This is a genomic window from Bacillus sp. CECT 9360 (assembly GCF_918741275.1).
In the GTDB taxonomy this organism is placed as follows: Bacteria; Bacillota; Bacilli; order Bacillales; family DSM-1321; genus Peribacillus.
In genome coordinates, this window is record NZ_CAKKNA010000009.1 from 1 (window position 1) to 57671 (window position 57671).

General features: G+C 42.8%; 54 protein-coding genes (1 of these 54 running past the window's edge). 46 read left to right on the forward strand and 8 right to left on the reverse strand.

All coding sequences use genetic code 11. The features are described from left to right. Positions 1 to 673: 673 nt before the first annotated feature. Positions 674 to 2200 (reverse strand): alpha/beta hydrolase, encoded by a 1527-nt coding sequence (locus LQ216_RS12130; protein WP_230129606.1) that lies wholly within the window; start codon positions 2198 to 2200, stop codon positions 674 to 676. 494 nt (positions 2201 to 2694) lie between these two features. On the opposite strand from LQ216_RS12130, the gene LQ216_RS12135 reads away from it, so the two are divergent. From LQ216_RS12135 to LQ216_RS12165, 7 genes are all read left to right on the forward strand, one after another. Next, entirely contained in the window at positions 2695 to 4134 is a 1440-nt protein-coding gene (locus LQ216_RS12135; RefSeq protein WP_230129607.1) for a GntP family permease, read from the forward strand. 30 nt (positions 4135 to 4164) lie between these two features. After that, positions 4165 to 4866 (forward strand): CoA transferase subunit A, encoded by a 702-nt coding sequence (locus LQ216_RS12140; RefSeq protein ID WP_230129608.1) that lies wholly within the window; start codon positions 4165 to 4167, stop codon positions 4864 to 4866. Between the two features lie 15 nt (positions 4867 to 4881). Next, positions 4882 to 5538, forward strand: coding sequence for a 3-oxoacid CoA-transferase subunit B (locus tag LQ216_RS12145; protein ID WP_230129610.1), 657 nt, complete (start codon positions 4882 to 4884; stop codon positions 5536 to 5538). Between the two features lie 17 nt (positions 5539 to 5555). Further along, positions 5556 to 6347: a 3-hydroxybutyrate dehydrogenase gene (locus tag LQ216_RS12150; protein WP_230129612.1), complete on the forward strand. Its 792-nt coding sequence runs from the start codon at positions 5556 to 5558 to the stop codon at positions 6345 to 6347. Between the two features lie 267 nt (positions 6348 to 6614). Then, positions 6615 to 8030, forward strand: coding sequence for a sigma 54-interacting transcriptional regulator (locus tag LQ216_RS12155; protein WP_230129614.1), 1416 nt, complete (start codon positions 6615 to 6617; stop codon positions 8028 to 8030). A 170-nt stretch (positions 8031 to 8200) separates the two neighbouring features. Next, a complete protein-coding gene (locus LQ216_RS12160; RefSeq protein ID WP_230129616.1) occupies positions 8201 to 9043 on the forward strand; it encodes an EcsC family protein in 843 nt (280 codons plus the stop codon). Continuing rightward, on the forward strand, positions 9040 to 9552 hold the full coding sequence (locus LQ216_RS12165) for a MogA/MoaB family molybdenum cofactor biosynthesis protein (protein WP_230129618.1): 513 nt from the start codon (positions 9040 to 9042) through the stop codon (positions 9550 to 9552). Before LQ216_RS12160 ends, LQ216_RS12165 begins: the two co-directional genes overlap by 4 nt. A gap of 28 nt (positions 9553 to 9580) precedes the next feature. Here the strand turns inward: LQ216_RS12165 and LQ216_RS12170 are convergent, their stop codons facing one another. Further along, positions 9581 to 9895, reverse strand: a complete 315-nt coding sequence (locus LQ216_RS12170) for a hypothetical protein (protein WP_230129620.1) — start codon at positions 9893 to 9895, stop codon at positions 9581 to 9583. A 196-nt stretch (positions 9896 to 10091) separates the two neighbouring features. Between LQ216_RS12170 and LQ216_RS12175 the strand changes: the two genes are divergently transcribed. Together LQ216_RS12175 and argH are read left to right on the forward strand one after the other, a co-directional pair. Beyond that, positions 10092 to 11297: an argininosuccinate synthase gene (locus LQ216_RS12175; protein WP_230129621.1), complete on the forward strand. Its 1206-nt coding sequence runs from the start codon at positions 10092 to 10094 to the stop codon at positions 11295 to 11297. Then, the gene (gene argH, locus LQ216_RS12180; RefSeq protein ID WP_230129623.1) at positions 11294 to 12691 is read left to right on the forward strand and encodes an argininosuccinate lyase; all 1398 of its coding nucleotides are present in this window, start codon (positions 11294 to 11296) and stop codon (positions 12689 to 12691) included. The genes LQ216_RS12175 and argH overlap by 4 nt, the downstream gene beginning before the upstream one ends. Positions 12692 to 12708: 17 nt before the next feature. Here the strand turns inward: argH and LQ216_RS12185 are convergent, their stop codons facing one another. Continuing rightward, entirely contained in the window at positions 12709 to 13161 is a 453-nt protein-coding gene (locus tag LQ216_RS12185; RefSeq protein ID WP_230129624.1) for a universal stress protein, read from the reverse strand. A gap of 175 nt (positions 13162 to 13336) precedes the next feature. On the opposite strand from LQ216_RS12185, the gene ald reads away from it, so the two are divergent. Next, the gene (gene ald / locus LQ216_RS12190; protein WP_230129626.1) at positions 13337 to 14464 is read left to right on the forward strand and encodes an alanine dehydrogenase; all 1128 of its coding nucleotides are present in this window, start codon (positions 13337 to 13339) and stop codon (positions 14462 to 14464) included. 36 nt (positions 14465 to 14500) lie between these two features. Here ald and LQ216_RS12195 read toward each other — a convergent pair whose 3' ends face one another. After that, entirely contained in the window at positions 14501 to 15598 is a 1098-nt protein-coding gene (locus LQ216_RS12195) for a Xaa-Pro peptidase family protein (RefSeq protein ID WP_230129627.1), read from the reverse strand. A gap of 174 nt (positions 15599 to 15772) precedes the next feature. On the opposite strand from LQ216_RS12195, the gene LQ216_RS12200 reads away from it, so the two are divergent. The 3 genes from LQ216_RS12200 (at position 15773) to LQ216_RS12210 (ending at position 18193) form a co-directional block, all read left to right on the forward strand. Next, positions 15773 to 16456, forward strand: a complete 684-nt coding sequence (locus LQ216_RS12200; RefSeq protein ID WP_230129628.1) for a metal-dependent hydrolase — start codon at positions 15773 to 15775, stop codon at positions 16454 to 16456. A gap of 117 nt (positions 16457 to 16573) precedes the next feature. After that, on the forward strand, positions 16574 to 16801 hold the full coding sequence (locus tag LQ216_RS12205) for a hypothetical protein (RefSeq protein WP_230129629.1): 228 nt from the start codon (positions 16574 to 16576) through the stop codon (positions 16799 to 16801). A 72-nt stretch (positions 16802 to 16873) separates the two neighbouring features. Next, a complete protein-coding gene (locus LQ216_RS12210; RefSeq protein WP_230129631.1) occupies positions 16874 to 18193 on the forward strand; it encodes a CBS domain-containing protein in 1320 nt (439 codons plus the stop codon). Between the two features lie 106 nt (positions 18194 to 18299). On the opposite strand, the gene LQ216_RS12215 is transcribed toward LQ216_RS12210, so the two are convergent. After that, positions 18300 to 18608 carry a YtpI family protein gene (locus LQ216_RS12215; protein WP_230129632.1) on the reverse strand — a complete coding sequence of 103 codons (309 nt, stop codon included), beginning with the start codon at positions 18606 to 18608 and terminating at the stop codon, positions 18300 to 18302. A gap of 148 nt (positions 18609 to 18756) precedes the next feature. Here LQ216_RS12215 and LQ216_RS12220 point away from each other — a divergent pair, with 148 nt between their 5' ends. Genes LQ216_RS12220 through LQ216_RS12230 form a run of 3 tightly spaced genes read left to right on the forward strand, consistent with a single transcriptional unit; the run spans position 18757 to position 20401 of the window. Beyond that, positions 18757 to 19689 (forward strand): bifunctional oligoribonuclease/PAP phosphatase NrnA, encoded by a 933-nt coding sequence (locus tag LQ216_RS12220; RefSeq protein ID WP_230129633.1) that lies wholly within the window; start codon positions 18757 to 18759, stop codon positions 19687 to 19689. Between the two features lie 56 nt (positions 19690 to 19745). After that, positions 19746 to 19898, forward strand: coding sequence for a hypothetical protein (locus LQ216_RS12225; protein ID WP_230129634.1), 153 nt, complete (start codon positions 19746 to 19748; stop codon positions 19896 to 19898). A 2-nt stretch (positions 19899 to 19900) separates the two neighbouring features. Next, the gene (locus LQ216_RS12230; protein ID WP_230129635.1) at positions 19901 to 20401 is read left to right on the forward strand and encodes a hypothetical protein; all 501 of its coding nucleotides are present in this window, start codon (positions 19901 to 19903) and stop codon (positions 20399 to 20401) included. On the opposite strand, the gene ytrI is transcribed toward LQ216_RS12230, so the two are convergent. After that, positions 20387 to 20887, reverse strand: coding sequence for a sporulation membrane protein YtrI (ytrI, locus tag LQ216_RS12235; RefSeq protein WP_230129637.1), 501 nt, complete (start codon positions 20885 to 20887; stop codon positions 20387 to 20389). The genes LQ216_RS12230 and ytrI overlap by 15 nt on opposite strands. Further along, positions 20884 to 21219, reverse strand: a complete 336-nt coding sequence (locus tag LQ216_RS12240) for a YtrH family sporulation protein (RefSeq protein ID WP_230129936.1) — start codon at positions 21217 to 21219, stop codon at positions 20884 to 20886. Before LQ216_RS12240 ends, ytrI begins: the two co-directional genes overlap by 4 nt. Positions 21220 to 21389: 170 nt before the next feature. Between LQ216_RS12240 and dnaE the strand changes: the two genes are divergently transcribed. The 9 genes from dnaE to aceA all read left to right on the forward strand — a co-directional run bounded on the left by dnaE (position 21390) and on the right by aceA (position 34201). Then, the gene (gene dnaE, locus LQ216_RS12245; RefSeq protein ID WP_230129639.1) at positions 21390 to 24740 is read left to right on the forward strand and encodes a DNA polymerase III subunit alpha; all 3351 of its coding nucleotides are present in this window, start codon (positions 21390 to 21392) and stop codon (positions 24738 to 24740) included. 110 nt (positions 24741 to 24850) lie between these two features. Beyond that, on the forward strand, positions 24851 to 26089 hold the full coding sequence (locus tag LQ216_RS12250; RefSeq protein ID WP_230129640.1) for a malic enzyme-like NAD(P)-binding protein: 1239 nt from the start codon (positions 24851 to 24853) through the stop codon (positions 26087 to 26089). Between the two features lie 7 nt (positions 26090 to 26096). Next, the gene (locus LQ216_RS12255; RefSeq protein ID WP_230129642.1) at positions 26097 to 26726 is read left to right on the forward strand and encodes a GntR family transcriptional regulator; all 630 of its coding nucleotides are present in this window, start codon (positions 26097 to 26099) and stop codon (positions 26724 to 26726) included. 91 nt (positions 26727 to 26817) lie between these two features. Further along, entirely contained in the window at positions 26818 to 27684 is an 867-nt protein-coding gene (gene accD / locus LQ216_RS12260) for an acetyl-CoA carboxylase, carboxyltransferase subunit beta (RefSeq protein WP_230129645.1), read from the forward strand. Next, positions 27681 to 28658 carry an acetyl-CoA carboxylase carboxyl transferase subunit alpha gene (accA, locus tag LQ216_RS12265; RefSeq protein ID WP_230129648.1) on the forward strand — a complete coding sequence of 326 codons (978 nt, stop codon included), beginning with the start codon at positions 27681 to 27683 and terminating at the stop codon, positions 28656 to 28658. Before accD ends, accA begins: the two co-directional genes overlap by 4 nt. 551 nt (positions 28659 to 29209) lie before the next feature. Then, positions 29210 to 30169 (forward strand): 6-phosphofructokinase, encoded by a 960-nt coding sequence (gene pfkA / locus LQ216_RS12270; RefSeq protein WP_230129649.1) that lies wholly within the window; start codon positions 29210 to 29212, stop codon positions 30167 to 30169. Positions 30170 to 30216: 47 nt separating this feature from the next. After that, the gene (gene pyk / locus LQ216_RS12275; RefSeq protein WP_230129652.1) at positions 30217 to 31977 is read left to right on the forward strand and encodes a pyruvate kinase; all 1761 of its coding nucleotides are present in this window, start codon (positions 30217 to 30219) and stop codon (positions 31975 to 31977) included. 284 nt (positions 31978 to 32261) lie between these two features. Further along, a complete protein-coding gene (locus LQ216_RS12280; RefSeq protein ID WP_230129654.1) occupies positions 32262 to 32648 on the forward strand; it encodes an FxsA family protein in 387 nt (128 codons plus the stop codon). A gap of 266 nt (positions 32649 to 32914) precedes the next feature. After that, positions 32915 to 34201, forward strand: a complete 1287-nt coding sequence (gene aceA / locus LQ216_RS12285; RefSeq protein ID WP_230129937.1) for an isocitrate lyase — start codon at positions 32915 to 32917, stop codon at positions 34199 to 34201. 361 nt (positions 34202 to 34562) lie between these two features. Here aceA and ytvI read toward each other — a convergent pair whose 3' ends face one another. After that, the gene (gene ytvI / locus LQ216_RS12290; protein ID WP_230129658.1) at positions 34563 to 35684 is read right to left on the reverse strand and encodes a sporulation integral membrane protein YtvI; all 1122 of its coding nucleotides are present in this window, start codon (positions 35682 to 35684) and stop codon (positions 34563 to 34565) included. A gap of 163 nt (positions 35685 to 35847) precedes the next feature. Here ytvI and LQ216_RS12295 point away from each other — a divergent pair, with 163 nt between their 5' ends. The 21 genes from LQ216_RS12295 to thrS all read left to right on the forward strand — a co-directional run. Next, positions 35848 to 36306 carry a DUF441 domain-containing protein gene (locus tag LQ216_RS12295; RefSeq protein ID WP_230129659.1) on the forward strand — a complete coding sequence of 153 codons (459 nt, stop codon included), beginning with the start codon at positions 35848 to 35850 and terminating at the stop codon, positions 36304 to 36306. A 435-nt stretch (positions 36307 to 36741) separates the two neighbouring features. Next, on the forward strand, positions 36742 to 37857 hold the full coding sequence (citZ, locus tag LQ216_RS12300; RefSeq protein WP_230129660.1) for a citrate synthase: 1116 nt from the start codon (positions 36742 to 36744) through the stop codon (positions 37855 to 37857). A gap of 114 nt (positions 37858 to 37971) precedes the next feature. Further along, positions 37972 to 39240: an NADP-dependent isocitrate dehydrogenase gene (gene icd, locus LQ216_RS12305; RefSeq protein WP_230129662.1), complete on the forward strand. Its 1269-nt coding sequence runs from the start codon at positions 37972 to 37974 to the stop codon at positions 39238 to 39240. Positions 39241 to 39391: 151 nt separating this feature from the next. Continuing rightward, positions 39392 to 40330, forward strand: coding sequence for a malate dehydrogenase (gene mdh, locus LQ216_RS12310; RefSeq protein WP_230129664.1), 939 nt, complete (start codon positions 39392 to 39394; stop codon positions 40328 to 40330). A 142-nt stretch (positions 40331 to 40472) separates the two neighbouring features. Beyond that, positions 40473 to 40946, forward strand: a complete 474-nt coding sequence (locus LQ216_RS12315; protein WP_230129666.1) for a MaoC/PaaZ C-terminal domain-containing protein — start codon at positions 40473 to 40475, stop codon at positions 40944 to 40946. Positions 40947 to 41104: 158 nt separating this feature from the next. After that, positions 41105 to 41821 (forward strand): response regulator transcription factor, encoded by a 717-nt coding sequence (locus LQ216_RS12320; protein ID WP_230129667.1) that lies wholly within the window; start codon positions 41105 to 41107, stop codon positions 41819 to 41821. Next, positions 41818 to 43593 (forward strand): two-component system histidine kinase PnpS, encoded by a 1776-nt coding sequence (gene pnpS / locus LQ216_RS12325; RefSeq protein ID WP_230129668.1) that lies wholly within the window; start codon positions 41818 to 41820, stop codon positions 43591 to 43593. The genes LQ216_RS12320 and pnpS overlap by 4 nt, the downstream gene beginning before the upstream one ends. Before the next feature lie 311 nt (positions 43594 to 43904). Then, positions 43905 to 46538, forward strand: coding sequence for a DNA polymerase I (gene polA, locus LQ216_RS12330; protein WP_230129670.1), 2634 nt, complete (start codon positions 43905 to 43907; stop codon positions 46536 to 46538). A gap of 276 nt (positions 46539 to 46814) precedes the next feature. Next, positions 46815 to 47645: a DNA-formamidopyrimidine glycosylase gene (mutM, locus tag LQ216_RS12335; protein WP_230129677.1), complete on the forward strand. Its 831-nt coding sequence runs from the start codon at positions 46815 to 46817 to the stop codon at positions 47643 to 47645. Between the two features lie 121 nt (positions 47646 to 47766). After that, positions 47767 to 48396: a sporulation membrane protein YtaF gene (gene ytaF, locus LQ216_RS12340; protein ID WP_230129679.1), complete on the forward strand. Its 630-nt coding sequence runs from the start codon at positions 47767 to 47769 to the stop codon at positions 48394 to 48396. Positions 48397 to 48417: 21 nt separating this feature from the next. Next, positions 48418 to 49032 carry a dephospho-CoA kinase gene (gene coaE / locus LQ216_RS12345; RefSeq protein ID WP_230129681.1) on the forward strand — a complete coding sequence of 205 codons (615 nt, stop codon included), beginning with the start codon at positions 48418 to 48420 and terminating at the stop codon, positions 49030 to 49032. 14 nt (positions 49033 to 49046) lie between these two features. Next, positions 49047 to 49220, forward strand: coding sequence for a hypothetical protein (locus LQ216_RS12350; protein WP_230129682.1), 174 nt, complete (start codon positions 49047 to 49049; stop codon positions 49218 to 49220). 147 nt (positions 49221 to 49367) lie between these two features. After that, positions 49368 to 50399, forward strand: coding sequence for a glyceraldehyde-3-phosphate dehydrogenase (locus LQ216_RS12355; protein ID WP_230129684.1), 1032 nt, complete (start codon positions 49368 to 49370; stop codon positions 50397 to 50399). Between the two features lie 270 nt (positions 50400 to 50669). Beyond that, positions 50670 to 51050, forward strand: coding sequence for an adenosylmethionine decarboxylase (gene speD, locus LQ216_RS12360; protein WP_230129685.1), 381 nt, complete (start codon positions 50670 to 50672; stop codon positions 51048 to 51050). A 123-nt stretch (positions 51051 to 51173) separates the two neighbouring features. Then, positions 51174 to 51635, forward strand: a complete 462-nt coding sequence (gene nrdR / locus LQ216_RS12365; protein ID WP_117307986.1) for a transcriptional regulator NrdR — start codon at positions 51174 to 51176, stop codon at positions 51633 to 51635. 57 nt (positions 51636 to 51692) lie between these two features. Next, positions 51693 to 53087, forward strand: a complete 1395-nt coding sequence (locus tag LQ216_RS12370) for a replication initiation and membrane attachment family protein (RefSeq protein WP_230129687.1) — start codon at positions 51693 to 51695, stop codon at positions 53085 to 53087. 7 nt (positions 53088 to 53094) lie between these two features. Then, positions 53095 to 54033 carry a primosomal protein DnaI gene (dnaI, locus tag LQ216_RS12375; RefSeq protein WP_230129693.1) on the forward strand — a complete coding sequence of 313 codons (939 nt, stop codon included), beginning with the start codon at positions 53095 to 53097 and terminating at the stop codon, positions 54031 to 54033. 240 nt (positions 54034 to 54273) lie between these two features. Further along, entirely contained in the window at positions 54274 to 55284 is a 1011-nt protein-coding gene (locus tag LQ216_RS12380) for a DUF4062 domain-containing protein (protein ID WP_230129938.1), read from the forward strand. Between the two features lie 201 nt (positions 55285 to 55485). After that, positions 55486 to 55716 (forward strand): hypothetical protein, encoded by a 231-nt coding sequence (locus LQ216_RS12385; RefSeq protein WP_230129694.1) that lies wholly within the window; start codon positions 55486 to 55488, stop codon positions 55714 to 55716. 225 nt (positions 55717 to 55941) lie between these two features. Beyond that, the gene (gene ytxC / locus LQ216_RS12390; protein ID WP_230129695.1) at positions 55942 to 56772 is read left to right on the forward strand and encodes a sporulation protein YtxC; all 831 of its coding nucleotides are present in this window, start codon (positions 55942 to 55944) and stop codon (positions 56770 to 56772) included. A gap of 368 nt (positions 56773 to 57140) precedes the next feature. After that, positions 57141 to 57671, forward strand: partial view of a threonine--tRNA ligase gene (thrS, locus tag LQ216_RS12395; protein ID WP_230129697.1) — the beginning only. 1401 nt of this gene lie beyond the right edge of the window; the window shows 531 of its 1932 coding nt (coding positions 1–531); it begins with the start codon at positions 57141 to 57143; the stop codon falls past the right edge of the window.

Sequence of the window (57671 nt, forward strand, 5' to 3'; positions counted from 1 at the left end):
GCCTCACGGAAGTTAAGCTCGAGCGCCGATGGTAGTTGGGGTGAGTCAAGGACCTTCTGCTAAACCCGCCACATCCATGTGGCAACGCAGAAGTCAGCACATCCTGTGCAAGTCCTGTGAGAGTAGGACGTCGCCAAGCGAGCGAAAGATCAGTCGAATAGACTGATCTTTTTTCGTGTTTTCAAACCGAAGGATAGTTAAGAAGTTCAAAGTATGATTGGAGGTAAGTAAAGAAAGTTAAGCCCTGGATGGGGAGGAGCAGGGAGGTCTAGGAAACGAGATTAAGAACGAAGGCTAAGAACGAACGCAACGTCCTGTTGCAACGCCTTCATGACCTATCCTGTAGGCCTCGGAGAAGTCAGCACATCCTCGAAAAGCTATCGCTTTCCTTCGTGCGCTGCATCGCTGCCTCAGCGTTCCTTGTCCTGTGCAAGTCCTGTAAGAGTAGGACGTCGCCAAGCAAGGAGAAGACCAGCCGGCATGACTGGTCTTTTTTCTTTTTGCGCTGCAAAAAAATTAGTTTATGGGCATTTCGTTAAATCATTAAAAATAACATTTAGATTGATGAAGGTTATCATCGGGATTTCTATATAAGAGACAACTCATGAACGCCAACTGTCACCGAGCAAAAGATTGACCAACTAATGAGATTGATTTTTCTTCGACGCTAAACTCAACGGGGATTTCTTTCCTTCCCGGTCTTCAAATCCCTCACCTTTACAGGATCTTCAGGTGCAGGCACCAACTGGCTAGCAGGAGCTTTCTGATTCTTTTCTACCCAATCTACAAGCAAATCAAATGATTGATGTGCATAAGGCAGTAGCGGCTGCAATTGAGCCCTAGGATCCGTTTGTTTATTCCACACTAGGCTATCGACATGATTGCCGTTTTCAATTGTGTATAATCGGTGATATGTTTCCTTTCCTGCTTTCTTCACTAACTTTTCATATCCTTTTGCATGTATGTCCGGAAAGATTAATGAATCCATAGAGCCTGTAAAGCTGATTAGGGGTACATTGATGTCTCCCGTATTAGCTACTTTTTGAATGTTGCGTTTGTAATTTTTCGAACGGGTTTTGTAGTCTTTAAAGATGTAATCGTATGTGCGGTCTCTTTGGCCAGAAGACGTGAAGTTCAGGTAATTTCTCCAGTGTATTCTTCCAGGAGCAGACGGGTCAAAATGATCGCGATATATATTTAATGTCACGAACCAGTATACTTGGTCATGATAAAGCCATAAGTTTTCAGACCCTTCCGGAAGTCCAGCTTTATACATTTGTTTTATCGCATTGTCCCTTTCTTTTCCCTCTCCATAAATCGCTTTTTCCGCATTATTTACAACCGTCGCTAGTGAGCTGATTAAATTGGGGTCTTTTTCTGTCCAAAGCACACCTTCCCAATCGACGCCTCCATCAAAAAGGTGTGGTTCCCCTGTCTTTTTTTGGCCGTCATGCTCGAGGGCATAGCGGACGACATACCCGCCGTTTGATATTCCCATCGCATACGTAGGAACTTTATGGTTTTTCTTTATTAAATGGCTTGCAGGATTAGATTTGTCGGATGAACGGATGAGTTTGTCAGGGTGATGCTTGATTAGATAACTTTGGGCTGCTCTTGTGATTTGGCGGAAGCGGAAATTCCACTCTGGCACACTGTCATCTTCATTAACCAGAGCATTTTTGACCTTGGCCAAAGGGTCATTTAGATCAGATTCTCCTTGTGTGCCTTTGTCGATAGCCGCAAATGCATAGCCTTTTTCTAGGACAAAATCGCTGAATAACAGGTCCGTTGAAGTTTCATTTCTGGTGGCTGGAATTCCTGAGACAACCAGTTTTCCGTTCCAATCCTCGGGTATACGAATTATAAATTGGGCATCCTCGAAGTTTCCATTAATCTGCTTGCCCTTAATTTCCGCCGGCTTATACATCTGGTGCCAGCCGGAAGCATTTGCTGCATTTCCCCAGTTATATGGTGCCAGGCCCAGGTTGCCAAACAGTACAGCTTGTTCATATTGCTTTGGATTTTTAGTAGTCAGCCAGTTGTTATCTTTCCCATCAAAATAGGTGGTGGTGAGATTATGCGCCCCGGGAATATGTTCCTTGACTTCTGAAGCTTGAGTTTCAGATATTCCAGGGGTGAAAGGATTAACAGTGAAGAGAAGAGAAGATGTTAAAGTAAGCGCTATTAATTTTCTTTTCATAATTTTGTCCTCCTTTTTAAAATTCCCCTAACAGGGTTTATCGTTTATACATGCATTTTTTATACCAAATGGGAAGCTGAAAGCGAAAAAAGTCAATTAAATTGAAGCAGGAGGAGCTTTAAGTTGATATCCGCAGTGAGACTTACAATTTTTCCTATCTTAAAAGGAGACGGTTGCGATTAGAAAACTTATTGTTTATTCCGCAAAACCGGAAATTTCCGTTTTTGCGAATTGAAATAGAAGCTTCTACTTTCCGGATTTACGGAAAAGAGTAACTTTCTTTATTAAGCTCCAGTGTTTTTCTCGTTTTCCAGCATTAAAAAAGTTGGCATGCAACTTGCATTGATATATAGTAACCGCTTTTTAATTTTAAAAAAGAGGAAATGAACAGAAAGGATACTATTAAAAAGTTTGGTAAGCAGAGGGATTATGCATGAATTTTTATATTTTTACTTTTGGAAACGCTTACTATAAATGAATTGAGGGGGATTGTTATGGATCTTATTGTTATTCTTTTGTCGCTTGGTTTGCTTATGTTTGTAGCCTACAGAGGCTTTTCGGTCATTTTATTTGCACCGATTTGTGCTTTGTTTGCGGTTTTATTAACGAGTCCGGATTATGTGCTTCCTTTCTTTTCAAATGTGTTCATGGAAAAAATGGTCGGGTTTATCAAGCTTTATTTTCCGGTCTTTTTGCTTGGGGCAATTTTTGGGAAAGTCGTGGAAATGTCAGGAATTGCTGAATCGATTGCGAAAACGATCATCAAGTGGGTCGGCGCAAAAAGAGCGATTTTGGCGATTGTCTTATTAGGCGCTATTCTTACATACAGCGGCGTCAGCTTGTTTGTTGTTGTGTTTGCGATTTATCCGTTCGCGGCTAATTTGTTTAGAGAAGCTAATATCCCGAAGCGCCTGATACCGGGCACGATTGCCTTGGGTGCTTTTACATTTACAATGGACGCTCTGCCTGGTACGCCGCAAATTCAAAATGTCATCCCAACGACATTTTTTAAAACAGACATATACGCGGCACCGATTCTCGGCACAATTGGCGGCATTATCATCCTGGCAGTCGGCCTGCTGTACCTGGAGTCGCGAAAGAAGAAAGCCGAGAGAGAAGGAGAAGGGTATTTTGGATTTGAGAATTCGGCAGCCGCTGCAGAGTTGCAAGCTGAAGTAAGCAATGAGCCGGAACAAGTGATGACCCCCGGTTCTCAAGGTTTAGGCCGCCAAATTCTTGCCTTTATTCCGCTTGTACTAGTAGCCGTTATGAATAAAGTTTTCACTGTATCCATCCCTAGATGGTATCCAGAGGGATTCGACTTCGAAAGCATTGGCTTACCTTTATTCGGAAAGATTGAAACATCAGCAGTCCTGGCGATTTGGTCCGTTGAAATGGCCCTTGCCATTGGTATAATCGCCTCTATCCTTTATGACTGGAATAAAGTGAAGACAAATTTCCAAAACGGACTCAATCTTAGTATTAGCGGCGCGCTGCTTGCGGTAATGAATACTGGGGCGGAATATGGCTTTGGTGGCGTCATTTCTTCATTGCCGGGATTTGCTGTTGTCAGCAAAGGGATTTCGGAAACATTCACCAATCCGCTTGTGAATGGCGCTGTCACTACAACGACACTGGCAGGGATTACAGGTTCAGCATCAGGCGGCATGGGGATTGCTTTAAGCGCGATGGCCGATAAGTACGCCGCGGCTATAACTCAGTATAATATCCCGCCGGAAGTCATGCATCGTGTTATATCGATGGCCTCAGGGGGAATGGACACACTGCCCCATAACGGTGCTGTTATCACACTTCTGGCTGTCACCGGGCTTACGCACCGCCAGTCATATAGGGATATTTTCGCAATCACGATTTTGAAAACGGTAACAGTGTTCGTTATCATTGGTCTATACAGCCTGACAGGACTTGTTTAAAAGACGTATATATGGAAAGGGGGTTCACGTATGACCAGGGGAAAGATTTTTGATTCATTTACATCTGCAATAGAGGATATCCAGGATGGAGCCACACTCATCGTCGGCGGTTTTGGCTTATGCGGAATCCCTGAGAAATCAATCATGGCCCTCCGGGATCGCGGCGTGAAGAATTTGACCGTTGTCAGCAATAACTGCGGTGTTGATGATTGGGGACTGGGGCTTCTGCTTCAATCCCATCAAATTAAGAAAATGATTTCTTCCTATGTCGGTGAAAATAAAAATTTTGAACGTCAGTATTTAAGCGGCGACATTGAAGTGGAACTGACACCCCAAGGAACTCTGGCGGAACGGATTAGGGCAGGAGGAGCAGGCATACCGGGATTTTACACCGCGACAGGCGTCGGCACCCTGGTAGCTGAAAACAAAGAACACAAGGAATTTAATGGGCGCACTTATATTTTGGAAGAAGGAATTACAGGTGACTTTGCACTGGTCAAGGCATGGAAAGCAGATACGCTTGGCAATCTTGTTTTTCGCAAAACCTCGCGTAATTTCAATCCGATCGCAGCCACGGCAGGCAAAATTACCATTGCCGAAGTGGAGGAAATAGTCGAGGCCGGCGAGCTCGATCCGGATGAAATTCATACACCCGGCATTTATGTGCAACGTGTGCTGCAGGGAACGAATTACGAAAAGAGAATCGAGCGCAGAACCGTGTTGCAGGCATGAAGGGGAGGAATTTAAATGACTGATACCAGGAGACTGATCATAAAAAGAGCAGTACAAGAGATTGAAAATGGAATGAATGTAAACCTGGGAATTGGAATGCCGACTTTAATCGCCAATGAAATTCCGTCCGATGTTCGTGTCTTACTGCAATCAGAGAATGGATTGCTTGGCATTGGACCCTATCCGGTCGCAGGAAAAGAAGACCCGGATGAAATCAATGCAGGGAAAGAGACGGTTACTGCGGTTTCTGGAGCTTCTTATTTTGATAGTGCTGAATCGTTCGCGATGATTCGCGGCGGGCATATTGACCTGGCGATTCTAGGAGGCATGGAAGTATCGGAAACCGGTGATTTAGCCAATTGGATGATACCCGGAAAGATGGTGAAAGGCATGGGCGGTGCAATGGATTTAGTAAACGGGGCCAAACGAATTGTTGTCATCATGGAGCATGTAAATAAGCATGGCGAGCCAAAGGTAAAAAAAGAATGTTCGCTTCCGCTTACCGGCAGTCAGGTCGTTCACACGTTAATAACTGATCTAGCAGTCTTTGATTTTACGTCCTCCGGGATGCTTTTAAAGGAAACAGTAAACGGATCGACAATTGAGGAAATTAAAGAAAAGACAGAAGCAGCGTTTACGGTAAGCGAAAGCCTTGCCTATGCCATGAAATAGAACATGATAAGGGAGAAATGAATGTGGGACCATTATTAAAAGAAAAAGTAGCCCTCATTACGGGAGCAGGCAGCGGTATCGGCCTGGAGGTATCAAAAGCATTTGCCATGGAAGGTGCGAAGGTCATCATAACGGACTTAAACGAAGAAGCCGCAAAAATGACAGCGAACAGCCTGGTGGAAGCTGGTTTTGAAGCAATGGGACTTGGTTTTGACGTCACAAACGAGGAACAATTGAAAGCTGCGTTGTGTCACACGGTGCAAGAGTTCGGAAAAATTGATATCTTGGTTAATAACGCAGGTCTGCAATATGTTTCGCCGATCGAGGAATTTCCCACCGATAAATTTGAACTGATGATCAAAATCATGCTGACCGCTCCATTTATGGCTATCAAGCATGTTTTTCCGATCATGAAAAAACAAGGAGCCGGTCGGATTATTAATATGGCTTCCATTAATGGGTTGATTGGGTTTGCCGCCAAGGCTGCTTACAATTCAGCCAAGCACGGCGTAATTGGGTTGACGAAGGTTGCAGCCCTGGAAGGAGCGGCTGATGGCATAACTGTGAATGCCCTTTGCCCAGGTTATGTTGATACCCCGCTTGTACGCAATCAACTGAAGGATTTGGCGGCCACAAGGAAAGTACCGCTTGAAAGTGTCCTGGAAGAAGTGATCTATCCACTGGTGCCGCAAAGAAGGCTGCTGGCAGTTTCTGAAATCGCTGATTATGCAATTTTTCTGGCCAGCGATAAGGCAAAGGGAGTCACCGGCCAGGCAGTTGTTCTCGATGGAGGATACACGGTCCAGTAATAATGGGATGTTCCTTTCTAATTGAATAATAAGTAGCAGATTTTTCTTTATGTAAGCGATTCCTTCTCATAGTTTGATATAATACAATTACTTATTAATATAAGGCTATGTTAATTCATGCTGTTCATAAAACGATTTTGGCTCATTCGTGTAAAGCCATTGCTTCACACGCCTTTCAGCCTTTGCTGTAAGGCAGAGGACTAAAGGAGCCAAAAATCAACAGAGTTATTTAACATTGCCTATTATAAAGAGAAGGATGAAACCAATATGGGGAAAGGAATTGATATTCTCCCAATTGAATGGATCAAAGAGCTTATCCATCTTGTTGCCGAGAGATTGGTAGTCGTTGATCGGGACGGAATTATCAGCTATATGGACAGTGCATACTTGGACTTCTTGGGAATCACGGATGAACAGGCGATTGGAAGACCGGTCCAGGAGGTCATTGAAAACTCGCGGATGCATATTGTTGCAAAGACGGGTATTGCTGAACTATCGGCGGTCCAGCCTATAAAGGGCAGTGAAATGATTGCCAACCGCTATCCGATTTATGTGAAAAATCAGTTAGTCGGAGCTGCGGGCACCGTGATGTTCCGCAACCCCCAGGAATGGATCGAGTATTCCAAACGGATTCAGCCTTTGTTGGAGGAACTGCAATATTATAAGAAGAAGCTTGAAAAAGAACTGCAAAGCAAATACAAATTCACCGATTTGGTAGGAATCAATCCAAAGTTTATCGAGGCCAAGCGACTGGCTGAAAGAGGGTCGCGCAGCCAGTCCTCAATCCTGCTGATTGGGGAATCTGGTACAGGAAAAGAGTTATTTGCTCATTCCATCCATCAAAACAGCGCCCGCTCCATTTTTCCGTTTATCCGTGTGAATTGTGCTTCGATCCCAGAGCACCTGTTGGAATCCGAGTTATTTGGCTATGAAAGCGGAGCATTTACAGGGGCCAAAAAAGGCGGGAAAAAGGGGAAATTTGAGCAGGGTCATATGGGTACGATATTTTTGGATGAAATTGGGGATATGCCTCTCCCTATGCAAAGCAAGCTTTTGCGGGTGCTGCAGGAAAAAGAAATTGAACGGATTGGCGGCAATACCCCCAAAACAGTGGACGTCAGAATTATCGCTGCTACCCATCGAGATCTGGAAATTATGGTGGAAGAAGGGAAATTTCGTAAAGACTTATATTATCGGTTAAATGTATTGAAGGTTGAAATCCCTCCTTTACGTGAACGACCGGAAGATATTTTAGCGGTTTCTAAGATATTATTAAAGAAGCTGGAACGAAAATTTAGTATTCAGGAAATACAGTTGTCTGAAGTGGTTATTGAATGTCTTAAGCATCATTCATGGCCCGGTAATGTGAGGGAATTGGAGAATGTATTGGAAAGGGCACTAAATATTTTAGATGGAGATATAATCCAATTGGAGCACCTGCCGTTATACATGCAGGATCAAGAGATCTATAGAATCCCCGGGCACATGCACTTGATTAAGTGCCCAAATTTATCTCTTAATGAACCGGTTCAGCCGCTTAGGGATATCATAGCTTCTGTTGAAAGAGAAGCAATATTAAAGGCCATTCAACAAGCCGAGGGCAATAAAGTAAAAGCAGCAAGCATATTAGGAATCGGGAAGACAAGCTTTTATGACAAATGCAAGCTTCATGATATTCAATAAAATTTTTATGTTCCAAAAAAAATCAGTCCTTTCTTAGACTGATTTTTTTTGTCAATCACATAAAAAGCGGAACAGTTTTTTTGGCACTCACTAAATTATCCGATAGTTTTTGCCCTATGATATACTACAGGTATAATCAGCCAATTTTGGCTTGCGCGGGAGGATTTTACATGGGATTGACTGATCGTGAAGTACAGGTGTGGAACGAGATTAGCGAGTGGGAACAAAAGCTGTTTGAATATGAACCGACAGATTTTGTTTCGCTTTATGATAAGTGGCTGGAGCAGGGAGTTTCCTTGCTTCCTGAAGAGACACAAAAGGAATTTTTCGAAAAGCTGGATAACTTGTTATTTCATTTGCATGCAATGGTGCAAAGCTCTCAGATACAAATGGATGCTCGCGAGCGGATTTTAGGAACCGCGCGTGTTTTTCATCAGGATATTTCGGCCATTTCCGATTTGAAAGCATTGACGATTGATCAGTTGAATTATATAGCGGAACAGCATATTGCGAGGCACAGGCTATATTCTTTTGCACAAGGTGGCGCGACCGGCTCAGGCGGTTATCTTCTGCTTGGTAGTGACCTGCCGGCAATCGCTGTTATTAATGTTAGAGTGGTACAGCTCATTGCGATGTCTTATGGTTATGAAGTGAATACCCCGTTCGAAATGATGATAGCCCTTAAGGTATTTAATATTGGCATGATGCCGAAGCGACTGCAAGGAGCTGCTTGGGAAGAACTTATTAACGAAACAAAGAATGCAGAGGATGATTATTTTTACGAAGGCAGCGACGAACTAGTGAATATATCTTCGCTCGATCTACCGCTCAAACAACTTTTAAAAGCTATGGCGATTACTGTTTTTCGTGAAAAACGTATTCAAGGTGTCCCGTTGATTTCTATGATCATCGGTGCTGGATCGAATTATCAATTGACCAGAAAAGTGAGCGAGTTTGCCCAAAAATATTATCAGTATCGATATTTGCATGACAAAAGAGAGGGACAGGAATGAGTGTCACCGAGCATAAAAAAGAAGCGCCGAAGCAAATTCGCTGTATGGTTATTACCGTTAGTGATACACGAACAAAGGCTACAGACAAAAGTGGAAAGCAGATGATGGATCTCTTAGGTAGTAACGGACATGAATTGATTGAATATGAGATTGTAAAAGATGAACGTAAAGTAATCGAAGAGGCTATCCTTAAAGGAGCTGGAAATCCTGAGGTTGATGTCATTTTGACCAATGGCGGAACGGGGATTGCCAAGCGGGATGTGACGATTGAAACGGTTAAAGGTCTTCTGGATAAAGAAATTCCTGGCTTCGGTGAGCTATTCCGCATGCTGAGCTATCAGGAGGATATCGGTTCAGCGGCGATTTTATCAAGGGCGATAGCAGGAGTGGTAAATAATAAAGCCATATTCTCCACTCCCGGGTCTACGGGTGCAGTAAGGCTTGCAATGGACAAGCTGATCTTGCCGGAAATAGGACATGTTGTAAGAGAACTGAATAAGGATGCATAATTAAAAGGCTTGGACATTTCCGAGCCTTTTAATTATGCATCTTTTCAGTCATATCCTGATTCACCCGGTACCAGAGCCACAGGTCATTGATTGTGGATGCAAGGTCGGCGATTTCTGAATTGAGCTGGCAGGAAAACGAGAAATCATATTCATCGGAAAGCTGTGCCTGCTTTCTATTTATGAGTTGCTCCAATTCTTTAATCCGGTCCGGGATGCCGCCGCGTATGTTTTCCCATAACAGCAGCACTTCCTGCTGTTCAGCCTCGCTGTATTCCTTCCATCCTTTCGTGAATACTGGAACAGAGATTCCGAGCCGTTTATCGAATGAAAAAATCTTCTTCATAACGTTTCTCCTCACACTTACATAATAATGTTAATGTGCTATATCTTTTTCTAGTTCATTATTCATTATAGCAAACTTAAAAAAACATTAAAAATACCTTGCATTTCCATAGAAAAGCTGATAAGTTTATAAATAATTAATTGAATAAAAATAATATAACATGAATTTTTATTCATGCAGGGGAGGACGAACTAACATGACAAATCAAAAAGTTGTTTTAGCTTATTCTGGGGGGTTAGATACTTCCGTTGCGATAAAGTGGTTGCAGGAAAAAGGGTATGATGTGGTAGCATGCTGCTTAGATGTTGGCGAAGGAAAGGATTTAGATTTTATTAAGGAAAAGGCGTTGAAGGTAGGCGCAATTAAATCCTATGTAATAGATGCAAAAGAAGAGTTCGCCAATGAATTTGCTTTACCGGCTTTGCAGGCTCATGCATTATATGAAGGAAAATATCCGCTTGTCTCGGCGCTATCACGCCCGCTGATCGCTAAAAAGCTGGTCGAAGTAGCTGAGACGGAAAACGCGGTTGCCGTAGCACACGGTTGTACGGGTAAAGGAAATGATCAGGTTCGTTTTGAAGTATCCATTCAGGCTCTAAACCCAAACTTAAAAGTGCTGGCTCCCGTACGCGAATGGAATTGGTCGCGTGAGGATGAAATTCAGTATGCGCTGGATAATGAGATTCCAATTCCTATTAATTTAGACAGCCCATATTCGATTGACCAGAACCTATGGGGGCGTTCCAACGAATGCGGTATTCTTGAAGACCCATGGGCAGCACCACCGGAGGAAGCTTATGAGCTAACTACCAGTCTGGAACAAACGCCGGATACACCGGATATCATTGAAATTGGCTTTGAAAATGGTGTTCCGGTGTCACTGAATAACACTTCTTATACACTGTCTAATTTGATTCTTGAACTAAATTTGCTGGCTGGCAAGCATGGTGTAGGCCGGATCGACCATGTCGAAAACAGATTGGTCGGAATCAAATCCCGTGAGGTGTATGAGTGCCCGGGAGCAATAACGCTAATAAAAGCGCATAAAGAGCTTGAAGATATTACACTTGTAAAAGAAGTTGCCCACTTCAAACCGGTCATTGAAAAGAAATTAACGGAACTCATTTATGAGGGGCTTTGGTTCTCCCCATTAAGGGGTGCATTACTTGCTTTTTTAAAGCAGACACAGCAAACTGTCACCGGGACGGTTCGTGTAAAATTGTTCAAAGGTCACGCAATTGTGGAAGGTAGAAAATCTGAGTATTCCTTATATGATGAAAAGCTAGCGACATATACCGCCAGTGATGAATTTGATCATAGCGCTGCAGTCGGTTTCATTTCCCTTTGGGGCCTTCCGACGAAGGTATCCAGCATCGTAAACCAAAAGAAGGTGACCGTGTGAGCAAACTGTGGGGCGGCAGATTTACAAAGTCTGCCGAAGAGTGGGTAGATGAATTTGGGGCTTCCATATCTTTCGATCAGGAGCTTGTTATGGAGGATATCCAAGGAAGCCTCGCGCATGTAACGATGCTAAAAAAATGTGGGATCCTGCCGGCAAGTGATGCCGAACAAATCATCGAAGGATTGAACGTTTTAAAGGAAAAAGCATTCAATGGCGAGCTGTCTTTTTCGGTTGAGATGGAGGACATCCATCTCAACCTTGAGAGCATGCTGATTGCCGAAATCGGACCGGTGGGCGGAAAGCTTCATACTGGACGGAGCCGGAATGACCAGGTTGCAACTGATATGCATTTATATTTACGCAGCCAAACGGAAGATGTACTCCAACTAATAAATAATCTGCAGGAATCGATCCTGAATCAAGCAGAAAAACATGTGGAAACGCTTATTCCAGGGTATACCCATCTGCAACGGGCCCAGCCTATTTCGTTTGCGCATCATGTGATGGCCTATTTCTGGATGCTTGAGCGGGATAAGGAACGATTTACGGAAGGCCTAAAAAGAATAAATATTTCTCCGCTTGGCGCAGGTGCGCTTGCCGGTACGACATTTCCGATTGACAGGGAGTACACGGCCGGACTGCTGGGCTTTGAAGGGATTTATGAAAATAGCCTTGATGCTGTTAGTGATCGTGATTTTATCCTTGAATTTTTAAGCAACAGCTCCACGCTCATGATGCACCTGTCGCGTTTCAGTGAAGAAATCATTCTTTGGTCAAGCCAGGAATTTCAATTCATCGAACTCGATGATGCATTCTCGACGGGAAGCAGCATTATGCCGCAAAAGAAAAATCCGGATATGGCCGAATTGATCCGCGGGAAAACAGGTCGTGTATATGGAAACCTGACTGGCATGCTAACTGTATTGAAGGGATTGCCGCTCGCCTATAATAAAGACATGCAAGAGGATAAGGAAGGCATGTTCGATACTGTAAAAACGGTGATAGGATCCTTAAAAATATTCGAAGGCATGATTTCGACCATGAAAGTAAGGACTGAAGTGATGGAAAGGGCTACAAAATCCGATTTTTCCAATGCGACAGAGCTTGCGGATTATCTTGCCGGCAAAGGCATGCCATTTAGAGAAGCCCATGAAGTAGTCGGGAAGCTTGTCCTCCATTGTGTACAAAAAAATTGTTATCTGGCTGATTTGCCGATGGAGCATTTTAAAGCCGCTTCGCACTTATTCGAGGATGATATTTATACAGCTTTAGATCCGTATCAGGCAGTGAAGCGGCGCAACAGCGCAGGCGGAACTGGTTTTGAGCAGATTAAGCTGGCGATTTCGAAAGGGAAAAAACTTGTGGCAGAATACAAACAGCCCGCTCACCAATAAGGTGAACGGGCTGTTTTTTATTCCGGTTCTTTTTCTGATCGGATGACCAATACGTCACAGGTTGCGTGCCGGGTGACATAATCAGATACGCTTCCAAGCATAAGGCGTTCAATTGCGTTGAGCCCGGTAGCCCCGCAGATGATTAAGTCTGTTTCGTGTTTTTTGGGCAAGTCTTTTGCAATTTTAATCTTGGGGCTTCCAAGTTCAATCTCTACTTTCAAATCTTTGATCCCGGCTTCTGCTGCTTCCGCTTTATATCTGTCCATTAATTCTCCTGCAAAGCTCTCAGTCCGGTCTCTTATTGTTAAGTCATACGCTTCGATGGTAGGAAAGTTTCGTGTATCAATCACATGTGCTAACACTATCTGCGAATCATTTCTTTTGGAGATTTCAAGAGCTTTTTTAAAAGCCCGATCCGCTTCTTGGGAGCCATCCACAGCTACTAGGATTTTTTTATAGGTTAGTGTCATAATACTTCTCCTCCTTCTACTATAAATATACAATATTTTCTTGCTGAACTTTCAGGATACTTATAACAATTTAGTGAAGTTTAAAATTATATCCCGGTTTATATGCACAAAAGATTGGAGATAGCATAATAGTAGGAGAAGCAAATATTGTGGAGCGGATTCGGAGGTAAAGATAATGAGAATTGGAATTCCGAGGGAAATCAAAAACAATGAGAATCGAGTATCTTTGGCCCCGTCTGGAGTGGTGAACCTTGTTAATTCAGGGCATGAGGTCTTTATTGAAACTGGTGCGGGTTTAGGCTCGGGATTCACGGACCAGGACTATTCGGCAGCAGGGGCGGAAATGGTTGAGTCTGCCAAAGAGGCATGGTCACAGGATATGGTTATGAAGGTGAAGGAACCCATACCAGAGGAATACGGTTATTTTGCGGAAGGACAAATCCTTTTTACTTATCTCCATCTAGCTCCTGAAGAGGCATTGACAAAAGCGCTTATCGAGAATAAAGTGACTGCTATCGCCTATGAAACAGTCCAGCTTCCGAACCGGTCTCTACCACTGTTGACACCAATGAGCGAAGTCGCCGGAAGGATGTCCCCGCAAATCGGCGCCCAGTTTCTTGAAAAGGTTTATGGAGGAAAAGGCATTCTCCTTTCTGGGGTGCCGGGTGTCCGCAGAGGGAAGGTGTCGATAATCGGCGGGGGGATTGCGGGAACGAATGCAGCCAAAATTGCAGTCGGTCTTGGGGCAAATGTGACGATGCTTGACGTCAATCCAGACAGGCTGCGTCAGCTTGATGATATTTTCGGAAATGATCTAACGGTGATGATGTCCAATCCATATAATATTGCTGAATCTGTGAGAAACTCGGATTTGGTGATCGGCGCGGTTCTAATCCCTGGTGCCAAGGCGCCCAAGCTTGTAACTGAACAAATGATCAAGGACATGTCACCGGGATCTGTCGTCGTTGATATTGCGATCGACCAGGGAGGTATTTTCGAAACGACTGATAAAATCACGACACATGATAACCCGACATATGAAAAACACAATGTCATTCATTATGCGGTCGCCAATATGCCAGGAGCTGTACCGAGAACGTCAACCATTGCCTTGACGAATGTTACGGTCCCTTATGCCATTCAGATTGCAAATAAAGGAGTAAAACAGGCATGCCTGGAAAACGAAGCTCTTTTACTGGGCTGCAATACGGCGGCCGGGCATGTCACTTATAAAGCGGTTGCCGAGGCGCATGGCATGGAGTATAAGGACGCGAGGCAAATAATTGAAGAAATGAGTGGATAAAGCTGAAGGCAGTCACTAGGGTAGCTGCCTTTTCATTTAACTTATGATTTGAAGTGTTTTTGGATATTTCGTCAGTACTTCATAACCGTTTTCCGTGATGAATAAATCATCCTCAATCCGAACACCGGCAACATCAGGCACATAGATGCCCGGCTCGATCGTGAAAACCATCCCTGGCTGTAAAAGTAACGGATTTGTTTCCGTCAATGATGGATATTCATGGACACCGATTCCTAGTCCGTGGCCAAGACGGTGAGGGAAATATTGGCCATAGCCTTTATCAGCAATGATTTTTCTCGCAGTTAAATCGATGCTGGAGCAAGCGGTGCCAACAACACTTGCAGAAACTGCGGCTTCCTGTGCTTTTAACACCGTTTCATAGATGTCATGCTGCTTGTCAGTGATATCTCCATAAGCTATCGTTCTTGTAATATCTGAGCAATAGCCTTCATAGACCACTCCAAGGTCAAATAAAACCAAATCTCCGCGCTGTATCTTCGTCATCCCTGGTGTTCCATGGGGAGAAGCGGCGTTCTTCCCTGTCAGAACCATCGTCGAAAAAGACATTTGACTAATACCCGCTTTTTTTAATTCAAATTCAATGGCGGCGAGGATTTCCATTTCTGTTTTTCCTTCGCTGATTTCATTTGCGCCCACTTCGATGGCAAAGTCAGCGAGACGGCAAGCTTCCCGGATCTTCGTCATTTCTTTATCTGTTTTGATCATGCGCAGCTGTCGCAGCTTTTCTTCGGCTGAAACAAATTCTGGGACTGAAAAAGTTTCGTTCACTTTTTCATATCGTTCGACATTCATATGTTCTTTCTCAATAGCGATTCTTTTTATGGAGATGCCCCGGTTTGCAACCGAGCTCTTTATTTGTTCCCATGGGTCTTCGATGTCACTATAGCCTATGATTTCAGGATCCCAACCGGTTTTCTTTGCCTCCTCGACCTCCATTTTCGGGACGACAAGGAATGGCTCGGCATCAGGGAAGACTGCCAATGCAAGCAATCTCTCATGGGGGTCACTTAAAAAACCGCTAAGATAGAACACATTTTCAGGAGCCGTGATCAGTGCGGCGTCAATCGTATTTTGCCTTAACCAATCTTTTACTGATTCGATTCGTTGATTCATATAGATCCCTCCGCTTTTAACTACTAATTTGACGATAACAATAAGAAAATGGATTGTAAACTGTTAGATACTTTTGAAAAAGGGTAAACAAGAAGGTGAATCTATTTTTTCAAAAGGATTACTGGCATTTATCTAGAAAAAGATATATGGATACAAATCGAGAGGAGAATGAATATGAAGGTTTCCTATCATGGACATGCGGTTATCAAGATTGAGACAAATGGCAAAACGATTTTATTTGATCCATTTATTAACGGAAATGAATTAACCGATTTAAAGGTGGAAGATGTGAAGGCGGATGTCATTATTCTGACTCATGGACATGGTGATCATCTTGGGGATACAGTGGAAATTGCAAAAAAGAATAATTCATTGGTAATCGGCACAGCTGAGATGGCAGCATACATAGGCTTTCAAGGTATAGAAAAAACACATGGAATGCATATTGGCGGTTCGTATGAATTTGACTTCGGCAAGGTGAAGCTTACACCCGCCTTCCATGGCAGCGGGTTTATCACGGATGATAAGCAAATCATTTATTTAGGAATGCCTGCAGGTGTCCTTTTCTCGGCAGAAGGAAAGACAGTTTATCACGCAGGTGATACGGCCCTCTATTCCGATATGAAGCTAATCGGGGAAAGGCATCCGATTGATCTTGCCTTTTTGCCAATCGGCGATAATTTTACAATGGGCCCTGAAGATGCGGCGCTCGCGGCAAAATTTTTGAACCCGAAACAGGTCGTCCCGATACACTATAATACATTCCCTCCTATCAAGCAGGATCCTCATAAGTATGTTGAAATGCTTGGTCGCGGCATCGGGAAGGTCTTGCAAGCAGGAGATTACATTGATTTGTAAAAAAAAAAACGGACAGCCAGGTTCACACAACTGGCTGTTTTTTACTGAACGTGTCTTTTTTTTGCCAGACAAGCATAAAATGTACCGCAGGATTATTAGTGATTGGGGGGACGATCATTGAAACAAAGGCTGTTGCTTTGCTTGCTATTAATAGGCGTCATGCTTTATTATGCGGTGCCAAGACTTACGCTAACAGGCTCAGGACTGGAAAGTATTTTTGCTGCAAGCTGGCTGCTTTTTGCCTTGTTTGCGGTTGCAGGGAACCTGACAGGAATGCTTTACGCTCCTAAAAAACGAAAGAGAGCTGAAACTGGGCAAATGCGCCAAAGAATGCGTGCTTATTAATAGTTGATTTGAATAGCATCTTCTTTCACTCTATAATGAAGAAAAAGGTAATCCGTGAAAAGGGTGAAGAGATTGGAAACGAAGCATGAACAAATTTTAAAACATATAGATGGGCTACCGGTTGGCGAAAAAATATCCGTACGCCAGATTGCAAAGGCCTTAACTGTGAGTGAAGGAACCGCATACCGCGCGATTAAGGATGCGGAGAATAAAGGATATGTGTCTACCATTGAAAGGGTAGGAACGATCAGGATCGAACAGAAGAAAAAAGAAAATATCGAAAAGCTCACGTTTGCTGAGGTTGTTAATATAGTGGACGGTCAGGTGTTAGGCGGACGTGCCGGCCTTCATAAAACGTTAAACAAATTTGTCATCGGAGCCATGAAGCTTGAGGCCATGATGAGATACACAGGGCCGGGAAATTTGTTGATAGTCGGGAACCGGACACAAGCCCACGAACAGGCATTAAAGGCCGGAGCCGCTGTTTTAATCACCGGCGGTTTCGATACGGAGGAGCAGGTCAAGAAGCTGGCCGATGAGCTTCAGATGCCGGTCATTACCACCAGCTACGACACGTTTACTGTGGCAACCATGATCAACCGCGCAATTTACGATCAGTTGATCAAAAAAGAAATCTTGCTAGTGGAGGATATCCTGACACCGATACATGAAACGACCTTCCTGAAAACTACTGACCCTATCTCAGTCTATCTTGAATACAATAAGGAAACCAAGCACAGCCGTTTCCCTGTCGTCGATGAAAACATGAAGATACAGGGGATGGTCACCTCCAAGGACATTATGAGCCAGGATGAAAATATTCTCATAGAAAAAGTGATGACAAAAAGCCCGATGACGGTAGGCGCTAAGACGAGTGTGGCATCAAGCGCGCATATGATGGTATGGGAAGGCATTGAGTTGATCCCGGTTGTCAATGACAATCATATGCTGCAAGGCATTATTAGCCGTCAGGATGTCTTAAAGGCGATGCAAATGAGCCAAAGACAGCCCCAGGTTGGGGAAACGATTGATGACATTATTACAGGCCAGCTTTCCAAGAGTGAAGGCAACGCAAAAGGGGAAGAAATATACCGGTACGAAGTGACCCCGCAGATGACTAATCATCTCGGTACCATCTCTTACGGCGTATTTACAACGATTGTCACCGAAACCGCCAACAGGGTTCTCAGAGGATTCAAGCGCGGAGACCTTGTGGTTGAGAATACGACAATCTATTTTATTAAACCGGTACAGATCGATAGCATGCTTCAAATCGTTCCAAAGGTATTGGAAGTCGGCAGAAAGTTCGGAAAAGTCGATGTTGAGGTTTACAATCAAGGAAAGCTTGTCGGAAAAGCGATGATGACCTGTCAGCTCCTTGATCGCCCATAATTAGTAAAAGAAAAAGGATAATCATCCAGGAGTTTTTCCTAAGTGATTATCCTTTATTGTTTTTTAAAACATTGTTGTTGTGACCAAAAATCGACAGAAACATTTATTAGGAGTTCTTTGCAACCTGCTCCGATTCTTCAATGGCATGAGGCAGATAGAACTTGTACGCTCTAAAACCGCCATAAATGCTCAGTCCCCCAATTAGGAGAAAGATCACGGCAACAAAGTAAGTCATTTTAGACTGATATAAAAAAAGCTGATTCACTCCGAATAGAGCCACAAAAAAACCTAAAGAAATGGAAGATTTTGCGGAAAGCCACTTCTTTTCCATCGGAAGACGGGTCCTGAAAAATTTCACTTTATAAAAAATATAGAACATCAACGAAATGACAATTAAAATAGCAAGGATTAACATGATGAATAGCCCCCATTATACGATAATACTATTTTATTGTAACGGGAATTTTAGCAGAAAGCCACCATTAAAGAAGGCAACCACTTTCCATTCTTTTCTTTTTTTGTTTAAATAGACTTATAAGATAGGTTGCGAAGGAGATAATTTGATGAAAGCTGAAATTTTAAAAGAAATAGAGCGATATGAAACGATAATTATCCATCGGCACGTCCGTCCTGACCCGGATGCTTATGGCTCCCAATGCGGACTCGGGGAAATCCTGAGAACCTCGTTTCCAGAGAAGAGCATTTATTTGGTTGGAAAAGAAGAGGAATCACTCAACTATTTAAAAAGACTTGATACCATTTCGGATGATACATACAAAGGTGCATTGGTTATCGTTTGTGATACAGCCAATACAGAACGCGTTTGTGACCAGCGCTATAATTCAGGCGACAAATTGATTAAAATTGATCATCATCCAAATGAGGATCGATACGGAGATATGTTATGGGTGGATACGGATGCGAGTTCAACAAGCGAAATGATTTACGAATTTTACTTATACGGAAAAGATAAGGGCTTGAAGTTGAGCGACGATGCGGCGAAGTTATTGTTTGCGGGGATTGTCGGGGACACGGGCCGGTTTTTATTTGCGAGCACAACCGAAAAGACGTTCAGTTACGCCGGCGAGTTGATCCACTATAATTTCTCGCGGACGGAATTGTTTAATGATATGTACGACGTAAATGAAAACGTAACCCGTTTAAACGGATACGTCCTGCAAAACTTTGAAATATTCGAAAACGGCACGGGGAAAATGGTAATAACCAAGGACATTTTGCGTGAATTCGATACGACGCCAGCAGAGGCTTCTTTGCTTGTGAGCTCTTTGGGCGCGGTAAAAGGATTGAAGGCTTGGGCTTTCTTTATCGAGGAAGAAAAGGAAATCCGTGTCCGTCTCCGTTCGAAAGGCCCTGTCATTAACGGAATTGCCAGAAAGTATAATGGCGGCGGTCATCCGATGGCTGCCGGCGCATCCATCCATTCATGGGACACCGTGGATGAGGTGTTAAAAGATTTGGCGGAAGTGTGCCGTTAAACCATGAAAAGGAAGGGTCTGTGCACTTCGGCAGACCCTGATTAAGTTAGGGGAAGTTGGGAAATCTGGAACCGGCTACAAAACGGGGATTTCCGCAACAAAAAATAGAGTTGGCAACAAAAACAAAATTTCGGCAACGAAAGTTCCTGTTCCGGCAACAAAACCAGTCAAACCGGCAACAAAACGGGAATTTCCGCAACAAAAAATAGAGTTGGCAACAAAAACAGAATTTCGGCAACGAAAGTTCCTGTTCCGGCAACAAAACTGGTCAAACAGGCAACAAAACGAGGATTTCCGCAACAAAAAAAGGGCCCGGCAACAAAAACAAAATTCCGGCAACAAAAGTTCCTGTTCCGGCAACAAAACTGGTCAAACAGGCAACAAAACGGGAATTTCCGCAACAAAAAAAGGGCCCGGCAACAAAAACAGAATTTCGGCAACGAAAGTTCCTGTTCCGGCAACAAAACCAGTCAAACCGGCAACAAAACGGGAATTTCCGCAACAAAAAAAGGGCCCGGCAACAAAAACAGAATTTCGGCAACGAAAGTTCCTGTTCCGGCAACAAAGCCAGTCAAACCGGCAACAAAAACGAGGATTTCCGCAACAAAAAAAGGGCCCGGCAACAAAAACAGAATTCCGGCAACAAAACGGAATTCCCCGCAACGAAATCCGGAACCCGCTCCAACAACAAAATTATTCAGAGCCGAACTAGCCGGACTTCGATATACATGTTCGTATAGAAAAGGATTTCCGCGACCACTAATTTGTAGCGTTTTTTATTGATTTCGACAATCTTATTTTCGATCGATTTCTTCAACAAGGATTTTCCGTTATATATCGTTTCTACATCTTTAGTAAGCAGAGAAGCCAAATCATCATGGATGGCGTCCTCAGCTTCAGCTATGCTTAAATGGTCTAACTTAAACGTTTTTCCGTTTAAAATAGTTACTTCGATTTCCTGGATTTTCAGCTTTTTTTCCACTTCTTCATTTAACTTCTGATAGTCTTTTTCCCAAATTGCATTCCTGTCCGTAAGATTTCCGATCAATTTCCGCTGAGTATTAATCCTTTCAAACTGGTTTTCCTGCTGTACCCCAAACATGTATAGAAAAACAACCCAACTGATGATACAACCAATTGCGACTCCGGCAAAAAAACGCTGCCATCCGGGTTTTTGATGATAAGGAGGGATCCTCATTGGGAAATGTGCTCCTGGGTCAGCCAATAAATCAGCAGTGCTCCGGTTTTAGCGCCTCCCAACGCTGCGAGAATCCACAAAAATTGCTTAATAATATCCTTGGTCTCTCCATTAAAGAGCCCGCGTTCAAACGAATAGACCGTGTCAAATGTACCACCAATTGCCGCGATAATCGCCCATATTCTTAAGCTGTCTGATAACCTGTACATTATGGTAAGCGGCGCCTGACCGGTAAAGAAGGCACCAAGCCCGCCTAAAAGCGACCCGCCAAGCAGCACCCCGAGGGAAATGAAATAGGTGTTTATAAAAGCAGGGAAAAATGCTTCCTTCATTTCTATCATCCTTTAGTCTCCCAGAATAATTAGTCTATGGTTATGTATATGGACAATCCTCTGCCCATATGAGTATTTGAGAAAGTTCTCAGGATGAGAACATATTTTCTTTTTTGGGGATAAGGCTCTATAATGAAACCAAGAAAGCCTTGTAAAGGTGTGAAAAAAAGATGTTTACTCATTTACATATACAAAGCGCGTATAGCTTATTATCAAGTACCGTTAAAATAGACGAGCTGGTGTCGCAAGCGAAGGCTAATGGGTTCTCCAGTCTTGCCTTAACCGACAGGAATGTCATGTATGGTTCGGTTTACTTTTATAAAGAATGTTTGAAGCAGGGGATTAAGCCAATTATCGGCTTAATTGCCGACGTACTGGATAATCAGGATAATCCCTATCCGCTTATCTTATTGGCCAAGAATAATAAAGGCTATCAGAACCTTTTGAAAATCAGCAGCGCGATTCAGACAAAGTCCCGTACCGGGCTTCCTGTAAAATGGCTTAAAGCTTATTCCGAAGGACTCATTTGCATTTCACCAGGGGCAGACGGCAGAATTGAAACATATCTGTCAGAAGGCCTTTTTGAGCAGGCACAAGAAACGGCTCTTTTCTATCAAAGTATATTCGGAAAAGAATCTTTTTATCTATCGATGCAGCGCCTTGAAAAAGAACCGGCAGAACTCGTGGAGCACCTATCCGAAGTAACGGGAATACCTGGAGTAGCTACGAATCCTGTTTTTTACTTAAACAAGGAAGATGCGCTCGCCAAAGACGTGCTCACAGCAGTAAAAAACGGAGAGAAATTAACGGATGAAAAACAAATCGAACCAGTTTCAGGTGAGCATTATTTGAAAAGCGGAAAAGAAATGGCCGAAGCATTCAGAGAATTGCCTGAAATGCTTGCGAATACATTAAAAATAGCGGCGCAATGTGAGGTTGTGATCCCATTTAACCAATCATTACTGCCGAAGTATCCAGTTGAAAACAACATGACAGCCGATGAAATGCTGGTGGAAGTTTGCATGGAAGGGTTGAAAAAAAGATACCAAAATCCATCCGAGGCCTATGAAGAAAGGCTGCACTATGAACTTTCTATCATAAACAAAATGAAGTTCAGTGATTATTTCCTTATCGTCTGGGATTTTATGAAATTTGCAAGGCAAAACCAGATCCTGACCGGTCCGGGCCGGGGTTCTGCCGCGGGATCCATGGTTGCGTATGTTCTGCAGATTACAGATGTCGACCCGATTGAGCACAATTTGTTGTTTGAGCGATTTTTGAATCCGGAACGTATCAGCATGCCGGATATTGATATCGATTTTCCTGATAACCGGAGAGAGGAAGTCATTTCATATGTTGCCTCGAAATACGGGGAGCTCCATGTGGCCCAAATCATTACATTCGGTACCTTCGCTGCGAAAGCGGCTATACGGGATACGGGGCGGGTTTTCGGTCTAACCCCATCGGTGCAGGAAAGATTGTCAAAAATGATTCCAACGAAGCTAGGGACTACACTAAAGGATGCTTATAAAGAATCCAAACCATTCAGGGACTTTATGAATGAAAGTGAAACGAATAAATTGCTGTACGAAATTGCATTGAAAATTGAAGGTCTGCCACGACATACCTCGACGCATGCGGCCGGAGTTGTCATCAGCGACATGCCGCTGACGGATATCATCGCGATACAAGAAGGGCATGAAGGGATTCATCTTACTCAATTTCCGATGGATCTTCTTGAAGAACTGGGACTGCTGAAGATGGATTTTCTCGGTCTGCGAAACTTGACGTTATTAGACAATATGCTCACAGCTATCCAAAAAGGCACCGGCCAAAAAATCGATATTACAGGCATCCCTTACGACGATGAAAAAACATTCAAGCTCTTAAGTAAAGGGGATACAACGGGAATATTCCAGCTGGAATCAGAGGGCATCAGGAAAGTGATTATGAAACTTACCCCAACGCGTTTTGAAGACATCGTCGCGGTCAATGCGTTATACCGTCCCGGCCCGATGGAAAACATCCCTCTGTTTATCGAACGTAAGCATGGGATTAAGCCGATAGACTATGTGCACCCCGAGTTGCAGCCAATTCTTGAAGATACCTACGGGGTTATTGTCTATCAGGAGCAAATTATGCAAATCGCCTCCAAAATGGCAGGCTTCACGCTTGGTGAAGCAGACTTGCTTCGCCGCGCCGTTTCCAAGAAAAAGAAAGAAATCCTTGATGAGGAGAGAGCGCACTTCGTCGAAGGGGCAGTGAAGCAGGGATATGAAACGGAAATAGCACATGTTGTCTACGACAGCATCGTCCGTTTCGCCAATTATGGATTTAACCGCAGCCATGCGGTCGCATATAGTTTTATCGCCTACCAACTGGCCTATTTAAAAGCCCATTTTCCGAAGCCTTTCATGGCCGCTCTCATGACTTCTGTCATTGGAAATGAAGATAAGATTTCACAATATGTGAGGGAAGCAAAGAATAAGGAAATTCCTGTCCTGCCGCCTTCAATAAATAAAAGCGTATATTCGTTCCATGTTGAAAGTGAAGGCATCCGGTTCAGCCTTGGTGCGATAAAAGGAGTTGGCGGTGCGGTCCTAAGAGAAATTTTTCAGGCAAGAAGGCAAAAGAAATTTGAGGATTTTTTTGATTTCTGCCTGCGGGTTTCAGGGAAGATTGTGAACAGGAAAATTTTAGAGGTACTTATCCATTCAGGAGCCTTTGATGATTTTGGCGAGGACCGGGCAACACTCGTTGCAAGTATTGATGTAGCCTTAAGCCACGCTGAACTGGTTAAGCCGGATGGCAACAATCAATTTGATCTGTTTGAAAGCAATGAATTTTCACTCAAACCTAAATATATGAAAGTAAAGCCGATGGATATGGAGAATAAGCTCTCTCAGGAGAAAAGTGTACTCGGTCTCTATTTATCGAATCATCCGGTTACTTCTTATCTGTCCATATTTCAGCATTTCGGCACGGTTTCAATAGACCAGGCGCTTCTGACAAGTGAAAAGAAGGTCCTTTTGGGTGTGTACATCACTGCTTTCAAGAGCATCCGTACGAAGAAGGGTGAAGTGATGGCTTTCATGACAATCAGTGATGAAAGCGGTGATCTGGAGGCGGTCGTTTTTCCGAATGTCTATAAAAATCAGATCTCGCTCTTCCAAAAAGGAATGATCTTAATGCTTAAAGGCACCTTGGAGGAACGCGAAGGCAAAAAGCAATTGATTGTTCAGGAAGCATTTCCACCCGATGATTTAAAGAGAATGATGGAAGAAGAGAGTTCCCGCCTTTTTATAAAAATAGAAAAGGAGAAGCAGACGGCTGCTTCTTTGCAGAAGATTAAACAAGTGTTATCACAACATAATGGAACAACAAAAGTCATGCTTTATTATGAAAGTGAGGACCGATATGTACAGCTTTCCATGTGGGACTGGATAACACCATCAGCTGCGCTTTTGCAAAAACTGAAGAAAATCGCAGGAGAGGAAAACGTCGTATTAAAGGAAGAATAGCTGTTTACAACATTGGGAGTTATGTTATATTGTAAGAAGGCTTTGTGGTCTGACCACTTTATTCGTTATATAATTTTTGTACTCGAACCTAAGTTTAGGGAGTGAAGGAATTGTCATTAAGAGAAGAAGCATTGCATATGCACCGAATGAATAGTGGAAAACTTGAGACTGTTTCGAAGGTTCCTGTCCGGAATGCGGAAGATTTAAGCTTGGCCTATTCACCGGGAGTGGCTGAGCCCTGTAAGGAAATCTATGATAAACCGGAAACGGTTTATGATTATACAATGAAGGGCAATACTGTTGCAGTGGTTTCCGACGGAACAGCTGTCCTCGGACTCGGAAACATCGGACCTGAAGCGGCGCTGCCGGTTATGGAAGGAAAAGCTGTCCTATTTAAAAGCTTTGCGGGTGTGGATGCTTTCCCAATCTGCCTGAAAACGACGGATGTGGAAAAGATTATTGAAACGGTCAAGCTGCTGGAACCTACATTCGGCGGGATAAACCTGGAGGACATTGCGGCTCCAAACTGCTTCGTTATTGAAGAACGATTAAAAAAGGAAACCAATATTCCTGTTTTTCATGATGATCAGCATGGGACAGCGATCGTTACGGTTGCGGGTCTTGTTAATGCCCTGCGGATCGTCGGCAAGTCGATGTCCGAAATCAAAGTGGTTGCCAGCGGTGCAGGCGCTGCGGGTATTGCAATCATTAAGCTTCTCTACAATTACGGGGTAAGAGATATTATAATGTGCGATTCTAAGGGGGCAATCTTTGAAGGGCGTACATATGGTATGAATGAAATTAAAGATCAAATCGCAAAGGTTACGAACAGGGACAATCTGGAAGGAAGCCTTAAAGATGTCATTAAGGGAGCGGATGTGTTTGTCGGTGTATCGGTCGCCGGAGCATTGACAAAAGAAATGGTAGCATCGATGAATGTCGATCCGATTATTTTCGCAATGGCCAATCCCGATCCGGAAATCATGCCGGAGGATGCAAAGGCTGCAGGCGCGAAAGTGGTTGGCACAGGTCGATCCGATTTCCCGAACCAGGTGAACAATGTGCTTGCCTTTCCTGGGATTTTCCGGGGCGCGCTGGATGTGCGTGCGACTCATATCAATGAAAAGATGAAGGTTGCCGCAGTCAAAGCGATTGCAAGCTTAATAACTGAGGATGAGCTTCACGCGGACTATGTCATCCCTGGTCCATTCGATGAAAGAGTGGCCCCAGAGGTTGCGGCTGCTGTAGCCAAAGCAGCAATGGAAACCGGTGTAGCGAGATTGAAGGTCGATCCTGAAGATGTCAAAGAGAAGACAAGAAAGCTAGCGATTATCGGGAAAAGCGAGTGATGGATATTTGAACAGTTCGAATCCATCATCCAAAATTTATTTAGATATTGTTGAGAAACTCAGGAAAATGATTGAAGAAGACGGCCTTCTCCCCGGAGATAAAATATCGTCCGAACGGGAATTGTCGGAACGTCTGAACGTCGGGCGTTCTTCTGTCCGTGAAGCGCTGCGTGCCTTGGAACTGTTGGGCCTTATTGAAACACGCAGAGGTGAAGGGACATTTATCAAGGACTTTCAAGAGCACAGGCTTGTCGAGCTGCTGGGAACTTTTTTTCTGCAAAATCCGAAAATAATAGCCGACCTTAATGAAACGAAGCGGCTTATTGAAATAGATTGTTTGAGGATTATCATTCAGTCTTCATCGCAAGCTGATTTGGAGGCACTGTTGCATTGGGCTGAGCAGAACAACTTCGATGATGATGTACTCTTCGAAAGAATCGCAGAATTGAACCGCAACAAGCTGATTGAAAGAATTTGGCGCATTGTGAACAGCTATTCAAGAGCCTCACTCAATGACAGGCAGGAAGCCGGACGTGAAACATACATTCATTTAATCAAGTCCATACTTGAGCGGAATGAACCAAAAACAATCCAAATCTATTTACAAGATATTAGAAGAATGTCGAAAGAAAATTGACATAGTTTTACACGATTTTTATCAGCTTTCTGTTACAGTCAAGGACAAGCGTCAACAGAAATGAGAATGAGCGGCAAAGGGAGGACCCATCTTGCTTAAAGAGCTGTTTACAAAGTCGAAAAAGAAAAAATACGCAACGATTCCTACAGATCGGGATAAACAGGATGTACCCGAAGGAATCATGACCAAATGCCCGAATTGCAAAAAGATCATGTTTACAAAAGAATTGGTGAAGAATGAAAAAGTCTGCTTGCATTGCGGCCATCATCTCACCATGACTGCTTATGAAAGAATAGAGAGCCTTTTTGAATCTGGCAGCTTTACCGAATTAGATACAGACCTTCTTACTGCAAATCCGCTAGATTTTCCAGAATACATGGAAAAAATCGAAAAGGACCGGGAAAAATCCGGTTTAAATGAAGCGGTAGTGAGCGGAGTTGGGAAGATAAGCGAGCATGAAGTAGCAGCTGCCATCATGGATTCCCGTTTCCGGATGGGAAGCATGGGCTCAGTAGTCGGGGAGAAAATAACACGAGCTATTGAAAAGGCAGGAGAATTAGGGATTCCGTTTCTAATTTTTACAGCCTCTGGAGGTGCCCGGATGCAGGAAGGTGTATTAAGTCTTATGCAGATGGCTAAGACCAGTGCTGCCCTGAAAATGTTTAGTGATGACGGCGGCCTGATTATTTCGATCATGACTCATCCTACCACAGGCGGGGTCTCGGCGAGCTTTGCGTCATTAGGTGACATTAATTTAGCCGAGCCGGGGGCGTTAATTGGTTTTGCCGGCAGAAGAATTATCGAACAGACGATAAGGGAAGAGCTCCCGGATGATTTCCAAACAGCTGAGTTTTTAATGAAGCACGGCCAATTGGATGCGGTTGTCTCCCGATTGGAAATGAAGGAAAAACTGGAAAATATATTATCGATTCATGCTCCGGGTGGTGAATGGAAATGATCGGAGAATTAGAATTTGAACGTCCAATTATAGATCTTCGTAAAAAAATCGATGAATTACGGGAAATCACGGAAGATGCTGATGTCGATTTATCAGCTGAAATAGAAAAACTCGAAAAGCGCCTTGAAAAGCTTGAGGTGGACATCTATGAAAATATGAAACCGTGGGACAGGGTGCAGGTAGCGAGACACCCGGCGCGTCCGACCACCCTTGACTATATATCCAATCTATTCACCGATTTCTTCGAGCTGCACGGTGATCGATATTATGGAGATGACGAGGCCATTGTTGGAGGTATTGCAAAGTTTGAAGGCTATCCGGTAACAGTTATCGGCCATCAAAGAGGCAAGGATACAAAAGAAAATCTGCGACGGAACTTTGGAATGCCCCATCCTGAAGGATATAGAAAAGCATTGCGCTTGATGAAGCAAGCGGAAAAATTTCATCGCCCGATTATTTGTTTTATTGACACAAAAGGGGCTTATCCGGGAAAGGCCGCAGAAGAACGTGGACAAAGTGAAGCAATCGCGAAAAACTTATTCGAAATGGCGGGGCTTAAAGTACCGGTTATTTGCATTGTCATTGGAGAAGGCGGAAGCGGTGGTGCCCTCGCACTTGGAGTCGGCGACCGGATCCATATGCTTGAGAACTCCACGTATTCAGTCATTTCACCTGAAGGGGCTGCTGCCTTACTATGGAAAGATGCCTCACAGGCGAAGCGTGCCGCGGAAACAATGAAAATCACAGCTCCTGATTTAAAAGAGCTCGGCGTCGTCGATGAAATCATTCCTGAGGAAAAGGGTGGAGCTCATCGGAATGTGAAAAAACAGGCTGATGCCATACGTGCCGTTCTTAAGCAGTCCATGACCGAGCTGCTTCCCCTGAACGAAGCGGAGCTTATCAATAAAAGATATTTAAAATACAAACAAATCGGGAAATACTCGTTAAATAAAGAAATCTTAAGGGTAAAGTAAAACGTGTTGCCGATAGGCGCGCGTTTTTTTCTTAAAGGCTCTGTTAAACGATAATGTTGTTTTTGGGAAGGGAATCTGCGAGACTCCTCGAAAATGCATACGCATTTTCTCGTGCGGTGTCTATTCAAGGATGATGAATCAACGTCCTGCGGAAAAACGGGCTGGCAAGACCCCGCAGCGAGGTACGAGTGAGGAGGCTTGACAGTTCGTCCGCGGAAAGCGAGTAGATTCCATGACCATTTGAAAATCAACAATGGAATTTAACAGAGCCTTCTTAAAATATTTAGAAAAGATAGTTTCTTTACAAATTTGTGATGAAAACGGTTAATTGGGAAATTTTATGGATAATGGACAGGTAAATAGGTTTACGAATGTAAGCAACTATTCTAGAATTAAAGCGCAAAGAAAAAAAATAATAGATAAGGCAAGCATGTAACAAATAATGTAGGGAAAATATGGTCATATTAAAGAAGTGAAAATCGAATGATTACTAATCAATTAATCGTGTTAAAATTTATTGCTGTTGCATGTTATGATGAGGTGATTTTTAAATGAAAAGAATAGGTGTACTTACAAGCGGAGGGGATTCACCGGGAATGAATGCGGCGATCCGTGCTGTAGTCCGTAAGGCGATCTTCCATGAAATTGAAGTATATGGAATCTATCACGGTTATCAGGGATTGATTGAAGGAGAAATCAAGAAACTTGAACTCGGTTCAGTCGGTGACATTATTCACAGAGGCGGGACCATGCTTTATTCTGCCCGTTGCCTGGAATTCAAAACAGAAGAAGGTCAACTGAAGGGAATCGAACAATTAAACAAGCATGGAATCGAAGGGCTAGTCATTATTGGTGGAGACGGTTCTTATCGGGGCGCGAAAGCTCTGACAGAGAGAGGATATCCATGCGTCGGTGTACCGGGAACCATCGATAACGACATTCCGGGTACTGAATTTACCATCGGCTTTGATACAGCGTTAAACACTGTTATCGACGCGATCGACAAAATTCGCGATACAGCGACATCACATGAAAGAACCTATTTAATAGAGGTTATGGGGCGTAACGCTGGCGATATCGCTCTTTGGGCGGGACTTGCCGGTGGCGCTGAAACAATTCTCGTTCCAGAATACGTTTCCAGCATGGACGAAATTACAGTTAAGTTAAAACGGGGACATGAACGCGGAAAAAAGCATAGTATCATCATCGTAGCTGAGGGAGTGGGCAGCGCAGTTGATTTTTCTAAGAAAATAGAAAAAGCAACCGGGTTTGAAACTCGTGTTACAGTGCTTGGACATGTTCAGCGCGGGGGATCTCCTACTGCTTCCGACCGTGTTCTTGCAAGCAGGTTAGGTGCGCTTGCGGTGGAGCTATTAATCGAAGGCAAAGGTGGCAGGGCGGTTGGTATCGAAAAAAACCGGCTGGTTGATTATGATATCATTGAAGCGCTTGCCATGCCTCATAATATTGATAAAAAAATGTATGACCTTTCCTCAGAATTGTCTATCTAAATAAATAAGAGAATAGTCTTTAGCGAAATATCAGGAGGTAATAGAACATGCGCAAGACAAAAATCGTATGTACGATTGGCCCTGCAAGTGAAAGCATGGACAAATTGACGCAACTAATCGAAGCAGGAATGAATGTTTCCAGATTGAATTTTTCACATGGCAGCCATGAAGAACATGGCAAAAGGATCGTCTCCATTCGTGAGGCAGTGGAAAGAACCGGAAAACAAGTGGCTATCCTCTTGGATACAAAAGGCCCTGAAATCCGTACGAATGATATGGAAAATGGCGCAATAGAGCTTAGTACGGGCGCGAATGTCGCAGTATCCATGACAGAAGTTCTTGGGACTTCTGAGAAGTTTTCGATCACATATGGAGAACTGATTGATGATGTTCATATCGGCTCGAAAATTTTATTGGACGACGGTTTGATTGGGCTTGAAGTGACAGGCATCGATCAAAACCATAAGGAAATCATGACAAAAGTGCTAAATAGCGGGACACTTAAAAATAAAAAAGGCGTCAATGTTCCTGGAGTATCCATTAAGCTGCCAGGAATCACTGAAAAGGATGCGCAGGACATCGTTTTTGGTATCGAACAAGGGGTTGATTTCATTGCCGCCTCTTTCGTACGTCGTGCATCTGACGTGCTGGAAATCCGTGAGCTTCTTGTTAACCATAATGCGGCACATATCCAAATCATTCCGAAGATCGAAAACCAGGAGGGTGTCGACAATATTGATGAAATCCTCGAAGTATCCGACGGTCTGATGGTGGCACGTGGTGATTTAGGGGTGGAGATTCCCGCCGAGGAAGTACCACTCGTACAAAAACAATTGATTAAAAAATGCAATACGCTTGGAAAGCCTGTTATTACGGCTACTCAAATGCTTGATTCTATGCAACGGAACCCCCGCCCTACCCGGGCAGAGGCAAGTGATGTAGCCAATGCTATTTTCGATGGAACAGATGCAATCATGTTATCCGGTGAAACAGCGGCGGGATCTTATCCGGTTGAAGCTGTTCAAACAATGCATAATATCGCTTCCCGCGCTGAAAGTGCCTTGAGCCATAAAGATATCTTAGCCATTAGAAGCAAAGATAATGAACACAATGTGACAAACGCAATAGGTCAATCGGTTGCCCATACCGCTTTAAATCTTGATGTCGCGGCGATCATCACTCCGACAGAGAGCGGCCATACGGCGAGAATGATATCAAAGTACCGGCCTGAAGCTCCGATCATCGCTGTTACTTCCAAGGAACATGTATCGCGACGTCTTGCTTTGGTCTGGGGTGTATACCCCCAAATCGGACAACAAGCCAAGTCAACTGATGAAATGCTACAATCGGCCATCGATACAAGCTTAAACTCAGATCTTGTTAAACACGGGGATCTTGTGGTTATCACTGCAGGCGTTCCAATTGGGGAAGCGGGGACAACGAACATTATGAAAATCCATTTGCTTGGCGATATTCTTTTAAAAGCACAGGGTGTAGGGAGAAAATCTGCTAAAGGACATGTTGTCGTCGCGAAAACAGCAGCTGAAGCTAATGAACAAGTGACTGAAGGCTCAGTGCTTGTCACAATCGCTTCTGACAGAGATATGATGCCTGCGATTGAAAAATGCTCGGCCCTTATTACAGAAGAAGGCGGCTTAACAAGTCACGCGGCTGTTGTCGGCATTAATTTAGGAATACCGGTAATCGTAGGTGCTGACGATGCAACTTCCACGTTGAAGGATGGACAAAGTATTACCGTTGACGCGAGCCGGGGGATTATCTATAACGGACACACAAGCGTCTTGTAAAGCGAAATAAACAAAAATAAAAAGGATGGTTCATAAAGGCTCTTTATCGGATAGCTTGCAAAAGCTGTTAAAGATTCGGGTCTGAAGATGAGCCATCTTTTTTTTGTAGGCAGGAAAGTATAAAACCTTCCTACCTACATAAGTGTAACTACGCCTAATCTCCACCTTAGGGCTCGCAAATCGGCGAGACAGAGACAATAACGAAAGTTAGATTGAAGACGGCGAATGCTGTATAATAATAGGTAAAGGCATCTACTAATTTTTGCTCTGTTGGAGGAATGCAGATGAAGTATTTTTTTCTTTTAATAATCGCAATGCCGGCTCTTGAAATAGCTGTGTTGCTATTATCGGGGCAAACGATCGGTGTTTGGCCTACCATACTTCTTATTATCTTAACAGGGGTAATCGGGACATATCTGGCAAAACAGCAAGGCCTGGAAACGATAAAAAAGGCCCAGGAGCAAATGAGATACGGCCAGCTCCCTGGAGATGCTCTGCTTGATGGAATATGCGTGCTTGTCGGAGGAACTCTTCTATTAACACCGGGATTTGTTTCAGATCTTCTTGGGCTCATCCTGCTTCTGCCACCCACCAGGAAAGTAATCAAGCCTTTGATTTTGAAGATGATAAAAAACATGATCGATAAAAAGAAAATAACCATTATAAGATAGAGAGACCTGGCTGACCTTAGCCAGGTTTTTTTTGTTTTTTTACAAATTGGTGCTTAAGAACCTTGAGACGAAAGCACATTAGAATGTAAAAAAAAATAATTATTTAAAATTGATAGAAAATTAGTGACAAACCTAAAAACGTTGTTATATAATACAAACAAGATATTTGAAAACTGTATTATAACAAATGAATATAAGGAGTGTGACTGCAGATTACCGGCGTTTTCGAGTTCTAAACAAAAATAAAAAACAGGAGGAAACAAATGATGAGACAAGAAAGAGCTAAAAGATTAGAAGAGAATTGGAAAAGTGACGAACGCTGGAATGGCATTTCAAGACCATATAGTGCAGAGGATGTTATTCGCTTAAGAGGCTCTATCGATATTGAACATACATTAGCTCAGCGTGGCTCTGAAAAGCTTTGGAACTCGATTCATACAGAAGATTTCGTCAATGCTCTTGGAGCGCTAACTGGAAATCAAGCGATGCAGCAGGTGAAAGCAGGATTAAAAGCCATTTACTTAAGCGGTTGGCAAGTTGCGGCTGATGCCAACCTTTCAGGTCAAATGTATCCGGACCAAAGCTTATATCCGGCTAACAGTGTTCCTCAGGTTGTTAAACGCATTAACCAGGCCCTTCAACGTGCGGATCAGATTCATTACAGTGAAGGAAATGAAGAGATTGATTGGTTTGCCCCAATCGTCGCTGATGCTGAAGCCGGATTTGGCGGACAGCTGAATGTTTTTGAATTAATGAAAGGCATGATCGAAGCTGGGGCTGCAGGTGTTCACTTTGAAGATCAGCTTTCCTCAGAGAAAAAATGCGGTCATTTAGGTGGTAAAGTACTTCTTCCAACGCAAACAGCTGTAAAGAACTTAATTGCTGCGCGTTTTGCTGCTGATGTCATGGGAGTGCCTACAGTGTTGGTTGCGCGTACGGACGCGGATGCTGCAGATTTGATTACAAGTGATATTGACCCTGTAGATGCGCAGTTCATTACTGGAGAGCGTACGACTGAAGGATTCTACAGAACAAAAGCCGGATTGGATCAAGCCATCGCTAGAGGTCTTGCTTATGCTCCATACGCAGATTTAATTTGGTGTGAAACGTCCGAGCCAAATCTTGAACAAGCACGCCGTTTTGCTGAAGCTATCCATGAAAAATTCCCTGGCAAGCTGCTTGCTTATAACTGTTCTCCATCCTTCAACTGGAAGGCAAAGCTTGATGACGAAACGATTGCTAGTTTCCAAAGAGAGCTTGGCAAGCTAGGATACAAGTTCCAGTTTGTAACTCTTGCAGGATTCCATGCCCTTAACCACGGAATGTTTGAATTGGCACGTAAATATAAAGATCACGGTATGGCTGCTTACTCTGAATTGCAGCAAGCAGAATTTGCGAGTGAAGAATTTGGCTACACAGCTACAAGGCATCAACGTGAAGTCGGTACAGGCTACTTTGATGAAGTTGCCCAGGTTATAACTGGTGGAACATCTTCGACAACTGCCTTGAAAGGTTCAACAGAAGCCGAACAATTCAACACCGTGAAAGCATAATAAGAAAAGCGCAAGCGCCCTGCAAGTAAAGAAGAACGACTAAGACCGCCACATCGTTATGTCTTCGTCGTTCTGACCCACATCCTGTGGGCCTCCGACAAGCATAAGGCGCACCTCGTAGGAGGGCCAAGTAAGGGCCCTCAGCTAAAATCCGTCACGTCCTGTGACGAACGCTGACGTCACCACATCCTGTGGAAGTCCGGAGATGGGCAGGAAGAACACCTGCCTCTTATGACCTCGAGGAACTGGGCTGCTTACGCTAGACATCAATACATGTTGAAAATTTTATACTTGCTCTTTCTTTAATTAAAAAAAGATGCCGGACACCATCCAGTTTTTGGATGGTGTCCGGCATCTTTGCCTATTGAACGGGGTCGCTCTTCATTATAAAAGCCCAGATATCTTTGAATACATTCGCGCGTTGTAATGTATTGATAATGACAAGCACGACCGGACCGACCATCAACCCAAGAAAGCCAATGAGTTTAAAGCCGACAAAAAGGGCGACAAGTGTGGCCAGCGGGTCAAGTCCTATACTGGAGGATAAGACTTTGGGCTCCAGTAATTGGCGCTGGACAATAACTACGACATATAATACCCCAAGGCCGATCGCCAGGCTCATATCTCCTGTAACCGCCGCATAGACAATCCAAGGCACAAACACGGCGCCTGTCCCAAGATAGGGAAGGATGTCCACAAGGCCGAGAACTAATGCAATCGTTATCGCATAATCAACCCTCAGGATAAGCAAGCCGATTAGAACGGTAATCATTGTAAGGGAAATCAGCGTGAATTGAGCCCGGATAAATCCGAATAAAGCCTTTTTCAAATCTTCAATCACACGTTTGAAGCTCAGGAATACCTTATCCGGTAGCAGTTTGCCGCTTAATCTGGAAAGTCGGTTCCAGTCCTTGCTGATAAAAAAGGTTGCAAGTAAAGAGAAAATGAGCACAGTTGCCGCGTTAGGAAACCAGCCAATGATCGCGGGTATATTCTGGAAGAAATCTTGAATGAAGCCGCTTGCTGTGGAACCAATTTGCTGGCCGACATTTTGAATATTCGTCATGATCGTATCCTGTTGCTGAACATCCAGGTTATTGAACAGGGTGGCAATCCTGTTATAAAAAGGCAGAATTTGTCCCGCAATAAATTCCTCGATGAAATCAATGAGCGTCTCAATTTGTTCAGGAACAACCTTGCCCAGATAATCAGCTCCTGAAACAATTTCTGCAACCAGCAGCGTAATTAACCCCGCAAAAACCGAGAGAATCAAAAGCAGGGAAACAAATACAGCAAGTCCTCTTGGCATTTTCGTTTTGTCTACCAAAAAGTTTACGAGTGGATTCATGAAAAAAGCAATGATGATGGCAATGATGAATGGATATGTATACTTAGATAAGTAGAAAAGGGTAACGAGACTAAGTATGATAATTCCTAAGACAAAAATAGATCGGAGAATCCGATTTATATATACAGAATTCAAAGCGTTCCCTCCCAAAGGGTGTTTTTTTAATTGTACCTACGCATGATAAAAAATGAAAGTTTCATTTCTTAATAAAAATTATTCATTTTGGGCTGTTTAATTTACTAATTTTGGTTCTTTTATTATGCTGATATAGAAATTACAACACGTCAGGAGAATGTGAATGAGTGGAGCAGTTCTTTTTTTACTTCTGTTGGGGATCATCGGATTAGTCGCAAAAAACACATCGCTTATGATTGCGGCTGGTACGCTTCTGCTCCTTAGGTTCGTCGGGCTGGATACGAAGGTCTTTCCTTATTTAGCCTCCAAGGGCATTAATATCGGTGTAACGATTATAACGATTGCTGTCTTGGTTCCGATTGCAAACGGTTCTATCGGGTTTAAGGAATTAGGGGACGCGATTAAATCCCCCTATGCCTGGATTGCCCTCGCTTCCGGAATCGCGGTAGCTTTAATTGCAAAAAGCGGTTTATCATTACTTGCCTCCGACCCGCATATTACAGCCGCTCTTGTTTTCGGTACGATTCTTGCGGTAGCCTTGTTTAAGGGTGTGGCGGTTGGGCCGTTGATTGGAGCTGGTATCGCCTATTTATGCATGCAACTGTTTAATTTTTTTAAATGAATGAAACCATGGTTGAGTAACTGGACTTATTTTTTCTGTATTTTTCTAATAAAATAATAATTTTTTCACATTTTAAGACCTTTTCATTCACAAAAATCAGATAATTGTTTATAATAGGCTTGTAACAATCCTGCGAGGATAAGTACCTTATTCATAGTCAATATAGATACAATCATCTTTTTTACATTTAAGAAGTGAGACTGCGCAGGAGTTTTGGCAATATAACTTAAGGGTAAAAATGAGAGACGCAATAGCAGACATATAGTATATAAAGTTTGTTGCTTAATCTTATATATCTCTATTGACAACGCTTTCATGTAGAAAGGAATTTTTCTTTAATTACATAGTGGCCACGATTCTTAGGCCATCTTGGAAGCGCTCTATTTTTAAACAAAAGGGCAAAAGGGGAATATTTAAGAAAAGGAGAGATTTTGTATGTCAGTAACAAAAGGACTAGAAGGTATAGTTGCAACAACTTCATCCATCAGCTCAATCATCGATGATACATTAACGTACGCGGGATATGATATTGATGATCTTGCTGAAAACGCAACATTCGAGGAAGTAATCTATTTATTATGGCACCGCACCCTTCCAAACAGTGGCCAGTTAGCAAATCTTACGAAACAGCTGGCTGAGAATGCAAGTCTTCCTGACGAAGTGCTTGAGCAATTTAAAACATATCCAATCGGCAAAGTACATCCGATGGCAGCGCTTCGCTCATCTATTTCGCTGCTCGGTCTGTACGATGATGAAGCGGATGAAATGAATGAAGAAGCCAACTATCGTAAGGCCGTCCGTTTGCAGGCGAAAATTCCTTCAATCGTAACAGCGTTTGCGCGTGTGAGAAAAGGCCTTGAGCCGGTAGCCCCGCGCACTGACCTTAGCTTCGCAGCGAACTTCTTATACATGTTAAGCGGAAAAGAACCAACCGCAATCGAAGAAGAGGCATTCAATAAAGCTTTGGTCCTTCACGCAGATCATGAACTAAATGCTTCAACCTTTACGGCACGTGTTTGCGTCGCTACATTATCCGATATTTATTCAGGTGTCACCGCGGCGATCGGCGCTTTGAAGGGACCGTTGCATGGCGGCGCTAATGAAGCGGTCATGAAGATGCTTACGGAAATCGGTTCTCTGGAAAACGTAGATTCGTATATTACTAACAAACTAGACAACAAGGAAAAAATCATGGGCTTCGGTCATCGTGTTTACCGAAAAGGGGACCCGCGTGCGAAGCATTTAAAAGAAATGTCCAAGAAATTAACGGAACTTACCGGCCAGCCACAGTATTATGACATGTCTGTGAAAATCGAGGACTTGGTAACTTCTCAAAAAAACCTTCCGCCAAATGTGGATTTCTATTCAGCTTCTGTATACCATAGCCTAGGCGTTGACCATGATCTGTTCACGCCAATATTCGCTGTGAGCCGTACATCGGGCTGGTTGGCACACATTTTGGAACAATATGAAAATAATCGCTTAATCCGTCCACGTGCTGATTATACAGGGCCGGGAATGCAAAAATACGTTACAATAGAAAAAAGATAAACGTTTTTGTTTTTTAATTTGGCGATTATATAGTAAATTTATAATTGTGAGATAAGAGGTTAGCTGGCCCCTAATGGGCCACTAACCTTTGAATTTGAATTGGAGGTCACGTGAATGACACAAGGTGAAAAAATTAGAGTAGAGAACGGTACTTTGAATGTACCAAATAATCCAGTCATTCCTTTCATTGAAGGGGACGGCATCGGTCCAGACATTTGGGCGGCAGCATCACGCGTTTTGGAAGCATCAGTAGACAAGGCTTACAACGGCGAAAAGAAAATCGTCTGGAAAGAAGTTCTTGCAGGAGAAAAGGCATTCAAGCAAACTGGCGAATGGCTTCCGGCAGAAACTTTGGATGCTATCCGTGAGTACTTCATTGCGATCAAAGGCCCGCTTACAACACCAATCGGCGGCGGAATCCGTTCATTGAATGTGGCGCTGCGCCAAGAACTTGATCTATTTGTCTGTTTGCGTCCTGTACGTTATTTTGATGGAGTTCCTTCTCCGGTTAAGCGTCCTGAAGATACGGACATGGTTATCTTCCGTGAAAATACGGAAGACATTTATGCAGGTATTGAATATGCTAAAGGCTCTGATGAAGTGAAGAAGTTAATCAATTTCCTTCAAAACGAACTGGGCGTTAATAAAATCCGTTTCCCTGAAACTTCTGGTATCGGCATTAAGCCAGTTTCTGAAGAAGGTACACAACGCCTTGTACGCGCGGCAATCAACTATGCGATCAAAGAAGGACGCAAATCAGTGACTCTGGTACATAAAGGCAATATCATGAAGTACACTGAAGGTGCCTTTAAGAGCTGGGGCTATGAATTAGCGGAAAAAGAATTCGGGGATAAAGTATTCACTTGGGGACAATACGATCGCATCAGTGAAGAACAAGGTGCTGAGGCAGCTAACAAAGCTCAGGCTAATGCTGAAGCTGAGGGCAAAATCATTATTAAGGATTCCATTGCAGATATCTTCTTACAGCAAATCCTTACACGTCCAAAAGAATTTGATGTAGTAGCAACAATGAACTTGAACGGCGACTACATTTCCGACGCTCTTGCTGCACAGGTTGGCGGTATTGGTATCGCTCCTGGAGCAAACATCAACTATGAAACTGGACATGCTATTTTTGAAGCAACCCATGGAACTGCTCCAAAATATGCAGGCCAAGATAAAGTAAACCCGTCTTCTGTTCTCCTTTCAGGTGTATTGATGCTTGAGCACCTTGGCTGGACTGAAGCGGCTAAAATGATTATGAACTCAGTGGAGAAAACAATTTCTTCTAAGGTTGTAACGTACGACTTTGCGCGTCTGATGGAAGGCGCTAGAGAAGTTAAATGCTCTGAGTTCGCTGACGAATTGATTAAAAATCTTTAATTAATAATTGGATCTCTATGAAAGCTGAGTCCTAGGGCATTCATAGGGATTTCTCTATTAATTATTGTTTGAATTTTTAAAATAAGGGCTCTGTTATAAAGTATTGTTGATAAATATCATCCTTACATAATCGATCCGAGGAGGAACTGACATGTCCCTGAAACGTAAAAAAATTTCGGTTATTGGTAGCGGATTTACTGGTGCGACAACTGCATTTTTATTAGCTCAAAAAGAACTTGGCGATGTCGTATTGGTCGATATTCCGCAAATGGAAAACCCGACGAAAGGCAAGGCGCTTGATATGCTTGAAGCCGGTCCTGTCCAAGGTTTTGACGCTAATATCACCGGTACGTCAAACTACGAAGATACTGCGGATTCAGATATCGTCATTATCACTGCTGGGATTGCCCGTAAACCAGGCATGAGTCGTGACGACCTGGTACAAACAAACCAAAAAGTCATGAAATCGGTTACACAACAAATCGTAAAATATTCACCAAACAGCTATATTATCGTTCTTACTAACCCGGTTGACGCAATGACATATACTGTATTTAAAGAATCCGGCTTCCCTAAAAACCGTGTAATCGGCCAATCTGGAGTTCTCGATACTGCTCGCTTCCGTACATTCGTAGCCCAGGAGCTGAACCTTTCAGTTAAGGACGTTACCGGCTTCGTTTTAGGCGGACACGGCGATGACATGGTGCCGCTTGTGCGCTATTCTTACGCGGGAGGCATTCCATTGGAAACGCTTATTCCAAAGGATCGCCTGGATGCGATCGTTGAACGCACACGTAAAGGCGGCGGTGAAATCGTTAACCTTCTAGGAAACGGCAGTGCTTACTACGCTCCTGCTGCTTCACTAGTTGAAATGGCGGAAGCAATCCTTAAGGACCAGCGCCGCGTCATTCCTTCTATCGCTTACCTTGAAGGAGAATACGGGTATGATGGCATTTACCTTGGTGTCCCTGCAGTATTGGGTGCCGGCGGTATCGAACAAATCATCGAGCTTGAATTGCAAGAAGATGAGAAAGCAGCACTTGCTAAATCAGCCGAATCAGTGAAAAGTGTCATGAAGGTATTACAATAATTGCTAAAATGCTTGAGCAAGACACAAGCCACATTGTAAAAGTTTCATATTTCCATTACATTTAAGAAGAGGATGTCCTTTGGGCACCCTCTTTTTTCCAAATTACAAATTAGTTGAATCAATTTTTCGGAGGCGATTATTCATGCTCTTAAAAAAAAGAAAGCTCGGCAGGAAGATTGATGAAATTACTATCGGAGAAAAATTGACCCTTACTGAGAAAATGGAAGACAAAGATCTTTTACTATATCTCGGCTTGACCAATGACGCGAACCCTCTTTATATCCAGCATGACTATGCTTCCCAAACATCCTACAAAAAACCGATTGTTCCGAATATTATGCTGCTTGGAATTATCACATCCGCTGTTTCAAAATATTTGCCGGGTCCGGGCAGCCATATTCTCTCACAAGCCATTGAATTTCCAAGACCGGTTTACCATTCAAGTACCGTGATATTCCTTTTCGAGGTAATCGAAGTAAACGTAGAAAATGAGGTTGTAGGAATCGAAGTATCCGGCATAAACGATGACAAAGAAATCGTTTTAAAAGGCAATATTAACGTTTGTCCGCCAAAACAGACTGTTTCGTTGGATGGCAGCATTCTCGATAATTTTTAACAGCTAAGCCCTGGTAAAAGATTTCCGACAGGGTTTTCAGCATGACCCCTCGGAGGACATTGTTTGAAAAAGTTTTCCTTATTCTTTTTTTTTCATTATAATAAAAGTGGATGAAGGCTCAGATTGGTATTGGGGTACTATTTATTCAGGAGGAAGCCATGTCTAAAAAAATTCTCGTTGTAGATGATGAAAAATCAATCCTGACTTTGCTGCAATATAATTTGGAGCAGGCGGGCTATTCCGTTATAACCGCAATGGATGGGGAAGAAGGCAAAAACCTTGCGATAGAGAAGAATCCTGATTTAATCGTTTTGGATTTAATGCTTCCAAAGCTGGACGGTATCGAGGTGTGTAAGCAGCTTCGTCAACAGAAAATGATGGTGCCGATACTTATGCTGACCGCAAAAGATGACGAATTTGATAAAGTTCTCGGCCTTGAGCTTGGCGCGGATGATTATATGACAAAGCCATTCAGCCCTCGCGAGGTGGTCGCACGCATTAAGGCGATTTTTAGACGTTCACAAATTCAGGCTGAAATGAAGGGAAGCGAGCTTGGCGACGGTGAATTGTTGAAGTACGGCGGCTTAAGCATTTATCCAGATCGTTACGAGGCATATTTTGAAGAGAACCTGCTTGAGTTGACGCCAAAGGAGTTCGAATTGCTGCTGTACCTTGCCAAACATAAGGGCAGAGTGTTGACGAGAGACCAGTTGTTAAGTGCCGTCTGGAACTATGACTTTGCCGGTGATACACGCATTGTTGATGTGCATATCTCGCATCTTCGTGAAAAAATTGAAAATAATTCAAAAAAACCTCTGTATATCAAAACGATTCGCGGACTGGGCTATAAGCTTGAGGAGCCGAAAACGGAATGACAAAATTCAGGGCCAGGCTTCTTTTTGCTTTAATCAGCCTTATCACCGTCGTTCTGTTAGCAGCCGGCCTGCTAATGGGCCACTTATTTAAAAGCTATTATATAAATACATTTAATGAAAGAATCCAAAAAGAAACAGTCTTTATTTCTAATTACATAAAAGAACAAGGTGGAATTACTGCTTTTTTAAGAGACGGCCCGAAAGCTGGACTCCATGCATTACTGGATTCCAATTTCACTATATTATCAGCTAACGGTACAGTGCTGTATGATTCGAATGTTAATAAAAGGAACAATCGGGAAAGCCATTCAGTGATCCTGAATCAAATTGTCATGCATAAAGACTCCGATACAGAAGGTTATGAAGTGCTGGAGGGGTCCCTGGGGTCCCCTGATCTGCATTATTATTGGAAATCAGTCGAAAGTGACAATGAAGTGGAAGGGTATGTTGTCCTTGGCAATGAAATGGATGTCATCAAACAGGTAAATCGGCAAATGTGGTGGATATTAGCCGCCAGCCTTGGTGCGTCATTGATTGTCATCATCATGATCGTAAGTCGGATTGCTACTAGATATACCCGGCCAATCGAGGCTGCAACGACAACAGCGATCGAATTGGCAAAAGGAAACTATCGTGCGCGGACGTATGAGGAGCGATCCCATGAAGCTGCGATGCTCAGCACATCACTCAATATTCTCGCAAGGAATCTTCAGGAAATGGAGATTGCCAGGGAAATGCAACAGGATCGGCTTGAAACATTGATAGAGAATATCGGGAGCAGTGTCCTGCTTATTGACAACAAAGGGTATGTGACACTGATCAATCGTGAATATAAGGAACTGTTTAACGTGGAAGCCGCTGATTTTCTTTACAGGGTGTATTATGAAGTGATCGAGCACAAGGAGATCATTCGCATAATAGAAGAGATCTTTATGACCGAAAAAAGCATGAAGCGCCAGCTGCTTATCCCATTAGAGATCGACAGGAAGCATTTCGAGGTATACGGCGCACCCATTATCGGAAACCAGAATGAATGGAAAGGCATTCTCATCGTATTTCACGACATAACAGAGTTAAAGAAGCTGGAGCAAATGCGAAAAGATTTTGTCGCCAATGTATCCCATGAGTTAAAGACCCCGATCACTTCAATAAAAGGGTTCTCGGAGACATTACTTGATGGAGCGATGAAGGATGAGGAAGCGCTGCAGAATTTCTTGTCGATTATTTTAAAGGAAAGTGACCGGCTTCAGGCGTTGATACAAGAATTATTGGACTTATCTAAGATTGAACAACAGGAATTTGTCCTCAATCTCGAGTTCTTGAATTTGTGTCAATTGCTTCAAGAAACACATGCCATCCTTCAGGGGAAAGCGGTTAAAAAAAATATTTCTCTTATCCTGCATGCGCCGGAACACCCTGTGAGGATAAAGGGTGATTCTTCCCGGGTCAAGCAAATATTCATTAACTTAATTACGAACGCACTAAACTATACAGGCAATGGCGGAAAAGTAGACATTACAATAACGGAGGTAAAGCATGCGGTGAAGGTGGCTGTACAAGATAGCGGCATCGGCATCGAGAAAAAAGAACTCCCCCGTATTTTTGAACGCTTTTACAGAGTGGATAAAGCAAGAAGTAGAAACTCGGGCGGCACAGGCCTTGGGCTTGCGATTGTAAAGCATATTGTTGAAGCCCATAAAGGGAAAATCACGGTGAACAGCGAGCCTGGAAAGGGTACGACTTTCACGGTATTTTTTAATAAGAAAGCATAATATATGAATATTTAATCTGGATGAAGAGGCTGGAGAGAATTTACAGTATTTTTACAAAACATTCAATTCTCCTTAATATCATAAGCTTACAATTACTTATGAAAACCCCTTCATCCAAGGAGTTGGAAAAGGTGAGGACAAGACCCCGTCCTCGCCTTTTTCCGTTCGTAAAAGAAAAAATGTTAACCTATTTAAAGTAAAGCCGTTATTTTTCTTTCCTTACATTCTCATGGTAGAATGTAAGGAAGAAAATAACGGCTATTTATGTTGTCATAGATTGAGTTCATATAGATGGCAAGGGGGATTTTGATTTGGGTAAGAAAATCGTTCTGATAGATGGGAATAGCATTGCATACCGTGCTTTTTTTGCGTTGCCGCTCCTTAATAATGATAAAGGCATCCACACGAATTCGGTATACGGCTTTACGATGATGCTTAACAGAATACTGGATGAAGAGAAACCGACACATATGCTTGTAGCTTTTGACGCCGGGAAAACGACATTCCGGCATGCCTCATTTAAAGAGTATAAAGGAGGCCGTCAAAAGACTCCGCCTGAGCTGTCTGAACAGTTCCCGTTCATAAGGGAATTATTAGATCATTTCGGTATTTCCCGGTATGAACTGGAAAACTATGAGGCGGACGACATTATCGGCACCCTTTCGTTGCAGGCAGAAAAAGAAGGCTATGAAGTCAAGGTTATTTCAGGTGATAAGGATTTGACCCAGCTCTCTTCGCCGACGACGACTGTGAACATTACCAGAAAAGGGATTACAGATATTGAAGAATATACACCAGAGCATATTCATGAGAAATACGGGATAGGACCGAATCAGATTATCGATCTGAAAGGCCTGATGGGAGATGCGTCAGATAATATCCCCGGAATTCCTGGTGTCGGGGAGAAGACGGCACTAAAGCTTCTCCACCAATTTGGGACGGTCGAAAAGCTTTTGGAATCGATCGATGAAGTCACCGGCAATAAACTGAAAGAAAAAATAGAAGAACATAAAGAGTCGGCAGTATTAAGCAAGCAGCTTGCGACGATTTCAAGGGAAGTACCATTGGAAATAACACTCGAAGACACGGTCTATCATGGTATGGATACAGAGAAGGTAGTTTCTTTTTACAAGGATCTTGGTTTCCGCTCTTTACTTGATAAGATGGATGAAGCAGGAGAGCCTGTGGAAGAAATTGACCAGGAAGATATTTCGTTTGAAATAGTGAAAGAAGTCACTTCCGGTCTGTTTGCGGATGAGAGTGCTTTATATATTGAGATATTGGAAGATAATTATTATCGTGCCGACATTATTGGCGTTGCCATTTCTAACGACCAAGGAAACTTTTATATTCCGGCAAAAATGGCATTCGCGTCAGAGGAATTTAAAGAATGGGCCCGTGATGAAACGAAAAGGAAAGCGGTGTACGATGCAAAGCGTTCTATCGTTGCTTTGAGAAGAAGGGAAATCGAAATCAAGGGAATCGATTTTGATATTTTCCTCGCTTCCTATATATTGAACCCCTCGGAATCCGTTGAAGATGTGGCGGCGATAACGAAATCGCAGCAAGGGATACAGCTTCAGTCCGATGAGGCATTTTATGGAAAGGGAGCGAAGCGTTCGGTTCCGGATGAGGCACAACTCGGTGAACATCTAGCACGGAAATCGCAGGCTATCTTTAAGTTGAAAGAGCCAATGATTGTGTCGTTGGAGGAAAATGAACAGTACAAACTATTTACTGAATTGGAGATGCCGCTGGCGATTATTTTGGCAGAAATGGAGATTCAAGGGGTAAAAGTGGACGTTGGGCGCCTTAAGGATATGGGCTCAGAACTGGTAACACGGCTTAAATTAATCGAGGAGAAGATTCATCAATTGGCGGGTGAGGCGTTCAATATTAATTCTCCAAAACAGCTCGGCGTTATTTTATTTGAAAAGCTGGGGCTCCCTCCCGTAAAGAAGACGAAGACAGGGTATTCAACATCTGCTGACGTCCTTGAAAAGCTTGAAAGCGAGCATGAGATCGTAAGAGAAATCCTCCATTACCGCCAGCTCGGTAAACTGCAGTCCACTTACATTGAAGGCTTGCTGAAGGTGGTCGATGAAGAAACATGCAAAGTCCATACTCGGTTTAATCAAGCGCTTACGGCAACAGGACGATTAAGCTCTACCGACCCAAACCTGCAAAACATCCCAATCCGGCTTGAGGAAGGAAGAAAAATCAGACAGGCATTTATTCCTTCTGAAAAGGATTGGCTCATTTTTGCGGCTGATTATTCACAAATCGAGCTTAGAGTACTGGCTCATATTGCAAAGGACGAAGGATTGATCGAGGCTTTCAGGAATGATATGGATATCCATACGAAAACGGCCATGGATGTTTTCCATGTTTCGGAAGCCGAAGTCAATTCCAACATGCGCCGCCATGCCAAAGCGGTAAACTTCGGGATTGTGTACGGTATCAGTGACTATGGTTTATCCCAGAGCCTGAACATTAGCAGAAAAGAAGCAGGAGAATTTATCGAGCAGTATTTAAAGAGCTTCCCTGGGGTTCAGGATTATATGAAAGATAGCATCCATGAAACGAAGCAAAAAGGTTATTCGATGACGCTTCTGCAAAGACGGAGATACATTCCCGAGATTACGAGCCGCAATTTCAATTTGCGCAGCTTTGCGGAAAGAACCGCAATGAACACGCCGATTCAGGGAAGTGCCGCTGATGTTATCAAGCTGGCGATGATTAATATGAGCGAACGGCTGAAGGAAGAAAACATGAAAGCACGGCTATTGCTTCAGGTTCATGATGAACTGATTATCGAAGCGCCGCCCGAAGAGTTGGAAATGTTAATGAAAATTGTTCCAGAAGAAATGGAGAGAGCGCTTGAACTAGAGGTGCCATTAAAAGTAGAGTACGCATACGGCCCGACATGGTTTGACGCAAAATAGAAAAACGGATGCGCCTCGCAAACAAGGAACATCGACTAAAATCTGCCACGTCGTGTGGCAAACGTCGATGCCAGCCCTTCCTGGGCAAGTCCGACAAGCATAAGACTGGCCCTGGAAGAAGGTGTTTTTTACCTTCTGTAAGGGACAGACTTATGACCTCGAGGAGCTAGGCGCAGGAGTTAGACAATATAGAACGGCGACTAAAAGCGCCACGTCGTTATGTCTTCGTCGCCATGACCCACATCGTGTGGGCTTATTATAATTGGAGGTGGGAATATGCCTGAGCTGCCGGAAGTGGAAACGATAAGAAGAACGTTGGAACAACTGGTGATTGGAAAGACGATACAAGAGGTTTCGATATTTTGGCCTAAAATTATTAAGACTCCAGAACAGGCAGAACAGTTTCAGGATGCTCTAAAGGGAGAGACAATCCGCGAAATTGGACGGCGCGGCAAGTTTTTAATCTTTTATCTTGATCATTATGCAATGGTTTCACACTTGCGGATGGAAGGGAAATACGGTGTATTTGCTCATGAAGAGATTTATGACAAGCATACACATGTAATCTTTTCATTTACCGATGGGACGGAACTCCGCTACCGGGATGTCCGCAAATTCGGGACGATGCATTTATTTGCTAAGGGAGAGGAACAAACGAATCTCCCATTGCTGCACCTTGGACCTGAACCTATGTCAGCTGAATTTACCGTCGAACATTTGACGGAAAAGCTTTCAAAAACAAACCGCAAAATTAAACCTGTGCTGCTTGATCAAACGGTAGTGGTAGGAATCGGCAACATCTATGTGGATGAATCTTTGTTTCGTTCCGGCATACATCCGGAACGGATTGCCACTTCATTAACGACTGCAGAAATTAAGAGTCTGCACAAAGAAATAATAGATACCTTATCGGAAGCGGTTGAAAAAGGCGGCAGCACCATCCGATCCTATGTGAATTCCCAGGGACAGATTGGCATGTTTCAGCTTGAACTGCTTGTATACGGACGCAAGGGAGAGGAATGCAAACGCTGCGGCACTCCGCTTGAGAAGCAAGTTGTCGGCGGAAGAGGGACGACCTTTTGCCCTTCCTGCCAACTCAGGTCATAAATAAAAGCGAGAGGGAGGGGGCCCCCCACCTTTTCGGGCATTGGCCTAATTACTTTACACATAGAATTTACTCCTTCCATATACTATCCTAGCGATTCGGAATGCTGGGGAGGACTTTAAGATGTGGTTACAGCTTTTGTTTCTGGCTTTTGCCGTAAGCCTTGATGGGTTCAGTGTCGGCCTGACATTCGGAATGAGAAAGATGAGAATCCCCTTTAAATCGATCGCCGTGATTGCATGTTGCTCTGCTTTGAGTTTAGGAATCGCGATGATGATCGGGGAATTTATCGGGCAATTTGTCTCCACGGCCGCTGCGGAAAAAACCGGCGGAATCATTTTAATCATGTTAGGTTTTTGGATTCTATTTCAGTATTTTAGGCCAGAAAAGTCAATGGAGGATCAATTTGCCGAAAAAACGATTTTTAACTATGAAATAAAGTCACTAGGTGTAGTCATTAACATCCTACAGAAACCGTTAACTGCGGATTTTGATAAATCGGGTACGATCAATGGAGTCGAAGCGCTCGTATTAGGTTTTGCGCTGTCACTCGACGCTTTTGGAGCCGGTATAGGCGCGGCAATGATGGGAATTTCATCTTTCATTTTATCAATATGCATCGCCATCATGAGTTCATTATTTATTTTTGCTGGACTTCAGAGTGGAAAAATTCTATCCTCGAGCAAAATCGTTCAAAAATTGTCTTTTCTTCCAGGATTTTTACTAATTATCATTGGATTTATGAAAATTTGAAGAAAATGGAGAAGAACCAGTATGAGACAGGTAATAGGGATAACCGGGGGTATTGCGAGCGGAAAAAGCAGTGTCAGCCAGTTCATTAAAGATGAACTGGGATTCACGATCATTGATGCTGATATTGCCTCGAGAGAAGTGGTGGAACCGGGGGAAGAAGCGTACAAACAAATTGTTGAATCATTCGGTCCGCAGATTTTGCATGATAATCAGACGATTGACCGCGCGAAATTGGGGGCGGTCATCTTTAACGACACAGAGAAAAGACTCCTGTTAAATAGTATCGTGCATCCGGCGGTGCGAAAAAGAATGATTGCCGGGAAGGATGCAGCCATCACACGGGGAGAGAATACCGTATTCATGGATATCCCTCTGTTATTCGAAAGCAAACTGACCTCGATGGTCGATAAAACGCTATTAATTTATGTGGATGAGCATGTACAATTACAGCGGTTGATGAGAAGAAATGATTATTCTAAAGCAGAGGCGTTGGCAAGGATTACATCACAAATGCCGCTTGCGGATAAGAAGCCGTTAGCTGACGCCGTCATCGATAACAACGGAAGCTTAGAGGAAACAAAGAGGCAGGTAAGGCAAATACTGCGTAGCTGGAATGTGAACATAAAAGAAGATTGAAGGGAGAAGCATTTTTGTTTCTTCCTTTTTCTTTTATAATGGCTCTGTTAAACGATAATGTTGTTTTTGGGAAGGGAATCTGCGAGACTCCTGCGGAAAAACGGGCTGGCAAGACCCCGCAGCGAGGTACGAGTGAGGAGGCTTGCCAGTTCGTCCGCGGAAAGCGAGTAGATTCCATGACCATTTGAAAATCAACAATGGAATTTAACAGAGCCTTTATAATAAAAAGTTTTAAAAAATAAACGTTTTTATCATCACAATTAAGTCCCAATATGTTATACTAATTCCATATTAACTAATAAACAGTATAACACTTATTCGGGAGGGACCGAAAAATGAAGGCACGAATAGCAATCAATGGATTTGGAAGAATCGGAAGGATGGTTTTCCGAAAAGCAATCTTGGAGGATAATCTGGATATTGTAGCAATTAATGCAAGCTATCCTGCTGAAACATTAGCTCACTTACTTAAATATGATACGAATCATGGTAAATTTGAAGGTGAAGTGATCCCTGAAGACGGTGCCATCGTTGTAAATGGCCATCGCGTTCAGTTAATTAGCATGCGTGATCCTAAGCAGTTGCCTTGGAAAGAAATGAATATAGATATCGTTATCGAAGCTACAGGTAAATTTAATGATAGGGATAAAGCAGCCCAACATTTAGATGCAGGTGCCAGAAAAGTGATTTTGACTGCACCGGGCAAAAATGAAGACGTTACCATTGTAATGGGTGTGAATGAAGAAATGCTGGATCCTGAAAACCATTTCGTTATTTCCAATGCTTCCTGTACGACAAATTGCCTGGCACCGGTAGCAAAAGTGCTGGACGATCAGTTCGGCATTGAAAACGGATTAATGACAACGATTCATGCGTATACAAATGACCAAAACAATATCGATAATCCACATAAAGACTTGCGCCGCGCACGTGCATGCGGACAAAGCATCATTCCGACGACCACAGGGGCGGCAAAAGCACTATCGCTTGTGCTGCCACAATTAAAGGGTAAACTGCATGGTATGGCACTGCGCGTTCCAACCCCAAATGTTTCCCTGGTTGATCTAGTTGTCGACTTGAAACAGGAAGTAACGATCGATCAAATCAATCAAGCATTTCAAAACGCTTCGAACAGTTCCTTAAAAGGTGTGCTTGAATATACGACCGAGCCGCTCGTATCGATTGATTTCAACACAAACCCGCATTCCGCGATCATCGATGGCCTCTCGACAATGGTGATTGATGAAAGAAAAGTGAAGGTACTAGCCTGGTATGACAATGAATGGGGCTATTCATGCAGAGTTGTCGACCTGGTGAATTATGTTGCCATAGAAATGATGGCTAAAACAGAAATGAAAGTTGGATAGAATAAACATCCCTTCCTAACTTTTTTACAAAGCTCACTACATCCAGTAGTGGGCTTTTCCACGTTAACGTTTTTAATAAATCAAACCTATAAAAAAATTTATCAGATATGTTGCAAAAAAAAATCAAACGAAGTATACTATGATTCGTGAACTCGGATAACGTAGTTTCATAATGGCTACTTAAAGGGTTAGGACCTCTTTGGACTAACTTTCCCCCGTGGTAGTCTATTAAGGTACAGATACTTAATCATGCTAAGGGGGAACATAAACATGGAAACAATGGGAAGACATGTAATTTCTGAACTTTGGGGTTGTGACTTCGAAAAATTAAATGATATTGAATTAATTGAAAGAACGTTTGTAGATGCTGCATTGAAATCCGGTGCAGAGGTTCGCGAGGTAGCTTTCCATAAATTTGCTCCACAAGGAGTAAGTGGCGTAGTGATAATTTCTGAGTCCCATTTGACGATTCACAGCTTTCCGGAACACGGATACGCAAGTATTGATGTGTACACATGCGGAGATTTAGATCCAAACATTGCTGCTGATTATATTGCACAAGCCTTAAACGCCGAAACACGTGAGAACATTGAGCTTCCACGCGGCATGGGTCCTGTCCAAGTAAATAAAAGCAAAGTGAATGCGTTGTAAGAAAACGAAACTCTAAGAGATGCGGAAGTTACCGCATCTCTTTTTTGATTTTTATCCTTGTACTGACGGATTGTTTTTAATAAGATTAGTATATAAAACCTATTGTACACGGAGCTGATAATTATGAAATGCCCGTCTTGTCAATATAACGGAACACGGGTATTGGATTCCCGGCCGGTTGATGAAAGCCGCTCGATCCGCCGTCGGAGAGAATGCGAAGTATGTGGATACCGTTTTACAACGTTTGAGAAGGTAGAGGAAATTCCTCTCATTGTGGTAAAGAAAGAAGGGACTCGTGAAGAGTTCAGCAGGGATAAAATATTACGCGGCTTGATTAGAGCATGTGAAAAACGTCCTGTTCCTTTAACGCAATTAGAAGAAATCACGAATTATGTAGAAAAAGAGCTGCGAAGCCAGGGCACTTCTGAAGTGAAAAGCGTTGACATCGGTGAAATGGTCATGGACAAGCTCGCGGAAGTGGATGAAGTCGCGTACGTTCGCTTTGCCTCCGTTTACCGCCAGTTTAAAGATATAAATGTATTTATTGATGAATTAAAGGATCTTATTAGTAAGGAAAAAAAGTAGAGCTGAAGACTTTTTGCTTTAGCTCTTTTTTTAGCACGGCGAAAGGTTTGAATGCAGATGTCAAAGTACTGGCAAGAACTCGTTCCTGTTGACCGGTATATCGTATCGTCAGCGGGTATGCTCCATGATTATGACCGAAAAGTATTAACACTCTTGTATCAACCTTTAATAGGGCCGGTATGCATCAGTTTATACATCACCCTTTGGAGTGAATTGGAACAAAACCGTCTTTGGTCCCAGTCCTCCTTGCATTATAATCTGATGAATACAATGGACCTGAAGCTAAGGGATATATATGAGGCCAGAAAAAAGCTTGAAGGTATCGGGCTATTGAATGTTTATAAAAAGAAGACCGATGAAGAAAATGAGTTTGTTTATGAATTGAACCCGCCGCTTTCTCCCGAACAGTTTTTTACCGATGGGATGTTGAATATTTATCTATATAAAAAAGTGGGAAAAGAACGATTCGGCAAGCTGAAGCAATTTTTCTGTGATGATCTTGTTTCAATAGCTGATTACCAGCCTGTGACAAAGTCATTTACGGAGGTTTTCACGTCCGACCACCAGGATTCTTTATATGTTTCAGATGAAACGGTGGTAGAGCTAAAACCTGAAGCCAACTCCAAATTTATCGGAAGAAGCGGGGAAAAGGCACTTTCAGGATTTGAAGATACATTCGATTTTGACTTGCTGTTTGCCGGGATAAAAAAATCGCTTGTCCCAAAAAGGGCCTTTACGTCCAAGGTTAGGGAAACGATATCCAAGCTTGCTTTCCTATATGGGATTGACGTATTTCAAATGCAAAACCTGGTCATCGGAGCTGTTAATGCGGAAAATGAAATTGATGAGGAAGAACTGCGCAAAGCAGCCCGCGATTGGTATCAAATCGAATACCATCGTGATATGCCCTCGCTTTCCGACCGCGTCCAGCCAGCGATTTACCAAAGCCAGACGGATGAACCGAAAACGAAGGAAGAGATATATATCCACCACCTAGACACAGTGTCACCGCGTGAACGACTTATCCAGCTTTCAGGAGGCGGAGAACCATCTAAATCGGACCTTCAGATTATTGAAGGAGTCATGCTTAATCAAAATCTCAATCCAGGAGTCATTAATGTACTTATTGACTATGTCATGATTAAGACGGATATGAAGCTGACGAAAGGATACGTAGAGAAAATCGCAGGTCACTGGGCGCGTAAAAAAGTAATTACCGTAAAAGAAGCGATGGAGCTTGCCAAAAGCGAACATCGGCAATACCAGTCATGGGCCCAAGGGAAAAAAGAAAGCAAGGCTGGTGCAAGGAAAACGATCCGGACGGAAATTGTTCCGGACTGGATGAAGGATGATCAGGTTGAACCAACCCAGGATATTGCGGAAGATAAAGGACTGGAAGAACGAAAGCGGCAGATGGAAGAACGGCTGAAAAAGCTGAAGAGCAAGGGGTGAATCGGGTATGCAAAGGATAAGCGATGCATTAAACAAGTTGGCAAATAATGTAGAATTCCGACAAAGATACGACCATTTAAAAAATGAAATATTAAATGATGAAGAAATCAGGCTTTTCTTAAATGAAAACAGTTCACGCATTACAACGGAAATGATTGAAAAAAGCTTGGTGAAGCTATATGAGTTTTCTTCACAAAGCAATAAATGCGAAAAATGTCCCAGTCTCGATGGCTGCATCAATATGATGCAGGGATTCCATCCAAAGCTTGTGGTTCATGGGAATGCGATTGACCTTCATTATGAACCATGCCAGCGGAAGGTTATCTACGATGAAAAAAGAAGACACGAAAAACTGATTCAGAGCCTTTATGTACCAAAGGATATTTTATCTGCTTCTCTGGAGGATTTTTTTCATACAGGATCAGCTGGAGGCCGCATGGAGGCGGCTGAAAAAGCTACAACCTTTGTCGAGGAGTATAGTTCCGGCAAGAAGCAAAAGGGGCTTTATTTGCATGGAAGCTTCGGGGTTGGCAAATCATATTTGCTTGGCGCGCTTGCCAATGAGCTTGCCGATAGACGAATTTCTTCGTTAATCGTATATGTCCCGGACTTTTTAAGAGAAATCAAGGCATCGATCGGCGATAACACCTTAAATGAAAAAATCGAAATGACGAAAAAGGCCCCCGTTCTCATGCTCGATGACTTTGGTGCAGAAACGATGAGCAGCTGGGCGAGGGATGAAGTGATTGGTCCGATTCTCCAGTTCCGCATGCTTGAAAATCTGCCTACTTTCTTCACATCCAATTTTGATTTTGATGGTCTGCAGAATCACCTGACCTTCTCTCAGCGCGGTGAAAAAGAAGAAGTGAAGGCAGCGCGAATCATGGAACGAATCAAATATCTCGCTGAACCGCTGCAGCTTACGGGGGAAAACAGAAGACAATAAGCCTAATTTAGTATCTCGCTCACTTATTTCATGAATAACCAAAATGAACACCGTTTGGGTCGCCAAGCGGTGTTCATTTTCGTTGTAAGAAATTTAGCTGAAGCTCGTTTATCTTTGGATATAGATAGATTCTTATTAGGAGGTGGGTTATAAATATAAAATAAAGTATTAAATGAATTCTATTTAATGTAGTTGATTGTAAAATGTTATAATTAGGAAAAGTTAATTAATTTGTGTGGAATGGAGGAGTTCCCACTGATAAATAAGACAAGAATATTCATTAGCTCAGCTTTTGAGGAAGACCTCAAGAATCCTCGGAAAATTATTAAAGAACACTTGGAAGAGAGTGGGCATGAAGTCCCTATCTTTGAACATGGGGATTTTGGGTCATGGGAAAAGAATACATTGCAGCAGTGCTTGGATGTAGTTAAATCGAGTGACGTGTTCGTTCTTCTTATCAACAAAAAGGCTGGTGCAGGTACTTTGTTGCCGGGTAATGTTACTCCTACTTACTTAGAATATAAAGCGGCCTTATTGGAGAGGAAACACATACTTGTTTTCGTTTCACCAGAGGTAAATAGAAATTTTATGTCTTTGAGATTGGATTTAAAAAACGTTTATGATCAATATATTAGGGACAACCCCCGCGCTCCGAATTCACCGTTTGACCCTTTTAAAGAATGGGTAGAGGATGAGATGAAGCAGGGTGGGGTAACTAAAAGACTCCTTGAAATCGCTGACCCCTTTGTTTGGGCTTTTCTCTATGACATTTACAGTAAAAGAAATTGGCTTTATGATTTTGATATTTCTCGGTCTGCAGAGAATGCAAAGAATATATCTGCGATGCTGAGTACATCGTTGCGATCGGTGGTCGGATTAATATCTGAAAGAGAACAATTAGAACAACTGAAGAGGAACGCTTCCCATTTGTTAAAATACGCAGATTACACTTTAACAATGCTTAATGAAAAGAATTTAATTACGAATGGTTATTACAACAATTGGTCAAACTTCTTAGAACAAGGAATTTCTTTTTTAGACAAGCATAAGACATTATTCAAGCTCCTGAGTTCAACCCCTCCGTTGTTAATACTATCACAGGCTGTTTTGCTGCTTCACTTTATGCATACAATGAACAAAATGGAAATATACTATCACTCATTGGAACAGCAGGTAATATTACAGCCCAAGAAGTATTCCAGCTGGAGGAAAATGATGTCTTTGTGGTCGATGCTTTCAATCAACAAGTAAGAATCATCGCATATAGGGAAGACAAAAAACTCTTTATATAACCGAATCTATTGGAGAATCGGTGCTTTGCCTTCATTTCTCATTAAAAAATGAATGGACACAAGATCAGGTTCGAGCATATGTAGAAGAGATAGAATATGCTATAATAACTGAACATGAATATTTCTTTGAATTTTTAAAATTGCTAATAGGAGGGAGAACATGAGCAAAGAACTCGTAAATTACAAAAGCTCTGGCGCAGTAGTTGTTAAGCGTTCTCCGGCAGTTAGTGGAAAAGGGCAGTTAGCTGGTTCAACTTTAGCAAAAAGTAAAACCTCAAGTGCTTTTCACAGATCTATGTCTGCAAACATTAGGTCAATAAATAAAGCGCTAAAAGAATCAGAAAAGATATTACCACGCACACATAACAATGTTAAGAGTAAAAATGCATAATTACTAAGTTCATTTTAAATTAAATCTAAGAACCTGTTTTGAATTAATTTTTCAATCAGGTTTTTTCTCTGCCTTTCTTTAACATAAATTCTATGTTAGAAAAGAGTAACGAAGACATAAAACCCATCTTTAACCATACCTATAAGAATTACCAATAACAACTCTTCTAAACCGCCTGCTTATCCCATATATATGAAAGCAGGACAGGGTTTAGGGGGGGTTTGGTTGGTACGAATTCATTTTCAATCAGAAACAGAAGCATTAAAACTTCTTGAATACGTTTCCGTCCATCCTTTAGGGACGGAACTGAATGAATACATACATTTTCAGCCGGGCATCGGGCTATTTGTCACCATTAAAGATACATATATGAAAAAGTTACTGCTATTATTAAGCGATGTTTTTTATACTTTTTTGTTGGAAGAAAAATTACTAAGCGGGATTGAAACAATCTTGCGGCATAAATTTTTTTACCGGGAGCGCGAAGAAATCGACGCAATTAGCGAGATTGCCAGTTCGATAATTGAAGCAGAACAAAAGTATATCGCTTTTACAGCGGAAAAAAAAATTATTAGGGAAGGTCTTCAATATTTTCTCGCTGATAAAATCTCTTTTTCCTTCGATTCCTTTGCAACATTCCGTTTAAAATCGTTCTATGATTCTCTCGTCGTTTATGTGGAAAGTGCTATCGATGAATATAAGCTTGAGCAGGATTACCAGAGTTTCATTCAAACTCTGCGCGATCTTCTTTATGAGCGGGAATCGGAAATGGAAGTTGTTCATTTACTCCATGACAATGGCTTTCGCTTTTTTGATGAAAACTTCAAAGAGCTGGATAAATACGAAATCTTTAAAATGATTGATAAGAAATTGCTTATTGAGAATCGGATATATATTGATTCAAAAGTATTGGCACCGCTTATTTCCATTGCACCTAAGCGTCTTAATCTTTATACAGATGAAACGGATGATGATCTAATTGAAACGATTACGAAAATTTTTGAAGAAAGATCGGTAATCTTGCCAGTCCTCTCATTTTTTATAAGAAGACCTTGATTTTCTATTCATAACGAATTATAATTTCCTACATACTACATATTATTCAAAGGTTTTGATGAGGACACGGGTATTCTAAAACCGGTTTACAGAGAGGGAAGACACGGCTGGAAGCTTCCTAATACGGTTAGAAGACTTACCGCCTCTAAACTTCAGCTATGAAAGCGGTTCGCGAGTATTGGCTGACGGGAAGCTGCCGTTATTAGTCACGAGTGTCATTTGCCTAAAATCAAGCAAATGAAACGAGGGTGGAACCGCGGGTTAACATATACACTTTAAGCTCGTCCCTGTTTTTATACAGGGGCGGGCTTTTTCTATTTTCCAAGCCCCTGTGGAAAGAAACAAACAAAACGAAGGAGTGAAACGGTATGTCTGAAATGATCAAAGTGACTTTTCCTGACGGAGCGGCAAAGGAGTTCAAGAAAGGCACGACAACTGAAGATATTGCGGCATCGATCAGTCCCGGCTTAAAGAAAAAATCGATTGCCGGAAAATTCAACGGACAACCTTATGATTTACGGCGTCCAATTGAAGAAGATGGTTTGATAGAAATCATTACCCAAGACGGCGAGGAAGCATTAGAAATTCTTCGTCATAGTTCAGCGCATTTAATGGCCCAGGCGATCAAGCGCCTATATAAAGCTGCTAAATTCGGAGTGGGACCTGTGATTGAAGGCGGCTTTTACTATGATATCGATCTAGAAGAATCGCTGACTCCTGAAGACCTTCCGAAGATTGAGAAAGAAATGAAAAAGATCATTAATGAAAATCTTGAAGTTATCCGTGTTGAAGTGAGCCGTGATGAAGCGGAGAGACGCTTCAAGGAAATCGGGGATGAATACAAGCTTGAATTGATCGAGGCAATCCCTGCTGATGAGCAGGTAACGATTTATGAGCAG

What these genes read in the sequence shown, in the direction of transcription:
- LQ216_RS12295 (WP_230129659.1), top strand. Translation starts at nt 35,848, where the DNA reads ATGAGTGGAGCAGTTCTTTTTTTACTTCTGTTGGGGATCATCGGATTA.
- LQ216_RS12165 (WP_230129618.1), top strand. Translation starts at nt 9,040, where the DNA reads ATGAGTGTCACCGAGCATAAAAAAGAAGCGCCGAAGCAAATTCGCTGT.
- ald (WP_230129626.1), top strand. Translation starts at nt 13,337, where the DNA reads ATGAGAATTGGAATTCCGAGGGAAATCAAAAACAATGAGAATCGAGTA.
- LQ216_RS12315 (WP_230129666.1), top strand. Translation starts at nt 40,473, where the DNA reads ATGCTCTTAAAAAAAAGAAAGCTCGGCAGGAAGATTGATGAAATTACT.
- mutM (WP_230129677.1), top strand. Translation starts at nt 46,815, where the DNA reads ATGCCTGAGCTGCCGGAAGTGGAAACGATAAGAAGAACGTTGGAACAA.
- citZ (WP_230129660.1), top strand. Translation starts at nt 36,742, where the DNA reads ATGTCAGTAACAAAAGGACTAGAAGGTATAGTTGCAACAACTTCATCC.
- pnpS (WP_230129668.1), top strand. Translation starts at nt 41,818, where the DNA reads ATGACAAAATTCAGGGCCAGGCTTCTTTTTGCTTTAATCAGCCTTATC.
- dnaI (WP_230129693.1), top strand. Translation starts at nt 53,095, where the DNA reads ATGCAAAGGATAAGCGATGCATTAAACAAGTTGGCAAATAATGTAGAA.
- LQ216_RS12170 (WP_230129620.1), bottom strand. Translation starts at nt 9,895, where the DNA reads ATGAAGAAGATTTTTTCATTCGATAAACGGCTCGGAATCTCTGTTCCA.
- LQ216_RS12215 (WP_230129632.1), bottom strand. Translation starts at nt 18,608, where the DNA reads ATGTTAATCCTTGCTATTTTAATTGTCATTTCGTTGATGTTCTATATT.
- ytrI (WP_230129637.1), bottom strand. Translation starts at nt 20,887, where the DNA reads ATGAGGATCCCTCCTTATCATCAAAAACCCGGATGGCAGCGTTTTTTT.
- LQ216_RS12145 (WP_230129610.1), top strand. Translation starts at nt 4,882, where the DNA reads ATGACTGATACCAGGAGACTGATCATAAAAAGAGCAGTACAAGAGATT.
- LQ216_RS12135 (WP_230129607.1), top strand. Translation starts at nt 2,695, where the DNA reads ATGGATCTTATTGTTATTCTTTTGTCGCTTGGTTTGCTTATGTTTGTA.
- dnaE (WP_230129639.1), top strand. Translation starts at nt 21,390, where the DNA reads ATGTTTACTCATTTACATATACAAAGCGCGTATAGCTTATTATCAAGT.
- LQ216_RS12195 (WP_230129627.1), bottom strand. Translation starts at nt 15,598, where the DNA reads ATGAATCAACGAATCGAATCAGTAAAAGATTGGTTAAGGCAAAATACG.
- LQ216_RS12200 (WP_230129628.1), top strand. Translation starts at nt 15,773, where the DNA reads ATGAAGGTTTCCTATCATGGACATGCGGTTATCAAGATTGAGACAAAT.
- LQ216_RS12380 (WP_230129938.1), top strand. Translation starts at nt 54,274, where the DNA reads ATGGAGGAGTTCCCACTGATAAATAAGACAAGAATATTCATTAGCTCA.
- LQ216_RS12355 (WP_230129684.1), top strand. Translation starts at nt 49,368, where the DNA reads ATGAAGGCACGAATAGCAATCAATGGATTTGGAAGAATCGGAAGGATG.
- pfkA (WP_230129649.1), top strand. Translation starts at nt 29,210, where the DNA reads ATGAAAAGAATAGGTGTACTTACAAGCGGAGGGGATTCACCGGGAATG.
- LQ216_RS12130 (WP_230129606.1), bottom strand. Translation starts at nt 2,200, where the DNA reads ATGAAAAGAAAATTAATAGCGCTTACTTTAACATCTTCTCTTCTCTTC.
- ytaF (WP_230129679.1), top strand. Translation starts at nt 47,767, where the DNA reads ATGTGGTTACAGCTTTTGTTTCTGGCTTTTGCCGTAAGCCTTGATGGG.
- nrdR (WP_117307986.1), top strand. Translation starts at nt 51,174, where the DNA reads ATGAAATGCCCGTCTTGTCAATATAACGGAACACGGGTATTGGATTCC.
- speD (WP_230129685.1), top strand. Translation starts at nt 50,670, where the DNA reads ATGGAAACAATGGGAAGACATGTAATTTCTGAACTTTGGGGTTGTGAC.
- LQ216_RS12155 (WP_230129614.1), top strand. Translation starts at nt 6,615, where the DNA reads ATGGGGAAAGGAATTGATATTCTCCCAATTGAATGGATCAAAGAGCTT.
- aceA (WP_230129937.1), top strand. Translation starts at nt 32,915, where the DNA reads ATGAGACAAGAAAGAGCTAAAAGATTAGAAGAGAATTGGAAAAGTGAC.
- LQ216_RS12175 (WP_230129621.1), top strand. Translation starts at nt 10,092, where the DNA reads ATGACAAATCAAAAAGTTGTTTTAGCTTATTCTGGGGGGTTAGATACT.
- accA (WP_230129648.1), top strand. Translation starts at nt 27,681, where the DNA reads ATGATCGGAGAATTAGAATTTGAACGTCCAATTATAGATCTTCGTAAA.
- mdh (WP_230129664.1), top strand. Translation starts at nt 39,392, where the DNA reads ATGTCCCTGAAACGTAAAAAAATTTCGGTTATTGGTAGCGGATTTACT.
- LQ216_RS12160 (WP_230129616.1), top strand. Translation starts at nt 8,201, where the DNA reads ATGGGATTGACTGATCGTGAAGTACAGGTGTGGAACGAGATTAGCGAG.
- LQ216_RS12140 (WP_230129608.1), top strand. Translation starts at nt 4,165, where the DNA reads ATGACCAGGGGAAAGATTTTTGATTCATTTACATCTGCAATAGAGGAT.
- coaE (WP_230129681.1), top strand. Translation starts at nt 48,418, where the DNA reads ATGAGACAGGTAATAGGGATAACCGGGGGTATTGCGAGCGGAAAAAGC.
- icd (WP_230129662.1), top strand. Translation starts at nt 37,972, where the DNA reads ATGACACAAGGTGAAAAAATTAGAGTAGAGAACGGTACTTTGAATGTA.
- LQ216_RS12240 (WP_230129936.1), bottom strand. Translation starts at nt 21,219, where the DNA reads ATGAAGGAAGCATTTTTCCCTGCTTTTATAAACACCTATTTCATTTCC.
- LQ216_RS12320 (WP_230129667.1), top strand. Translation starts at nt 41,105, where the DNA reads ATGTCTAAAAAAATTCTCGTTGTAGATGATGAAAAATCAATCCTGACT.
- LQ216_RS12150 (WP_230129612.1), top strand. Translation starts at nt 5,556, where the DNA reads ATGAATGTGGGACCATTATTAAAAGAAAAAGTAGCCCTCATTACGGGA.
- LQ216_RS12370 (WP_230129687.1), top strand. Translation starts at nt 51,693, where the DNA reads ATGTCAAAGTACTGGCAAGAACTCGTTCCTGTTGACCGGTATATCGTA.
- LQ216_RS12220 (WP_230129633.1), top strand. Translation starts at nt 18,757, where the DNA reads ATGAAAGCTGAAATTTTAAAAGAAATAGAGCGATATGAAACGATAATT.
- LQ216_RS12280 (WP_230129654.1), top strand. Translation starts at nt 32,262, where the DNA reads ATGAAGTATTTTTTTCTTTTAATAATCGCAATGCCGGCTCTTGAAATA.
- LQ216_RS12185 (WP_230129624.1), bottom strand. Translation starts at nt 13,161, where the DNA reads ATGACACTAACCTATAAAAAAATCCTAGTAGCTGTGGATGGCTCCCAA.
- pyk (WP_230129652.1), top strand. Translation starts at nt 30,217, where the DNA reads ATGCGCAAGACAAAAATCGTATGTACGATTGGCCCTGCAAGTGAAAGC.
- LQ216_RS12385 (WP_230129694.1), top strand. Translation starts at nt 55,486, where the DNA reads ATGAGCAAAGAACTCGTAAATTACAAAAGCTCTGGCGCAGTAGTTGTT.